This is a genomic window from Halalkalibacter sp. APA_J-10(15), from assembly GCF_023017105.1.
Lineage (GTDB): Bacteria > Bacillota > Bacilli > Bacillales > Bacillaceae_D > Halalkalibacter.
In genome coordinates this window covers 57672-115342 of record NZ_JALKEV010000005.1, presented here as the reverse complement: position 1 = coordinate 115342, position 57671 = coordinate 57672, and the positions used below count along the sequence as shown (strand labels likewise).

Sequence of the window (57671 nt, the reverse complement as noted above, 5' to 3'; positions counted from 1 at the left end):
CTTGTAAAAGCCTTCCAAATACTAACACTGAATAAGGATCATTCATTTTCCAGCTAGCGAAAGCGGAAATGCCTCCTCCTATCGCTGTTATAACTAAGCTAGGAATAATTACTCTTTTTCTCCCAATTCGATCTGAAACGTACCCCGCAATGGGAATACATAATATCGCCACAATCGAATAAACCGTAATAAGCATGCTTACTTGAAAAGATGAAATTTGTAGCTCCCTTTCAATCTGAGGAAGAACGGGAATCAGCATAGAATTTCCTAAAGTCATGACTAGTGGGATCGATGAAATTGATATGATATCCCATGTTTTCTTCTCTTCCATGAATGAGTTCCTCCATCCTACGAGCATATTAACCTTTTTAGTATGGGGAGGTTCTCACATTCTATTCACCATTACTCTAACGAATAGCGACCACCTTTACGCAATGTTTGATACAATTCATCAAGCGTTCTTTGCGAATATTCAATTAAATTTTGCCGCCTGTTTCCAAACTCCTCAAGTAGCTCTTGACCTTTAAAGCCTTCATTCACAATGTCCTCTAAAACATCAGCTAATAGATCATCCTTTTTAAAAGCTAATTCACCTTTTAGCAAAATACTCATTTGTCCTGATAAAGGAGTAACTGATTCAACATTTGTGATCATCGCTGCAGGATGATTATCCTTGCTCGTAATCACAACATCAACAAGGATATTTCCTCTTCTCTCATAGATCATTTGAAAATATTTAGCTTGATCTTTGTCCACAATTGCTTCAATATACCATGCATGTGGGTTAGCCATATTTATAATTAATCCATCTTCAATTGGGACCATTTTCTGTTCAACTTGTCCTTTTTTACCATCAAGTACACATAGTGAAATTAATTTAAACGTTTTCATATTCATCTCCTTTCTAGATTGCAAAAAGGGCTGCTACTTAATCATACAATATTGTACGTAACAACCCTTTACTTAGCACATTTATGAACTTTTCACTCCTCGATAAAAATCCTCATACTCTTTTTCTTCAGCCCACTGTAGCAATGACTTCTCCTCGTTTGTTAATTCCCGACCTAATTTTTTCTGGAAATCCATTAACATCTCTAAATACAGACTTTTCATTACCATGGAATAAAACCTCTTTTCTAAAAATAGTGGTCCTTACATAGTTCTGAATGAATGAGTATGAACAGACTCTTGTTGGTGCAAAATAGTGGCTACTTTTAATAGAACGATAAAAATATCATTATTAGGTACACTCTATTGCACGTTCATAGGCTTCGATTAAAAAGTAAACTCTAACTCTTCCATAGTTGATCATACGATTTCTTCCACTTTTCGAGTGCTTCTTGAATGGTCGCTCTTGGACAAGCAATATTCATCCTCTCAAAGTCGTTCCCTTCCTCTCCAAAGATTGATCCTGGATTTAGCGCTAACCCAACTTCATTGATTAACCAACTTTTTCTCTCTTGTGGTGTAAATGGCAATTGAGAACAATCAATCCAAATTAAATACGTTCCTTCTGATGGAAGCACACGCACTTTCGGCATATGTTCAGTAATAAATTGCTTAATGTAACCGTAATTAGCCTCAACATAATCCATTAGTCCTTCAAGCCACACCTCACCATGATTATAAGCAGCTTCCGTGGCAACTTCAGCAAAAGAATTAGTCATATTAGCAAATGATGCCGCTAAATGCTGAGTTAATATATTTCGCATTTTCTTATTTTCAGCAACAACATATGACGTTTGAATACCAGCTAAGTTAAAGGTTTTACTAGGTGCCAAGCACGAAAATGTTCTTTGTGCAGCATCCTCGTTTACTGACGCAAACGGAATGTGTCTTTGTCCTTTAAACAGTAAATCTGCATGTATTTCATCAGAAACAACAAGAAGATCATATTTTTGACAAATTGAAGCGAGCGCTTCTAATTCTGCACGCTTCCAAACCCTACCTACTGGGTTGTGTGGATGACATAAAACAATCATCTTTGTTCGATCGCTTATGACCGATTCCAAATGCTCTAAATCCATTGTATACGTATTGCCATCAAATGATAAAGGGTTCCTCACAAGCTTACGATTATTTTTGTTCACTACATCATAAAAAGGGTAATAAACTGGTGTTTGAATAATCACTTCATCTTCCGGCTCTGTAAACGCCTGGATAATATAGCTAATCGTCGGAACAATTCCAGCAGTATAAATAATTGAATCCTTTTGAATTTCCCAATCATAACGACGTTTCAACCAATTTACAACTGCATGATCTACTCTATCTGAATGAGCAGGGTAACCAAAAATACCATGCTCCACTTTTTTATGTAGGGCATCTAATATTTCTTGAGGTGCCCGAAAATCCATATCAGCTACCCATAACGGTAATAAATTATCTCCACCAAACCGTTGCTTTGTCATGTCCCATTTCATTGAGTCCGTACCACGTCGATCAATGACTTCATCAAATTGAAAACTCATCCTTACACTTCCTTCCAAAATATAAAACACTCTACTTACATTTAATGATTTTTACGTTATCAGGTCAATAGTTACTATTCAACAAACAGGCACTGATTTCCTTTTTTAGAGAATAAAATGGTCTACTATGATGAGTCTGAAACATAAGTAAAGTGTTCCTTTCTATAGAAAAACAATCAAACATGCGAGCGAACATTTCACTCTGATCGCGGCTTCGAGCATACACTTCTCTTTCCACGGATGACTTCATATTGTTCCTTTGACTAAAAACACTTTTATAAAACCTCATCGTAAATAATACATTTGCGGTATACGTAAAGGACGACAATCCTGAAGCAAAGATCCCCCAATAAATATAACAAGCTGCCAATCAATTACTTTTAGCATAAACATCCCTCCTCATATAACTTATGAAAAGGAGGGCTTGGTTGATATCTATCCTACGCTAACACCGTTCCATAACTACAATTTCACGTAATAATCACCTGCTTCAATCATTCCTCTACTGTGTTCTATCCTTTCAATACTTTCATCCGAGCAATATACTACATGTTCATCCGCTTGATTCATAATCTCCTGCACTTCATTAATCCTGCCCTTTTTTCCTTCGTATACAAACTTATGTAGCTGATCTCTACTTATAATTTTTACACCTGTCGCACTAGCTAACTTCCTACAAGGTAATGACACACGATCTGTATTTGTCATAACAAGGGCAACATCTGCTGCATAATAGGCTTTTGCAGCATAAACTTCTTGAACAGCATCGAGCCCTAATTTATCTGATAACCTCTTTGCTTGTACAACTACTTTTTCACCATCAAGGTCTGTAAAAGTAAGATCCGCACCAAAATCCCGACTACTCTTCGTAATTGATGTATGATCAAACCCGATACTTGCAAACATCACATATAAATAATGCTCGAATTCATATCCAGTCATTCGATCAATATCATTCATTGTTATTTTTCTGACATCATATCTTTTCTTTTTACTTCGAAATAAAAAAACGATTAATAATGAAATAATGACAACCGCAATTATTGACAGAATACGATAATCCCAAAACCATTCTTGATCCATCTCATTCTCCTAACTTTGCATAATTTTCACATACATGGGGACGTTAACAATAAGGAGTGACATAATGATGAAAAAAACTGACAAAAGAAAGTGGTCATATAGTCCTATTCTTCTTTTTCTTATTACATACCTAATTGTACAACTATATCATATTAACTTTTTCCTATTATGTATCCCCTTATCACTTACTATCCTACTCATTATTATATCCTTTTTCCAAAGACAGCTACGCCTTCACACAACGAAAAGGGAGCACGAGTCAAAAAATACATTGAAGAAAGAAGATTTTAAACAACTGCTCTCTTTTCTTTTTAAAAAGCAAGGTTATTCTGTTAGTAATGTAAAAGGACGACCACCAATCGCTGATTTAATTTTACGAAAAAAAGGACTAAAAGCTACCGTACATCTTATTAGTAGTAAAGAGCTCTTTTCTACTAGCCAATTAAAACAGTTACATGAGAATAGAATTGCATTGAATGCCCACCAAAGCTTCATTGTAACAAATCAACATTTCTCACAAGAAGTAAAGAAAGAGGCAATAGCACAAAAATTTATACTCATGGATTACGACACCGTCGAAGAAATGCTCTCGTCAATCGCAACAGAAAAAAGGAAGCACCGCTTTATCTTTCGCGTACGCTCCCTTTTAACAAAATACTAAGACGAATTTCAACTAATAAAAGTACACCTCTAGCCTTTTTAGAAACAGGAGAAGCACTCCTTAGAAACTTCTCCTTTTAGACTCTTACAATTTAAACTTATTAATTTGTTCTTCCAAGTCGCTCATCGTTTCGGCTAAGTCTTGAGCCAAGTGACCAAGTTGAATCGCTGCAGCAGCCTGTTCCTCTGTAGTTGCTGTCACTTCTTCCGTAGTTGAAGATGAGACTTCTGCAACCTTCACCATCTCTTCTATCGCTTGACCAACTCGGTCCTTTGTTCCGTTAATCTTATGAATAGATTGTTCAATATCTTGGATCTCTGTAATAATTGATCCTGTATCCTCAATGATTTTATTGAAGGATTCTCTTGTCTCACCAATTGCAGACGTTTGTTCATCAAATAATACAATTGATTGATTAACAAGATCCACAGATTCATCTGTTACACCTAAAATATTCGAGATCACATTTTCAATTTGTATCGTAGATTGTTTTGACTTTTCAGCAAGCTTACGTATTTCAGCAGCTACTACTGCGAAGCCTTGTCCAGCTGACCCACCTGCTCGGGCAGCTTCAATACTTGCGTTTAACGACAATAAATTCGTTTGATCACTAATATTTCGGATTAATTCAATAATTTGACGAATCTCGGCTACATCTCCACTTAATTTCACAATAGTTGATTCAACACTCTTAATATTTTCACCAACAGCCGAATTCTTGTCGGTTAGCCCTTGCATAGATTGTAGGGAGCCTCGGCTTAACTCTTGCGTCTTCACTGTAGCATTCGATACATTTTGCACATATTTCGTTACGCCTTCAATTTCATCAGACAATACATTCATTTCCTTATTTGTATTCTCTGAATAATTTACTTGCTCTACGGCACCTTTTGCTAATTCTTCAATAGCAGCAGCTACTTGCTCTGCAGTTTCAGACGATTCTGAGGAGATTTTATTTAAGTTTTCTGCACTATCAACAGCACTTTTTGATACTTTTTTATTTTCATAAATGATCGCTTTAAAATTAGCTACCATTTTGTTAAAGCTACGTCCTAATTGTCCAATTTCATTCGAATATAAGTATTTAGATTTAACCTTCAAATCACCATTCTCAGCAACCTTCATTAAGTTCATAAGTTGATTTAACGGTTTCGTAATCGTTAAAGTTAAGAAGAAACCGACGACTATCGATATGAGAGCAAATATTCCGATTACAACATAAACAAGGTAATAGACACTGTTCATTTCTCTTAGTAAAAATTCCTCAGGAGTCGTAACACTAATTGTCCAACCTGTTGATCCTTCGTTTTCTGAAACAAGCTGCCCATCCGTTTCCACGCTACTCTCAAAGTTTTCTCCAACTAATTCTCTTTCATTACTTGATACAATTTGTCCTTCACTATCTATAACATATATATTTTGCCCAGAGCTTGCATCAAATTGGTCAAAAATCCCACTAAATGCAGAGCGATTTACACTTAAAACCAAAAACCCTAAATCATTACCGAATGATCCCGTTAACCGTCTTAGCACATACATATGACCGTAGTGGTCCTGATATCCAGTTAACCAAACAGCCCGATTTGATGCTTGTTCACTCAGGCGTTCTAAATCATTCTCGATAAAGGCATTCGTATCAAATTCTGAATTTCTCGAGCCCATTACCGTTCCATCATTTGTTACAAAAAAGAAATTATTAAAGTGATTATATGAAAATATTAAAGATGAAAAATAAGTGCTTACATCTGATTGCGCTCGCATTTGTTCAAATTGGTCTTCATACTCTTCGCTTAATGTATCCATTAAATCAGAATTGGAAAATGGAAGCATTGTTACCTTTTCAGCTTCTGCTATAACTGTATCCACACTATAAGTAACTTGACCTGCTATTTCTTCACTCATCGTGGCCGTCTTATCAAAGATCGTTTCTTTTGATATGTAATAAACGAAGTTACCAACAACAACACTCGGAATAACACTAAATAAAATAAAAAATACGATTAATTTCACTTTCAATGTCATCCGTTTTTCAACTTTTCCATCCGGTTGATTCGTTCGTTCTTGTTGTTGTCTCTTTAAAAATGAAAAACGATTCTTTTTGTGCATTTGCTCACGATTTGAAAAACGTTGCTGAATTTTGTCTTTAATCCTTTGAAACCAGCTCTCCTTGTTGGAGATTTGAATGCTTTCTTTCCTGAAACGGTTAAGCAGCTTTCTCATATGTATCCCCCTCTACTCTCTCGGCTTAATCATCCGCTTTCATTTTGTATGATTTGATAATTAGGACAATAGTTTGTTCATTTTATTCTCTTGAAACAAACTTCGATCTGACAACGCTTTCACATCATACAAAAGATTCATTTCTTTATAACTAATTATTTATAATTTAACTATAACTGACGACCGATAGACCGTCAATAACAGAACTTACTTAATGAAACTTTATACCTAATTAATACTCAAAAAAAAGGTAAGAGCATTATCGCTCTTACCTTTTAACGATATCGTTTTATTATTGATTCACAACTTGCTCACGCGCTGGAGCCCATTTACTATTTAAATCATCCATAATGTCATCAAATGACTCATTACGGTTACCAATCGCAGCTTCAATAATACGTTGCTTGAAGTTTGCTTGCCAGAATCCTACTTCTGAAATGTTATCAATGTCATCTAGCCAGCCTTCTTCACCTTCTCTATGAGTTGCATCTGAAATAAACTCTACACCTAGTTCCTCAAATGCAGCAAGTGTATCTGGGAAATCTTCACCTACAATAGGTGAAATTCCACCTTGATCAAATGCATAACCTGACTCATGGGTAAACCAATCAATCCAAGCTCTAGCAGCCTCTTTATGATCAGAATTCACATTAATTGCAAGATTAAAGTCTCCACCTACTACTGAATAAACAGTTCCATCATCTTGAGTATAAGGGAATGGCATATATCCGATTACATCTGAATCATATCCTGAAGCCTCTGCCGTTTCTTGCATTTGCACGATCGCCCAAGAACCTAAAACCATCGCACCAATCTCACCATCAGCTAACATTTGTTTTGAAAGCTCCCAATCAGTCGTCAACGGATCAGATTCAATTAATCCTTGATTCGCAGCATCATACATAACTTTGTAAAGAGTATAATGTGGCTCTCCTTCAGAGAATGGAGCTTCTGTATCGATTAAGTCGTTAATAAACTGTTCATCACCAGCAATTGAAAGTCGGTTTGGCTCCCACTGATCTAGAGGCCAAGCATCGCCATAATTCGTGTATAAAGGAATGGCATCCGTGTTGTCCTTAATAGCTTGCAATGCTTCGATAAACTCATCTGGAGTTGCTGGAATATCAGTAATTCCCGCTTCTTCAAAAACTTCAGTATTATAAACAATTCCATTTGCATTTACGACAATCGGAATACCGTAAGACAAACCTTCATAAGCAAAATCATCAGCAAACAAATATTCCTCAAGTTGTTCATCTACTGTTCCAAGCGGTTCAAAGAAATGTGGTAAATCTCCAGGAACAACACTATCTGGAATCAGCAATACATCACCATAGTCTTGTGTATTCATACGAATTTGTACTTGACCTTGATAATCTGTTATTGCTTCAAAGCTTAAGTTAATATTCGGATAAACTTCGTTGAAACGTTCTCTGTAATCTTGCTCAAATACTGTATCATTGATATCAGTACGTTGATGAAGAATAGTAATATCTCCTTCAATATCTTCAGGAGCTGTCGCTTCACCTGAATCGGCCTCTTCCGTACCATTTTCATCTGTTGTACCTTCATCATCGGTGTCACCACCACCACAAGCTACTATGAACATTGCCATTGCAGCCAAAGCAAGTGCTAACCAAAATTTCTTTGTCATTCTATTTACCCCCTGTGTCACACAAATTAGTTTATCGTTGAATCAAAAATTACGTTACAAGATTCAACAATTTCATTTTATAGTGGCAACGCTTTCAAGTCAAGCGGTTTTTAAAACTTTTTTTAACCTATATAAACCCTTTTATATCAATGGTTATACTATCACTCTCTTTTATAATTAAGTAAACGGTAAATTTCAGTTAATTCAGTTTATATACTTTTTTAAGTAAAAAGACTGGAACATACCAAAGTGTTCAACTGAAACTACGAATATCGCGCGAACGTAGCGGATTATTTACATTGCTGTGCAGTTGTTCGTACTCCCATTTAATACACGTATGTCACAGCCCCTTTACCTAAATCATTTAACTTACATTACATTTACTCTCTTCTTCGACGACAACGTTCATCCATTTTCGTGACAATGTACGTTTCAATCCAAATAAGATTCTAACAACTTCTTGTATATTGGCTAGACCAAATACAACATAAATCGGAAAACCCGCATATGCGCCTATAAGAGCCAAAGGTAAACCTACTAACCATACACCTATTAAGTCTAAATACATCACAAACTTTGTATCTCCGCCCGCTCGTAATATACCTATATTATTTACTTGGTTCAGCATTTTGAAAGGTAAAATAACTGCATATACATACAAGATCGAGATCGCGTATTCGGATACAACCGAACTAACATTATAAAAGCTAACAAAAAGAGGAGCGACTAACAAAACACCAGCAGATGCCACGATCGACAGCCCAAATGTGATCAAAAGAAATTTTTTCCCATATTGGTAAGTTTCCTTAAACCGTTCACTACCGATGCCATTACCTATCATTACAGATGCAGCATCTCCTAAACCGATAAATACAGCCATAAACAAAAAGATTAATGGATCAATCAAGGTCGCTGCAGCTAATTCATTCGTACCCATACGAGCAAATACCCAAAAATAACTAGTTTCACCTAATGTCCAAAAGATATGATTTAAGATCGATGGAACTGAAATAACAAAATAACTTTTTACTAAACCACTCTCGAACACCTCTTTCATATCGATAAGTCGAAAGGCTGAAAATAAATTAAACTGTCTAATGAGCAATACCATTAATACGCAATGAATCGTACGAGCAATAACTGTTGCAATAGCAGCCCCCTCTATTCCCATTTCAGGAAATCCGCCATTACCAAAAATGAATAAATAGTTCAACAGTGTATTAAGTAAAATGGCAAAGACACTAAAATACATCGGAAGCTTCACTTCCCCCATTGACCTTAATATAACCGTTAGAATAATTGTTATTCCCGTGAAAAAGTAACTAATTGCTATAATTTTTATATACGAAGAACCTAAACCAACTACAGCTTGATCTGGAGAGAATAAATAAATTAATTGATTAGCAAATCCAACAACAAAGAAAGTAGCGACTATTGTAAATCCAGAAATAATCGTTGTCGTAATAATCAATATTTTACTTATACCAACTTTATCCTTTCTCCCCCAATATTGAGCAGCAAAGATCCCCGCTCCACTTGCAAAGCCTTGTGTAATAAGAATTAAAATGATCGTGATTTTATTTGCTACTCCAACAGACGCAATACTAACTTCTCCAAGCTGACCAACCATCAAGGAATCTACCATACTTAAAAATGACGTCAGTAAAAACTGAATCGTAATGGGAACACTTAATGCCATCATTCGTTTATAAAAAGCTTTATCTTTTTTATCTTTTTCTAAAGTTTTCAACTTACCTCTCCACCTTTTGTTATTTTTGTTATTCATTTTGTTAGTTCTAACCTAATTAATATAGCAATGTATTCAATTAATCGCAAATATGAAAACTCATCGTTAAGCTTCTTATTCGATAACAACTATAGACAGCACTAATTCCTAACTCCGCCTCTTCCTTAATTTGTTCTTCACTCCACTCTCGTTTCTAAGCTCACAAAAAGATACGAGGATGAATTGTTACTACGACTCATCCTCGTATCTGAAAAATGTTTTACTCTATAAATTTGCTTTTAAACGTGCCAATGCTCCATCTAAATAGAACTCAATTCTTTAGAGTAGCTACAGAATCTCGCATGACAATTTCAGCTTTGATCAGCAATTTCTCAGGAGGAAACTGCCTATGTTCCATTCGCCAAATTAGCTTATATACAGCTCTTTGACCAATCGATTCTTTCAATACTTGCACAGTCGATAGGCTTGGCTTAATTAATGCACTTGAATCAATATTATCAAACCCAGTTACAGAACAATCAGCAGGAACACTGTAGCCTACTTGCTTAAGACTAATGATCACTTTTTGAGCTAAATCATCATTAGCACAAAGAAAAGCTGTCGGTATTTTGTCACGCTCCATTACCCATCGTTGAAATGATAATTGAAATTCACTCGAATAAGGAATGGAAAGCGGTTGTTTTATTATTTCATCTTGAAGACCATTTTCTTCAATCGCCATTCGATAACCTAACCAACGTTCATAGAAGCTTTTTGAATAAGACGTATCCCCAACAAATGAAATTGAACGGTGGCCAATTGCAATGAGATGATTAGTCAACTTATATAACCCATCCATGTTATCAGCATAAATAGAATCAGCAGAAACTAAGCTGTTCTCATGATTAATTAGAACGATAGGTACCGCTAACTGATTTAACTCCAATAATACTTCAGACGATACGTGCCCAACTCCAATAATCCCTTTCAAGCTGGTCGTATTAACCAATTGTCTAACTTGCTGGTCCTCACTTACGATCATCATCCCTAATTTCATTTCATTAACTGCTTCATAAATACCATCAATAATCTTTCCCCAATAAAGAGAATCATGATGGCTTTGGTGTTCAATTACGACTATAATAAACGACGAATTATTAGCATCGGCTTCCTCTGACTTATTGGATCTCACTAGATCAGAATGATAACCCAGTTGCTTTGCAATAAATAATATTTTCTCTCTCGTTTGATCACTTACTCCCGGTTTTCCATTTAACGTTTTTGAAACCACATACTTAGAAACACCAGCTACATCAGCAATTTGTTGCATAGTTACTTTTTTCCTCGCCAAAGCCTTCACCTCAAGAGTGATTTAACACAAAGTGTTATTTTTGTTAGTATAGTTATTATCATAACATATTCATATTATATTGAAACATGTTTTTAACCATACTAATATATGGAAATATACACTCCTTTTTAAACACTACGAAAAGAAGAGGAAGCTGTTTTCTCAACCAACTCCCTCTCGGATTTTTATACTAGTTTCTAATCACCTGGTGTCTTTGCTATACCATTGCTTTAAAACCGTTTCCGCTTTCTTCCCATAAATATCAAAATCAACATCTTCCTTCGCTTTCTCTAAAGGGTATAGCTTTGTTTTCCAATCCCACCAGAAGAAACCGGCAAACCACGGAACATCCCAAAAAACCTTTAATACTGAACTATAAAATCTCGCCTGCTCCTCTTCATCAAAAGGCAACTCAGTATGTTCAAAATCCCAAGGCATTGTTGCACAACCTCTTGCACTCCGACACCCAATCTCCACAAAAACAATTGGCTTATTAAATTTCTCATGTAGCTTTTGAAGTTTATCCCTTACCGTCTCCCAGTTTTTCATCATATTTTCTTCCGAATCACCTGGTACATTTGCAACTGGATAATACGCACTCGTGCCAATTAGATCGACTTGATCAAACCAGTCAACCCCTTCTTCCTTACCATGGTTAGCATTATAAATTAAAGGTCCATTATACACAGCTTTAACTTCTTTAATGACCTGATACCATTCGTCTGTTCTTGATTCTGTATCAATCATCTCACAACCAATACAGAACATTTCACACTCTAGCTCCTCAGCAAGCTCCGCATAATGAAGCAGAAAGTTCGTATAAGAGACAAACCACTTCTCCCAATACGCATCTGCATCTTTCGGAAATCCAATTCGCGCACGCCATAAACCATCCCTAGAATTTACGACCGGCTTCAAACAAACCTTTAATCCAAGCTCTTTCGCTTGTCTAACTGCAAATTCAATATCACGATCTGTCATTGTAAAGCCATAATCAAATATAATATCAGTTGAAGAGAACGTTTCTTGATAAGTAAAAAACGATAGAGCGATCCACTCACTCCCAGTCTCCTTTAGCTTTTTCATTGATTCAACCGCTTCTGCTGTACGATATGCACCTCTTGTTGTATTCCAGCCGTAGGTCATACCTTTAATAAAAAGTTCCTTCATAACATTATCCCTCTATTCTTTTGTTAATACTTAGCTTGCAATGTCCACATGATACTTTGAAAATCACCATGCAGTTCCGGAATATTTACACCAGCGTACATTAATTCTTGACCCGTAAACTCCTGATCTAACTCAACAATTTTATATACATTATTTGGATCAAGTCCTCTTAGCTTCACTTTCGTAAAAGGAGCATTCGCTTCTGCCAATGTACTGAAATAAGCAAGAACCGCTTCCGTTTGATCGTCAGAAACGAACATCCATGATGTATGTGATTGTACAAATGGGCTTTTCAATCGATAAAAATCCCCAAATTGGATAATCGGTCTAACTCCCTTGTACCAATTAACTTGCTCCTTGATTTCCATCTTTTCTTCTTCACTTAATGTCGATACATCTAATTCATAACCAAAATTACCAGACATCGCGACATGACCACGAATATCTAATGAAGTCATACGATTCACTTGATGATTCGGAACAGCTGAAACATGGGATCCCATCGCGCTAATAGGATAAATCAGACTTGTTCCATATTGGATTTTCAAACGCGATATCGCGTCCGTATTATCACTTGTCCACGTTTGAGGCATATAATATAGGATTCCTGGATCAAATCGCCCACCACCACCTGAGCAACTTTCAAACAACACATCCGGAAATGCATTCGTGATCTGATCCATAACATAATACACACCAAGAATATAACGATGTGCCGTTTCTCTTTGTCGCTCTGCAGGAAGTGAAATTGAACCGACCTCCGTCATATGCCTGTTCATATCCCATTTCACATAACTAATAGGAGCACTCGCTAAAATATCTGATACTCTCTTTATTACCTCATCACACACTTCTTTCCTAGTTAGGTCGAGTATTAATTGATTACGCCCTTCCGAACGTGAACGATCAGGAACATGAATACACCAATCAGGATGTGCACGATACAGATCACTATCTACAGAAATCATCTCTGGCTCAAACCACAAACCAAATTGCATATCATTCCCTACAATCTGATTAGCTAAATGCTCAATACCATTTGGTAGTTTATCACGATCAACAAACCAATCTCCTAATGACCCTTTATCACTATTCCGTTTCCCAAACCAACCGTCGTCTAGAACAAACAATTCAATACCTAATTGTTTACTTGCATTTGCAATATCAACTATTTTCTCTTCATTGAAGTCAAAATAGGTCGCTTCCCAGTTATTAATGAGAATTGGACGTAGTTGATTACGGTACTTCCCACGACATAATCGATCTCTATACAAATGATGAAACGTCTTAGACATCCCACCTAAACCTTGATCTGAATAGACCATGACAGCTTCAGGAGTTTGAAACGTTTGTCCTGGATCTAACACCCATGAAAAATCAAATGGATTAATTCCCATCGTCACACGCGAGTATTGAAACTGATCCACTTCAACAGAAGCTTGAAAATTCCCACTATAAACCAAGTTAAAACCAAATACCTCCCCGAATTCCTCGGTTGTTTCAGGTCGGACAAGCGCTAAAAATGGATTAAATTGATGGCTACTTGCTCCACGCCGACTTTCAATCATTTGTATACCAGATCGTAATTTTTCTCTTTCCATATAACGCTCTCTAGACCACGCTCCAGGCAACGTGATTAGCTCAAAATCAGATTCACGGAAATCTACATTAACACTTGCTGCTTTTAAGAGCTTGAGCTTTTTGCTGCCATTATTCACAAACCGAACTGAACGTGTCATGACATCAAACGTTGTGAACACCGTATAACTCACAATAATTTCTGCATCTATCACTTCGTCGATTAAAGTCAGCTCTAACGTCTGGGCTTCGCTGTCTGACTCTACATAAGTTGCAGGCAAACCGTCAAGTTCATCTTTTCCCTTCACTATGCGATGTGACTTATATTGAAAATTAGTCACCGTTGTGCCGTTTTCTAATTGAATTTGATAGGCAGGTATGTGAAAATCAGTATTCCCAAATGCCGGATATTCTTGAGGCATCGTATCTAATGAAAATAATGGTTCAGTAAGGTCCGGATTAGGTGAAAACGATCGATCTTTAAAGCGTAGCTTCGTCCCATGATTGTAGGAGTCGATTTTTTTGCCCCAATACAAGTGAGCCAAATATCCGTTATACACTTGGATAATGTAGCTCGTCCTTTCCGATTGTAAGTGAAATGTCTTTGTTTGCCCATCATATGTAATTCCCATTTATAATCCCCCTTATTTCAATTTTTTCAATTAACCTAACATCTCAATCATCTTGTTCATTCGCTTCATCCTTCAAAAAAAGGAGCTTCAAAAGAAAACTGTCGTCATCCTTTGCGCCCCCTAATATAGTAAAACGAACCGTTTTATTTAACCGAACCTTCTGAAAATCCGTTATAAATATAACGCTGCAATGCAAGGAATATAATCAATGTCGGAATCACAACAATGATGACACCCGCACATATAATTTCCCACTGCGCTCCATAAGGCCCTTGGAATTTAAACAAGGCCGTAGATATAACTTGTAATTCTGCTTTCGGCATATATAAGTACGGTATATAGAAATCGTTATAGACCGCTACACCTTTTATAATGAAGATTGTTGCAATAGCTGGTTTTAGCTGTGGTACAATGATCTTCCTAAAAATGGTGAAATATGAAGCTCCATCTAGCATCGCTGACTCATCCAATGAAACAGATACACGATCAAGGAATTGCAAGAAAACAAAAACTGCAATAATGTCTGTACTCATGAATAAAATAATCGCTGACCATCTCGTATTAAATAGCCCTAATTCACTAATAATTTGAAACGTTGCTACTTGAGTCGTTACCGCCGGAATTAATGTCGCTAATAGGAATAACCCTAACATAAGCTTACTACCTCTAAATTGAAAGCGACTTAATATATATGAAATCATTAATCCGAGAAGGATGGCACTTGATACAGCAAGCACAAAAATAATGAACGTATTGAAAAAACCAAGTAACATTCTCCCTTCAGTGAAGGCTCTAGTATAATTTTCAAAGTTCAACCAGCTTTGTGGTGGGATTAGCGCACCTGTCGAAACATATTCTTCTCTACTTTTAAAGGATGCAAACAACACAACTAAAATCGGTATAATTGTAGCAGCAACCCCTAATATTAATGAAACATATTTAACAACTGAAAAAAACCTTGCACTTAAACTCATCATTAAGCCTCCTTATCCTTAAAGAGAAATTTCTGAAGTATCGTAACAAAAATTACGATAACTAGGAGAACAACCGCCATGGCAGAAGCTAGTCCAACTCGACTAAACTTAAAGGCCGTATCTACTGTTTGAATAACAAATGTGCTACTTCCGTTAGCTCCACCTGTCATGATGAACGGAATTTCAAATACACTAATCGCACCACTGACAGCTAATATAAGATTCAATTCAACAACTCGGCGAATACTAGGTAAAATAATGTATACAAATTGATGCCATCTATTCGCACCATCAATTTCAGCAGCCTCATAGATTTCACTTGAAATGGATTGAATCGCCCCTAGAAATATAATGAAATTAAAACCCATGTACCTCCAGACAGACGTTCCCGCTAAAGAAATATTAATTAAATCAGGGTTCCCTAACCACAATTGAGCATACTCACCAAGACCTAAAACAGCCAATAAGCTATCTAATGTTCCACCCTCACGATAAAAGAACAAGAAAATAAAGCCAATAGCAACACCATTTAATAAGTAAGGAAAGAAAATAGCCCCTTTGAAAAAGTTTTTCAACCTTACTTCAAAACTGAGTAGTGTAGCAAAATAAAGCGCTAAGCCCATTTGCACAAAAGTAGCCGCAAAGTAATACAAACTAACAACAAACACCGAGAAATATTCAGGTCTTGTAAAAATCGTGACATAGTTACCGAACCCAACAAAATCCATAGTTGGACTCATTCCATTCCAATTATGAAAGCTGTACACAATCATATTAAACAACGGTAAGTACGAAAACGTTATTAGCAACCCTACTGGTATAAGAGAAAAAGCAATAATAATAATAATTCGTTGTGTGCGATAATTAAAATTAGCTAGTCCTAAACCACCCTTTTTTTTATCGCTTACACTTTCAGACACATTTGCCATCAGTAAACCCCCTTAAGAACTTTCAGCTTTACGCTTTATAGTAACCTTCCCTTTTCGGTTCATACACAATAAGTTAAATAAGACCTATGACTATTCAAAATGTTACTTTCTTACATACGCTCTCTCCTCGAAATATTAGTTCATCGATCACTTAACGGCATGAAATCAAACGTATAATAACGCTTTCTTACAAATCAAATGACGACACTATCGTACGTTTCGCCCTAAAATTTTACTGTTTTCTCCATTTATAATCAGCATTAATACGGTAATGTTTTTTAATTAAGTAATCGTTAAAGTATTATCTAAACCCTATCTTATTATGAGAACGTTTACGTGTCAACCATGAATATATAAGTTAAATTATTTGTTTAAATTCGTCATTAATGCTCGAACCATGATGCCGTACAAAGCCGGTGCACTTACAGCAAACAATAAAAGATTTAGCGTTCCCATATAATACAAAAAAAACATACCTACAAGTAAGAAAACAGATCTCAGAAGATTCTTTATAGCTAAGACAAAACTAATTCCGACAGTTTGATGAAGGAAAAGTACTTTCCCTTCTGTAATAAGATAGGACGTATACGTAAAAAGCAATAAAAATAGTGCTAATAAATATAACATGACGATTAATCCTATTAATGAGTATTCCGTAGTTGATTCGTTTAATAAAAACGTAGTCATATACAGCAACGCAAACACTAATGCAAATAAAAACGAACCCCATTTATAAGTAGAATACATCCGATAATAACTCGTATACATCTGAGCAATTGACACATCCTCTTCGTCCATTCTCCCACGCTTCACATCAGCTATCACGGCAAACAACCCCGCTGTCGCCGGAATTAATCCATACACAACAAATCCTCTTAAAACAAATAGCCAAAAAAGAAGACTTGCTTGAATATAATAATATACCCTTGTTATAAAAGTCATGTCCATCATGATTAAACACCTACTTATATAGAGCTGATACAATAATCGTCAAATGTATCAGCTCTATTTATTTAATGTTGCATTTTTTTCAACTGATAAAACTCACCTTGTTTTTCCATTAATTCATCAAACGTTCCTACTTCCACACATTTCCCTTCTTTCATGACAACAATTCGGTCGGCATCCCTTATCGTAGATAGCCGATGTGCCACAATAAATGTCGTACGTCCTTTAATTAGCTCACGAATCGCCTCTTGCACGTGAAATTCAGACTTATTATCCAATGCAGAAGTCGCTTCATCTAATAGGATCACTTCAGGGTTTCGAACTAGAGCACGAGCAATGGCAATACGTTGGCGTTGCCCCCCTGAAAGCTTACCACCATGCTCGCCAATTAACGTATTCAATCCGTCTGGCATTTCCGCAATAACATCGTGAAGGTTAGCCATTTGTACAACCTGCTGAAGTTGCCCCTCAGATACATTATCTAATCCATATGTTATATTGTCTCTGATTGATCCGGAAAATAGTACCGTATTTTGAGGAACAACCGCAATTCTTTGCCTGTATGCCTGCATGTTTAGGTCATCGAAAGAGACATCATCGATTAAAATCCTCCCTTCCGTTGGGCGATAAAAACCAACTACCATGCTTAGAACTGTTGATTTGCCTGCACCTGATTCCCCGACAAAGGCTATACATTCTCCAGGCTTCACAGTTAAATTAAAACGATTAAGAACATGCTTCTTCGTATCTTTATAATGAAAGCTCACATCTTCAAATGTAAACTGCCCTTTTAAATGTCCCAGTCGCTTCTCACCTTGATATTCAACCATTTCTTTTGAAAATAACACTTCTGAGACCGAAATAATCGATTCATAGCCTTTTGCTAATTGAGGGTACACATTTATAATCTGATTCACTGACATGAGTATCGTTGTAAAATAAGCTTGATACAGAGCAATATCGCCGATTGGCATTTGTCCACTATACACGAGGTATGCTGTAAAAATTAAGCAAATCATTTGAAACACTTGAAAAACGACCCAACCTGATGCGCCAAAGAACGCTTCAGCAATATCTAATTTATACCCCTTTCCCTTTAGGTCCTTTAGCGTAGAATCCGTTTTTTTAATTTCTAAATCTTCAAGTCCATGAGCTCTTGTAACAGGGATCATATTTACTGTTTCCGCCACTTGACCTGACATCACTTCAATTTGCGTTCTAAATTCTCGGTTACGTTGTCTCAATCTTTTCTTGAAGAGGATAACTAAACCAATCGCAAGAGGAATGACCAAAATAAAAAATAAAGCCATCGTTCCATCACGAAAAGCCGTTACTGTTATCGCTACAACCACATTTGTAACCGCAGCAGAAAAAGTAAACATCACTTGTTTAGAGAGAACCTCAATATTTTCTACATCTCGAAGTACCTTTGCTTGTAATTTCCCCGAGCGCAACTCACTATGATAGGATATCGACAAATGCTGTAATTTACGAATTAACGTACTTCTTAATCCTGCTTCAACATGTCTTGAAGCTTTGCTTAAGAAACTAACATGTAGCACTTGAGAAGGAATGTTTTGCACAATAACTAAAACGACAACAGCAAAATTGATCCACAATTCTGCTACATTTCGTTCATCTGGAGCACTAGCTATATTAATCATATTAGCTGTCACAACAGGTATGACCCACACAGGTGAATGCTTCATCAAAAAGAAAATAAAAGATAAAACAATATTTCTTACTTGCCCCTTGTATAATTGCAAAAACGTATGTAAAGCCCTCCCCTGCTTCACCTCATTCCCGCTAAATAACGGTTCATAATTAAAGGATTGATTTTTCTTCTCCCCCATAAAACCCACTCCTTAAAGAAATTCCTAAAATAACTGAAGGTGTCTCAAAAGTCCTTCTTTTAAGACACCCCATTACTATCTTATATATCTAAAATATATTGAAGAATACGATCAGGATGACCTGGCAGGTGCTCATGTCCGAAATCTGGGTACAGCTCATAACGTTTAGAAGATGTTATTTTGTTATATGTTGCAAATTGTGTCGACGGTGGACACACTGTATCCATTAACCCAACGGCCATTAATACATCTGCTTTTATACGTGGTGCTAAATGCTGAATATCGATATAGCCTAGCTTCGTAAATATCTCTTCTTCACGTTTATGCTGAGGATCAAAATGTCTAAAGTACTCTTTCAGCTCATGATAAGCATCCTTCGCTAAATCCATTTCCCACACCCGCTGATAATCACTTAAAAAAGGATAAACAGGGGCGGCTTTTTTAATTCTTGGTTCTAAGGCAGCACAAGCCAATGTTAACGCACCACCTTGTGACCATCCTGTTGCAATAACCCTTTCTTCATTCACTTCTGGTAAATCCATCACAATCCTAGCAATTTGAGCTGTATCTAAAAAGATATGACGGAAAAGTAAGTGATCTGCTCCCTCATCATCGAGTCCACGAATAATATGACCATGATGAGTATTCCCCCTCACTCCTCCGGTATCCTCTGAATATCCACCTTGCCCACGTACGTCCATCGCTATGACTGAATAACCTAATGAAGCAATGCTTAATAAACCAGCCCATTCTCCTGAGTTAACCGTATAGCCATGAAATTGAATAACTGCTGGATGAGGTTGTGAGGTATATTTCGGCTTCACATACTTACAATGTATTCTGGCCCCTTTCACACCTGTAAAATATAAATGGAAACATTCAGCAAATGGAACTTGGAATTCACTCCGAACAAAATCCACTTTAGCATCAACTGCCTCCATTTCTGCTAATGCTCTTTCCCAATACTGATCAAAATCTTTCGGCTTCGGATTTCTTCCTTTATATTCAACTAACTCTTCAAGAGACATATCAATTAATGGCATAATATTACCCCCACTTCTTTTCTTTAACTGTGGAATATGAATAGATCATTTCGGCATTTCCTATTAATTCATAACGTTCAACAGTTGCAGGAATAATAAAATGGTCACCCTTTGAAAAAGGATGAGATGTTCCATTAACAACAACCTCACCTTCACCAGCTAGAATACTAACTAATAAATAATTTTCTGTATGCTCTGTTTCATACGCGCCTGCTAACGTTCCATGAAAGACAGTAAAGTACTCCTGTGACACTAGTTTTTTCTTTACTAGACCTTGATCGCTCAACTCCGTTTGTTCTGGATATGTATCCTGATGTGGGATTGTCGTTACATCAATTGATTGACGAATATGTAGCTCACGCGCATTTCCTTTATCATCAATACGATCATAGTCATACACTCGATAAGTCGTATCTGAGCTTTGCTGCGTTTCAAGAATAAGAGTCCCTTTTCCAATGGCATGAACAGTACCACTCGGGACATAATAGAAGTCCCCTGGAGAAATGGGCACTTTCTTTAACAATTTATCCCACGCTCCTTTTTCTATCAATGTTACGAATTCCTCTTTCGTTTGAGCGTGATGACCTAAGATCAATTCTGCCCCCTCTTCACAATCAATCACATACCAGCATTCTGTTTTACCGAGCTCACCATTTTCATTTACACGTGCATAGTCATCATCGGGATGAACTTGGACAGATAAGTCTTTATTCGCATCCAAAATCTTCACTAAAAGAGGAAATTGCTCACCCTTTTCATTTCCGAATAGCTCTCGATGGTCATTCCAAGCATCAATTAGCGTCCGACCAGCTAAAGGACCATTTTGAATGGTCGAGGGACCATTCTCGTGCGCTGATATCCCCCAGCACTCACCTGTCGTCTCAGTCGGAATCGTATAGCCAAAAAGCTCCCTAAGCTTCTTTCCACCCCAAATGCGATCTTTAAATTTCGGTTCTAGAAAAATCGGTTCATTATACATTTTCATCCTCCTGTTCAATATTTGGAATCCAGACATTTCTATGACTGTGTTTCGTTATATTTCACTAATGCAGCCGCCCCAATTAAACCAACATCGTCGCCTAACTGTGCCATTTTGAATTGCAAATGATCAGCCAGAGGTTTCATCGCTTTCTCTTTGGCAAACTCAATGGCAGGATTGAATAAGTAGTCCCCTACCTTACTCACTCCTCCTCCGAAAATGATCAATTCTGGGTTATATAAGTGGATAACATTAACAAGTCCTACACCTAAAAATGTTCTCGTTTCTTCAACAATCTCTAATGCTAACTCATCGTTTCTTTTGGCTGCATCAAAAACGTCTTTAGACGTAATTGGATTCTTATCTCTTAAAACACTATTAACTGAACTCTCTCGTAATCGCTCTTTTGTTCTATTCATAATCCCTGTACCTGAGGTATATGCTTCTAGACAGCCTCGATTCCCACAGCCACATACAGGACCATCAGGGTTTAGGCTCATATGTCCAACCTCTGCTGAACTTCCATTGACTCCTAACAGCAAGTGACCATTATCTAGTATTCCTGTCCCTACTCCCGTACTTATCGTCATATACACCATATTTCTTTTCCCTTTTCCTGCCCCAAAGTAATATTCCCCCAAGGCAGCAGCATTAGCATCATTGTTAAGATAAACAGGTACATGAAAGTGTTCTTCAAGAATATTTCTTAAAGGAATATTTACCCAACCAGGTAAATTCGGAGGCGATAGAATCGTCCCTTGAAACACATCTAATGGTCCTGGAGATCCTATCCCAATTCCTAGTATCGCTTGTTTCCCTTCTATTTTAATCGTTTCATCGCTCACTCGCTCAATCAATGAGATTAATCGTTTCATAACAGCATCCGGTCCTTCTTTGGCCTGAGTTAGCGTACTTTCTCTTTTAATCAGCTCACCAAATTCAGTAAAAAGACCTGCTCGTATTTGTGTACCTCCTAAATCAACTCCAATTAAATACAATACTTCCCCCTACTTTCTACTTAATTATTTCCTTAACGCTCACTTTACTATAAGAAATGTACAACGACATTTCAAGAACCTTCGCACATCCAGAAAGTACTTACTGACTTTTAGAAATAAGGGCAGAATGAAAGAGGTCAGACCAGAAGGCCTTCTTTCTGATCTGACTTTTTTTGGTACATCTATTTAGATGAATAATAATTTCGAACGGTTTTCTCTGCTTTTTTGCCGTACATGCAATAATCATCATTCGAAGAAGCTTGATCGCGTTCATATAAATGAGCCGGCCAATCCCAAAGCATGTAACCACCGAACCATTCTTCATTATCTAACTTAGAAAACATTTCCTTATAATAGTCATCTTGGGCTTCTTCACTCACTTGCCCTTTGTTTAAATTCCAATCATTCGGAACCATCGGCGATCCGAATCGACTAGGACAGCCTGCCTCCATAAAGAAAAACGGCTTTCCCCATCGTTTAACGACTTTTTTAATACGTTGAATGTGTTCATCCCAGGAATCAACAGGATAATAGCCGCTAGATGAGATAACATCGACCGCATCCCACCATTTCACTTGGCCTTCTTGGTATTTATCACAATTATAAGTAACAACACCTGAATACACTTCACGTACTTTACGAATTAGTTCTCGCCATTCCTGCTCACGGCGATCGGTTTGTACCATTTCACAGCCAACACAGAACATTTCACAATCTGTCTCTTCAGCTATTTTGGCATAATGTAAGATGAAATTCGTATAACTTTCAAACCATTCTGACCATTTCGGTTCACAAGGGACATCAAGATCAAAGAAATTAATGTGTGCTCTCCATGTTCCGTCAGAGCAATTAACAACAGGTTTTAAGCAAACAGACAAACCTAAATCTTTTGCTTCATTAATAGCCCAATACACTTCATCATCTGTTACGACCGTACCATCTTTGTAATTAATCTCTGTCGAATGTGCTGTTTCTTGTAGCCCTTGAAACGCAATTGCAGTCCAATTCACAGCTAAACGCTCTTTCATTTTTTTCATAGAGTGCTTCGCTTCCTCCGTCGCCCATTGCCCACGGATACCAACCCAACCCCAAGTCATTCCTTTAATAAAATTCATTACGCAAACTCCCCTTTGTTATCATTAGCCTTGTTCTTTATTAATTCGTTCAATCATTTCAAAGCAGAATCTTGAATTGTGATATGGACATTTCCATGGCTCCACCTTCGGAAAATCATGATACACATGATTATTTTCATCTAACTTCCAGTACCATTCACCACTTTTATGGTCAATGACATATTTGGTTATATATTGCCATAAGCGTTCGACCGCATTATAATATGCTGGATCCTTCGTAAGATGAAATGCGTTATAAAAACCAACCATCGATTCAGCCTGCACCCACCATACACGGTCCTTATCTAAATGTCCGTTTCCCTCTAGCTCATTCATGACACTTCCATCTGAATCTATTCCGTCTTCTAACACTTTTTTCGCCATTTTTAACGATACATTTTCTACTCTTTCTAATAAGCGTTCATTTTGAAGAACCTCTGCCGCTTCATATAATAGCCAGCTTCCTTCAATATCATGACCATAAGAAATCGTATTGGACGCAGGTTGCCACTGTTCATTAAAGAACAATATAAATTGGTACGTGTCTGGATGAACAATATGGTCTAACGTCACTTCAATTAACTCGGTTAACTGCCTCTTCAAACCTTCATCCTTCCATACTCGGTATAGGTTCGTGTAAGCTTCGAGAATGTGCAAATGAGTATTCATTGATTTTGCAGAATTTAAATCCTTACCACTTAATCGTAAATCTTCATCTACACCCCACGTACGAGTAAAAGCTTCTAAATACCCTTTATTATCCTGATCATACGCATACTTCTCGATTAATTCATACAGCTCTTTTGCTATTTCCAAGCTTTCTTCATTTCCAGTTGCCATGTAATATTCAGACAATCCATAAATGGCAAAAGATTGATTATATATGTGCTTACGGTCTTCTACTGGATGTCCTTTATAATCAACCATCCAGTAAACTCCGCCCTGCTCAGGGTCTATAAATGATTCAATTAAAAATGAATATGCGTGATTAGCAACTTTTAAGTAACGTTCGTCCTTAAACATTTGGTAAGCTTTTGAATAGCTCCAAAGGATACGGGAGTTTAATATACACCCTTTTTCTGCTTCTTTATTAACCTGTTGGTCATTCGTTATATAACCATAAAACCCACCATATTCTTCATCTATCGTATGATCAATCCAGTAAGGTAAAATGTCATTCGTAAGATGCTTTTCAATTTGTTGACGTAGTTCTAATTGTGGAATCATCTCAACCTACTCCTTTTTCTTTTCATTTAGATAAACAAGCCCGCTAAGAGAACAACCATCCATAGCGGGCTGAAACACATGAAACAAATTCCTTACTTACACATTCTCTTCTAAAGGATCATTAATGTCTCCAAACAGGCCAATGGTCTCCGCTTGACTTTCCTCCTGCCAAGGCATATAAGATAACGACTCACCAATGCTCTTCACTTGACCCATTACACTAACACCTCTTCCCAAGAATAAAGTAACGACCGAATTTCACACATGTCCTAACACTCATACAAACCGATCACTTAATGACGTGAATCTTATTCATATAAAAATTAGAATTACTTACCAAATACCAATTAATGACTTTATCGTTTAAGTTGCATAACGTATGATACCTTGACACCGCTTACTTGTCAATACAATTCTCCTTTTTTATAATGGTCATTTTTCCGTTCATAATACTTAATAATTTGACCCAAACGATAAAAAAGATGTTGAAGTTTATAACCCTCAACATCTTTTTCTCTTATTTACTTTAAATTCTTTTGACGGAGTCACGGTGAATAATCGTTCCTTTTATAAGAACACGACCGGAATTTTTGTGCTCATTCTTAATCTTATCTATAATAAATTCGACAGCTACTTTTGACATTTCCTCAATATTTACTTCAACCGTTGTCAACTGAGGCTCTGTTAAAGTGGAATAAATATCATTATCAAACCCAACAACTGAGCAATCTTCTGGAACTGAATACCCCATTGTTCGTAATTTATTCATTAAATTATAACCGACTTGATCGCAGTTACATACAAAAGCTGACGGTAGTGGATTAGGTATTTCTAAATCAACATAAGCCCCTTTTTCGTCACGGTCGTTAATAATATAATCCTCACTTAAGCTTAGGTTATGTTCTAATAATGATTTATAATACCCAAGAAATCGATCCTGAATGCTGCTCGTTGAATGGATATTACCAACAAAAGCTATATCTTTATGACCTTCCTTCACTAGATAATTCGTTAATTCATATACTCCATAAAAATTATCTGTAATAATAGAATCGATATCAGAATGATCCGTATAGAAGTCTAAAAATACTTTTGGAATATTATTATCAGTTAACAAATCAATGTACTTACTACTAATTTGACCTAATATGATAAATCCATCAACCTTACTTTCATAGTACGTTCTCGGTAACTGTAAGTTCCGTTCATCCTCTGCCGAAAGAACTTGCAAGATCCCATAATAATTATATTGTTCAAGCATTGTCGTAATGTGCTGATAGAATTTCAAATAAAAATTACCACCAGAAAATCTTTCAGGAATGATAATTCCTATATTATAAGAAAGGCCTTCCTTCATCGATTTCGCTACTGCATTAAATCGATAACCCATTTCTATCGCAAGCGCTTTAATTTTTGCTTTCAGCTCGTCACTTACTCCCTCTTTATCATTTAATGCTTTTGATACCGTAACACTACTTACTCCAATACGTTCAGCTATATCTCTCATCGTTATATTACTTTTCATTACGCGCACCTCCTTACCTACTTTTACAGAAAAGGTATCGCAAAAAGTCAATTTTTGACTCTCTGTGATACCTCTTCAATACTAAATTTGCACTATCACATACTAAGAATACTAAGCGAACCAAAAGGTTGCAACTATTTTTTCCTATGACTTACTTAATACTTTTAAGTAAGTGCAGGTTTTTCTCTACTAACTCTTTACGTTGCTTAGCATTTTCGATCGAATGTAACGGATCCTCAGGTGTTTGGAACGTATAGTCTACTAGCTTTTCAATCGTTGTTGTCGCTACGTGAATCCTTGTGTCACTTGAAGCATAATAGATAAATACTTCATTTTGCTCATTTACAACTGCACCATTGCAAAAAATTACATTTGAAACATCTCCGACACGTTCTTCATCATATGGGGCAATAAAATGTCCACCAGGCTTAGCAATAATCTTCTCAGGAGCTTCTAAGCTAGTCGCAAAGGTATATAGGACATATCGTAAACCAGCAGCTGTATTTCGAACTCCATGCGCAATGTGAATCCAACCCTTATCCGTTTTGATCGGCGCAGGCCCTTGGCCATTTTTCACCTCATACACAGTGTGATACACCTTTTCATCCATGATCGTTTCTTCTGAAATAACCGGTTTTTCAATGTCGTCACATACACCAAAAGCAATTCCTCCACCTTTCCCAGTGGAGATGAAGCCATCTTGTGGTCTTGTATAAAAGGCATACTTCCCATCCACAAATTCAGGGTGTAGCACTACATTTCGTTGTTGAGGAGATGGTGTCTCAATATTTGGAAGGCGTTCCCAAGATTTCAGATCTTTCGTTCGAACAAGAGCGGCTTGAGCAACTGCACTTGACGTATCAAATTGAGATGCTTCAGGATCCTTGCTTTCGGAACAATAGATCCCATAAATCCAGCCATCTTCATGCTGTACTAATCTCATATCATATATATTCGTTTCATCTTTATAAGGGTTTTCCCAAGTAATCGGTGTATGAATAAACTGAAATTGATCAATACCGTTTTCACTCTCTGCTATAGCAAATATAGACTTACGATCAACCCCTTCTAATCGTACGACCATATAATACTTCCCGTTCAAATAAATAGCCCCAGGGTTAAAGGTAGCATTTACGCCTAAACGCTCCATAAAAAATGGATTAGATTGTTTATTAAGATCAAACCTCCAGTGTAGAGGAACATGATGTCTTGTTAAAACTGGATCTTCATAACGATCGTAAATACCGTTATAAAACTCTTTCTTCTTTTTATTTTTTTTTGCAAGGTATTCATTTTGTTTTTCTAACAACTCAAAATACTTTTCATGAATCATAGTCATTCAACCTTCCTTAAACAGTTTGTTTTATTAGTTTATCGTTAACTCTATTTCACTCATCAATAATAACTTAATTTCATTTCGTGTGTCAACTTCGCAATGAAGCGCTTTCTATAGAAAGCTCACTTTGTTTTATTGTTAACAAAAAAACTACTGCTATGTACGAACAGTAGTATAAAGAAATTTATAGAATAAACTGACTAATAATTTTTTGTACATCCTTCACAGCATGAGTATATGCATCAAATAACGTAGCTGGTGACACATTTAAAGTGAAAGCAACTTCATCTATTGTTGGCCAATCTCCCTTTTCTAATGCAATGGCCGCGTCAAGTACAGGCTTATATGTATTTTCTTCCCCTAGTAACGCCGCTTTAATGCTAGGTTCTAATGGAAGATCTTTAATGACATCTGGTAACGGCTTCATTAAAATCATATCCATTAAAGAAAACATACCAACCAAAAAATAGCTAGATTTCATCTTTTTCATTTGTGAATATGAACCAATGTACTCGCACGTTTTTGCCCTAATTAAACACATTTTAATCGCTTCATCAATAACTTGCTGGGAGCTTCGTTGTCCATTTTGAAAAGCTAATAAATATATCCATTTCTTTATCTCATCTAAACCTAAAAGCATTATAGCATGCTTAATCGATTGAATAGATGTTATTAAATGAAAAGTCGATGAGTTAATCAATTTAATTAACTTATACGAAAGTGCTACATCTCTTTCAATCATTTCCGATATACGATCGACATTAGGATCTTTTTGTGATAGCTCATACAATATCTCCACATAAATACTTGAAAACGCATCAACGTCTCTTGATCTAATAACAGCTGGTTTGCAAAAGAAGTAACCTTGAAAGAATACAAACCCATCAAATAAGCACATTTCATACTCTTCGCGAGTTTCAACTTTTTCAGCTAAAAAATCAATTTGATATGGGCGTAATTGTTGTAGCATCTTTTTCCGTTTAGCTCGATTCGTTTGTCTAATATCAATCTTAATAATATCAACTAGTTGATACATATTTTCAGATACTAGGCTTAGTTGATCGTACACAAAATCATCTAACGCTATTTTGTAGCCTTTATATCTGAGCTGTTTACAAATTTCTACTATTTCAGATGTAATTTCTACAGTCTCTAGTATTTCAATGACGATCATCTCAGGAGGAAAATAAGTTGCTACCCCTTTTTTTAATAAATTCTCAGTGAAATTAATAAAGCATGGTTTACCTTCTGAAAGCTGATCAATACCAATCGTAAAAAAGCTATTAATCAAAACATCCGTTGTCGCAACATCCCCATCAATGTTACTAAACTGGTTTTTTTCATTATTACGATAAAGAAGCTCATAAGCATAGACCTCTTCATTTTTTGTAAGTATTGGCTGACGTGCAACAAAAACTTCCATTTCATACCCCTCTTAACCTGTTAACATTGTACTATTATAATACCATTTTTTACGTAATTACTATACATATTAACTGAAAGGAATGTGAAAATTTCTTTCTTATTTATTTACTATTTTTGCTATCACACAAAAAAACAACTCAATCGTACATGAAGAATGACAAAGACTGTTAAATTGTATAGGTCGTAGTTTGTTTGTTTTCCAAAAAACGCACAGATTGATATGTTCATGTGTGGATTCTGAAAAAGCACCTCTAGAAAGAATCTAGACGTGCTTTAAAATCAAATTAAATCGTTTTTAGAACTTTAATTTCATAAGGTGGTAAAGTCACAACATTAAGGCGATGACGTTCCTTAGAAAGAAGATTTTCAAATTGACCATCACAAACGTCAACTTGCTGTTCCTCATCTGTGAAATTCATTAAGAAAAGATAATCATTCGTTCCATCCGTTCTGCGGCTGATCGATACTCCTTTAGGAAGCTGAGAGCTGATTTCGGTTCTCACACCAGCTTGTTGAATGAGCTTACTAAAGAATTCAGTGTTAAAAGGCTCTTGATTTCGAGATGCAATATAATAAGCCTTCCCTTCACCGTAAGAATTTACTGTCACAGCTGGGCGATTCTCATAAAAATCATTCGTATAATAGGCTAACGCTTCTGCACCTTCTGTATGGATCAAGTCACAGAGCTCGTGTGCTGTATACTCGCCTTTTAGTCCGAGGGTGTTCTCTTCGATAAAACGGACTCCATTCGTTTGTTCATCATGCAAGCCATCGATTTCCTCAGACCAAATACCGAGCGTTTGACGAAGCGGTCCTGGAAAACCCGTTAAGAATGTTAAATCATTTTCATTGACGATTCCAGACCAGTATGTCGTCACAAACGTACCACCTGCCTTAACAAATTGTTCGATTCTCTCCCCAACTCCATCTTTCACCATATAGAGCATTGGGGCAACAACTACTTTATATTTTGATAAGTCAGCTGTCATATCAATCACATCAATACCGACACCTTGTTCCCAGAAAGCTTTGTAATGTTTCAGAATCGTTTGTTCATAGTGAATACCTTTGTTACGTGGTCCTTGAGCATCCTTAACAGCCCAACGATTTTCTGTATCAAAAATAATCGCTACTTCTGCATCAATCGTCGTACCTGACACTTCTTCTAAGTTCTCTAATGCTTGACCAACATCAGCTACCTCTTTGAAAACACGTGTATGCTCATGACCAACATGATCAACGACAGCACCATGGAACTTTTCACTAGAGCCACGACTTTTTCTCCATTGGAAATATTGTACAGAGTCCGAACCATGGGCAACTGCCTGTAATGATGAAAGCAGATGCATTCCCGGACGCTTTAATTTACTAATCGGCTGCCAGTTCGTTAAGCTTGGCGTACTTTCCATTAAATAAAAAGGCTGGCCTCCTTTTAAGGATCGGAACATATCATGATTCATCGCTGTCCAAGCAGCAATATCTGTCTCGTCCTCACTTGCATGCCATGTCGGATATGAATCCCATGAGACAAAGTCTACTACTTTAGCAAAGTCTGAATAAATCAAGCCTTCGAACGTGTCCATAAAATTCGTTGTCGCTGATAACTCAGGTCTAACCTTCTTCAATGGCTGCAATTCATGCTTATAAAAATTAATCGTCTGGTCACTAACAAAGCGTTTCCAATCAAGGTTTTGTCCATGAACCATCGTCTCACCATGAGGTGCTGGTGATTCCACTTGAGACCAGCTTGTATACGTATGACTCCAGAATGTTGTCCACCAAGCATCATTTAACTGTTCCAAAGATCCATATTTGTTTTTTAACCAATTACGAAATGCATTCTGACAGTAGTCACAATGGCATTCCCCACCAAACTCATTTGAAATATGCCAGCCAATGACAGCAGGATGATACGCATAGCGATCAGCCAATTTCGAATTCATGATCGTTACTTTTTCACGATACACTGGAGAGGTGAAGCAATGATTATGTCGCATTCCATGTAAGTTTCGGACACGATTTGGCCCAACACGTAGCACCTCTGGATATGACTCTGACATCCAAGTTGGTCTTGCTCCACTTGGTGTAGCCAAAAAGGCTGAAATGCCATTGGCAGCAAACGTATCTAATACATGGTCTAACCATTCAAACTGAAACACACCTTCCTCTGGCTCTATCATCGCCCAAGAAAAAATTCCCACAGACATTACATTACATTTCGCTATCTTCATTAAGCGAATATCTTCCTCGAATACGCCAGGGTATTTTAACCATTGCTCTGGATTGTAATCAGCCCCATGAAGCATTCCTGTTACGTTTTCATGTATTGGTTTAAAGCGTTTGGTCACGTTAATCACCTATCTTTACTATTTTTAACTTTCATTTCTCTCACAATCCTATTATTTGTCTTACCCCTTTGTTCCTCCAGCAGTTAACCCTGAAATTAAGAAGCGTTGTAAGAACAAGTAGACGATAGCTACTGGAATGGCTATCAAGATCGATCCTGCTGCAAAACGGGTGAAGTTATTTGAAAACTCATCATTAATAAAATTGAATAGCCCTAGAGCAATCGTATAGTTTTCCGGACTACGTAATATAATTGACGGTAAAATAAAATCAAATAATGGTGTCATAAAATTGAAGAGAGCGACAACCGCTAGAATCGGTTTTGCTAACGGTAAAACAATTTTTAAAAATACCGTCATATGTCCAGCTCCATCAATATGAGCTGCCTCATCCAATTCCTTTGGTATCGTATCTAAATATCCTTTGACGAGCCATGCATTAAATGGAATTTGTCCACCTACATAAACTAAAATCAACCCAGTCAATGTATTCAACAAACCGATTAAATCTAACATAATATAAATGGCTACCATTGCCATTAACACCGGGAACATTTGTAGGATTAAGAACGTATATAACCCCGTTTTTCTTCCAACAAATTGATACCTTGAGAAGCTATACGCTACAAGACATGTAATAATAACTGAGAACAACGCCGACATTCCAGAAACGATCATACTATTTCGGTACCATAGCAAATAGTTACTTCTAGGATCTGTAAATAACCATTTGTAATGTTCCAATGACCAATTTTCCGGAATAATTGTAGCTGAATACAAGCTTCTTCCCGAATTCAAAGACATTCCAAATGCCCATACGAGAGGGTAAATAATAATGACAGCCATAATACCAAAGATAAAGTAAATACCGGCAACTTCTAAACGTGATTTCGTTTTTCGATTCATTATCGTTTCCCCTCCTCTTTAAATGAGCTTGTCTTTCTAAACTGGAAGATGGCAAATATCGAGACCATTAACCCTATAATTAAGGAAATTGCCGCAGCCATACTATAATTACTCGTTTCAAAGGTTAAGCTATACACCCAGGAAATGAGAATGTCCGTACCACCCGCACTTTGACCGCGGACAGCCGGTCCACCTTGATTAAATAAGTAAATAATATTGAAGTTATTAAAGTTAGTCGTATATTGGATGATTAAAAGTGGTGCTGTTGCAAATAGCACATGCGGTAACGTAATGTTACGGAACTTTTGCCACCTGCTTGCCCCATCAACTTCCGCAGCTTCATACCAATCCTTCGAAATACTTTGAAGAACCCCTGAAAATAAAGCAAATATAAACGGATACCCTAACCAAGTTTGGATCATAATTAAAACAATTCTCGTATAAAAAGGATCCGTCAGCCACGGTAAGCTCACTCCGAAAAGCGGTTCCATAATATCACGGTTAATTGCTCCAAATTGATCGTTAAACATTGCAGCAAAAATCAAAATCGAAACGAAGCCTGGAACAGCCCAAGGTAAAATTAAAATCGTCCGAATCGTCTTTTTAAATTTAATGCGAGCATCGTTAACGAGAACAGCTAAGAAAAGACCTAAAGCAATTTGCAGACTCGTAGCCACTAATGTCCATATAATCGTCCATGAAAAGACACTAATAAATGTAGAACGCCATAGAGGAACTGTCGCTAAGTTAACAAAGTTCTGAAATCCTACCCATTCAACTAAATTTCGTGGTGGTGAATTGTAAAGGTCATAATTTGTAAATGCTAACGAAATCGCAAACATTAACGGAAACACAACTGTAAAAATGACTAACACTAAACCAGGAGCCGTCAACAAGTAAGGAAACGATTTATCATAGCCTTCCTTCACTGACTCCTTAAAAGTCGGCGCTTCCCATCCTTTCTTAATAAGCTGAGCCTGTTTATAGGCGTCACGTACATTAAATACGTAAAAGGTAATGACAAATGCTAATAAAATAATGGAAACAAGTCCATATACAAGTAGAAAAATGGAATGATCTGTCCCAGGTATTGTACCAAGTGTTGAAATCCCCCATAGTCCTAAATGGATAAAGTCTTTAAATGTCACAATAAATGCCAGTTCAAGTATGATGAACGCAATCCCTTTTACGTATCGCTTATTATATAATTGACCTAATCCGGCGAATAACAATGATAAAACAAGTGCTTTTTTAGGATTATGGTTTTTTCTTTGATTCGGGCTTTGACTCTCGTCATGGCGGCCGTTTGACATTCTTCCCACCTCTTCACTTAAAATCTAAGAGAGGATGATTCAATACTTGAATCACCCTCCTTATGTGTTACTCAATCTACTCAAAGATTCTTTCTGCTAAGACACATAAGTGACTATAGGGCTCTAAAAAAGTTTGGTATTCAACCTTTTGGTACCCTTTGAGCAATAAGCAAAACTGTTACCTATTTTGGAAGGCTTGATAGGAGTCGTTTTTCCCTATATTAAGCAAGCAACAAGTGAAGCCATTGCTAATTAAATGAAACGGATTGAAAAAACGATTTTTATTTTTTCAGTGACCTCAACTATTGCCCTGAAACCTCAATCTTCGCTTTAATATCTTCAACAATTTCATCTAATACTTCAGCGACATCTTCACCATTATTAATCATTTCAATCGCATCATCCATATCCCAAACAGCTGACATTGCCGGAATATTTGGCATAGGTGTACCAAACTCGATCTGCTCGGCATAGCCTGCATACAACGGATCCGTAATATCATCTAAAATTTCTGGACGTGGTGGAATTTCACCCGTAACCTCATAGTAATATTGAGAGTTTTCATCATTCGTTAAGAATTTAGCTAAATCTTCAGCCCATTCAGGGTGTTCTGAGTAGTAAGAAACTAACCATGACTTAACACCTACAAATGAAGGAGCAACTTCACCATTCATTTGTGGAAGTGGAGCTGTTGCTAAATCTTCACCAAGGGCAGCTTCATAAATTGGTAAATTCCAAGGGCCACTAATAACCATACCAACTTTTCCTTCAGAGAATAATCCATCCATGACATCAACTGTTAACGTACGTGGCAGAATACCTTCGTCAATAAATTCTTTGTATTGTGTTAATCCAGCTACTGCACCTTCATTATTCAAACCAATATCTGTTGGGTCATATACTCCATCTTCTTCTCCAAACACATAGCCACCATGACTGTTAATAAAGGAATAGAGATAGTAAAATTCTGGAGCGACTAAGAAACCATATTGATCTTGACTTGTATCTGTATACTCTTTTGAAAATTCAAATACATCTTCAATTGTTGCTGGCGGCTCTTCCATAATACTCTTGTTGTAATAAGCAAAATACGTTTCAACCGCAACTGGTGCACCATAAATTTCGTCATCATACGTAAAGGCATCAATTGCCACATCACTAAACTGATTCATTTCATCAGCAGAATAGTCCATTGGTAGCGCTAAGCCTTGAGCAACGATATCACCCAATGAATCATGTGGTTGAAAAAATACATCAGGACCATTCCCACTCGGACCAGCTAAACCTAAATCTTGTACTTGATCCGGTAGAGCTACACGATTAAAGACAATGTCAATTCCTGTCTCTTCTGTGTACTTATCAAACATTTCCTTTGCAACATCTTCTGCAATATCTTCATCATTAATCCAAACAACTAACTCATTTGGTTTTTCTTCGCCTTGTCCTTCTTCTAGGTCTGATTCATTAGCACCATCGCGATCAGGTTCACCACAAGCTGCTAATACTAGTACCAATGAACTAATTACAATTAAAAATGACCATTTAACTTTCAATTTCTCCATCATCAATTTCCCCCTAATTTTTAATAACCATCTTGTCTATATCAATAGTGTAAAGCGTTTACAGATATATAGATATATCAAATAATTCTAAGTTAGTTTCAAAAATTGAAATTAGTGTTCATTATGTTTCATTTTCCTTCTTTTGTCTCAGTAAAATATATCGCATCGATATCGTTATTTTCTACGATTCCTACTAGGTTATACATGTTTTCAATGTATGAATTACTTATTCAAAACAAAAAAAACTTACACCGTTTATTCATTTAACGATGTAAGCTCCGATACGAGCTAGGTGTAATGCCTTCTCTCTTTTTAAATGTTGATACAAAATGACTCACACCATTAAAGCCTACAATTCCAGCGACATCCTTCAAAGGTAGTGCCTTCTCAGATAATAAAATGCGTTTTGCTTCGCGTATGCGTAACTGCACTAAGAAGGAATATGGGCTTATTCCAAAAGTCTCATGAAATAATTTATTAAGGTGCTGAGAACTAACCTCCGCCTTCTCTGCCATCTCCACTAAACCAATATCTTCATGATAGACCGTCTCTAACCATTCTACAATTGGGCGAATCTTTTCATACGATTGTAGGACCGACCGTTTATTATTCAGCTTCCCATGTTTTTTCAGCATCATTAAAAATTGATACAATTGAACAGACGATTCATAGGCAAGATACTGTGGTTCTTTTTCAATTCTTATAAGCATATCCTCAATAAGCTGAGAAAAAGACATACTTGTGGTTTCTTCATAAACAGCCGAGTAGTTCATGTCGAGAGACGTTAAAATTTGATCGACTGCCGCCCCACTAAATGTTACATAGTAAGTAGACCATAATGTTTCTGCTTCAGGATCGGAATAATAAGAATGTGGCATGTATGGAGTGACAAACACGCCATAACCTGGCTTGAGTACAAACTCTTCACCAGCAAGATTAAAAAAGCCTTCCCCTTCAACCGTTTGCAACCAGTGATAATACGGATATCCTTCAGGACGATCAAAGTCTAATTCATTTGGATTGAACCCAATACTGTCAATATATAATGGTAACGGATGATCAGATACTGAAAATGAATGGCGTTTCTTTTCAGCCATACAAGCCTCCTTATCTATGTAAGGTTACTGAAATTGTTTACTTTGTAACTTTTCAGTATTCTCCTAAATGTACGTGTACACAATGTTTAACCTTTAGTATACACTATGAGAACGTTCCCTGATTACATATCTTTCAATCATCTAAAAAAGCACACTAAGCTACCGAAGCTTAATGTGCTTTATCTATTAAACTGATTTAACTGTTCTTCCCCTGTGATAACATATTGCTCCTATTATTAGCAAGATTAAACCCGCTAACATTAGATTGAATACAGAGCTTGCCGTATTAGGGAGTTCATCTCCTTTTGATGTTGAATCAACACCTGTACTATTGTCATTCTTATCTATTCCATTCGTTGCTCCGGTTCCTTCATTTCCTTCATTTCCTTCATTTCCTTCGTTTCCTTCGTTTCCTTCGTTTCCTTCGTTTCCTTCGTTTCCTTCATTTCCTTCGTTTCCTTCGTTTCCTTCGTTTCCTTCGTTTCCTTCATTTCCTTCGTTTCCTTCGTTTCCTTCATTTCCTTCGTTTCCTTCGTTTTCGTCATCAGAAGATTTTTCTAACCCATACGCTTTAAATTCCATAAACCCAACCCAGTTACTAGTTGAATTCGTAATAACGACACGTAAATACCTGGCTTGTTCACCTTCAAACGATAAATCAACTTGAGAAGAATCGACATCAATGACTCCTAGTGAACGATATTCCTCTCCATCGTCTGATGCTTCTAATTCAAATTGAGCAACTCCATCCCAAAAGTGAATCATTACACGTTCAATTGATACACTTTCTTCAAGATCAACATACCACCAAGCACCGGTGCCTTCATCTGTTCCCCATGAAGTATATTCATCACCATCTACTGCATTTTCAGGTGCATTATCTTTCCCACCACCAAAGCCTTCACTACTCGATGCATTTGTTGGCTTTTGATACGAAAATAACTCTAGCCCTTCTAACGTTGGATCTGTACCATCATCTTCTTCCCTCGGTTCAGGAATAGGAGGAATAGCCCCTGAGAAAACGCTCAATGATTCTTGAATCGCTTCACCGTCAAAATCAAACATCGCTTGATTCTCCCAGCCATTTCCTTCTCCAGCTCTCCAGCCAGCCCCTTCAACACCTAACCACGCAGGCTCCCAATAAAAGACACCAATACCTCGATCATTCGGAACATTTTTCACAACTTGCATAACATCGTATAAAAATCTTGCTTGACCTTCTATCGTTGCCGGATAGCCTGAAATACTTTCCTCAGCACTTCCAAATACATTCGGATGACCATCTTGATCTTTTAATGTAAACGCATACGACGTTTCGACAACAATCACATCACGATCATAACGATCACTCACATCATTTAAATTTTCTTGTAAATCATTTAATGTACCATGCCAATATGGATAATAAGATGCCCCAATTACTTGGAAATCGGTCACACCAGCATCAATAATACCGTCAAACCACCAACGATACGCACTATTATCACCGCCTTGATCAAGGTGGAGCATAATATCCACATCGTCTCCAGCATGGTCACGTACAGCTTGAATTCCTGAATTAACTAAAGTAGCTAAATTAGAAAAGCCGTTTTCAGCAATATTCCCGTCTGGAAACAGCATTCCTGGACGAATTTCATTCCCAATTTGAATCATATCAGGTGTAATACCTTCTGCTTGTAACGCATTTATCGTCTCAGCCGTGTGGTCGTATACAGCATCAACTAATTCGTCAAAAGAGTATTCTTCCCAAGCTCTCGGCTTATCTTGACGACCAGGATCAGCCCAAAAATCAGAGTAATGGAAGTTTAATAAAAACTTCATACCATGCTCTTGAATTCGCTTGGCTTTCATAATCGTATCGTCTAACCCATTATAACCGTCACCATCAAGAGGATCTTCCCAAATTTTCAAGCGAGCATAATTTGCTCCATAGCTTGCTAGAATTTCAACTGGATCAGCTTGGACACCTTGATCATAGAAGGTACCTCCATTGTCTTCAACCTTTGTTAATGTTGAAATGTCAACACCATTGATGAAATCATCACGCACATTCTCACCTTCTAGCTTCTCTAATGATACAAGATCAACCCCTAGCCATGCACCGGCATGTGCATTTGAATAAAATCCAACCGTTACTTCCCCAGCTTCTACCTCTACTTCTAAAGACATTTCTTGCCATTCACCTGTAGTCGGTATTTCGATCTCTAGCTCTTCGCCACTAACAGCATACATTACACTGCTTTCAACGGTTCCACTATTAGCAAACCAAGCCTTTAATTCGTACTGTCCATCCTCAAGCCCAGTAATCACTTGGTATGTATCTGCTTCGTAAGATTCTTCACTCCAATAGTTTAATAATTTATCTCCTCCATTGTCAGGCAACCAATCGTTTTCCGGAGTCGTAATAGCTTCACTTCCGTTCGTCACCCAGCCTTCTAAATCTTGTTCAAAGCTACCATTTTGAACAAATGACTGTGCACTCGTCGTTAATGCAAAGACAATTCCTACTGTACACACAGTTATAATAGCTACTAACATGCGGTACATTCCTGCGTTTTTCTTATTCACTTTACCTTCCCCCTTCATAAAATATTTTAACTAAGTTCACAAGGTTAATAATAAAGCGTTTTCAATGTAATTTAAATATCAAATACTTCTATGGAAATTTCATATTTTGATAAGAACAGCTGTATAGCTCTCGCATGTTTGAAAGCCGTTCCATAGCTGATACATTTAAATAACGAGCCTTCTGGATCCACATTCCGCTATTTGACCATTTGTAATTCAATTTCTTCTACCTTTTGTGTATTAGCAGAATGAATCCCATTGGGCATAGAAAAAACATCATAGTAAGATTCAGCAAAACCTTACTATGACTGTCTAAGCACTCGATCTATTAACCTATAAAACCCTAAAACATATGTCCCCACGTTCGTGGACCAACCATACCATCTATGGTTAACTGATTTTGCTCTTGGTACCTTCTAACTGCATTGGTCGTCATAGGTCCATAAATTGAATCAGCCTTTGTCCCAACCACTCGTTGAACAGCTCGGATATCTTGTCCTCTCAAATAGGGTCTTTGTAATTGAATTAATCTTCTGTAAATAGGCAGTACTTGTGCTAACTCAGCTCGAGTTTTTGGACCAACAATACCATCTACTTTAACCCCTCTTTTCAACTGAAATGATCGCACTGCCCGTTCCGTTTCTACTCCAAAGGTTCCATCAGCTCCAAACCTCGGCAATGATTCTCCTACCGCAAGTAATTGATTCTGGATTTTTCGAACGGCTGGTCCTGTCCGCTGGTGTTTTCGTGAAAGTAATCTACTCGTATTCTGTGTCGTTTGATAATAGCGCTGTAAATATTCTGTAGGATCTAAGCAATTGTTCACACGATTCGCTCTCCAGCCGTAAGGAGGGGAAGATTCCGCTCTTTTTCTTACTTCATAATGAAGATGAGACCCGGTAACAGTTCCAGTTGCGCCCTGCCTACCGATCACTTGATCTCTGTGAACCGTTTGTCCAACTCTTACTAAAACACGATCTAAATGTGCATAAACTTGGCCACGATTATTTTTATCCCTTACTAAAACAACATTTCCATAACCGCCAAACCCTGAACCACTTTGACCCATCCCTGCAAATAGAACCTGACCTTCAGTAAATGCTTCAATAGGAGCTTGATGTGCCTTCACAAGATCAATTCCCGTATGCCATTCTCTTCCACCACGAATCGGATGAATTCTCCAGCCAAACCCACTCGTAATACGATACCCATCAAATACACCCATCATATCTCCCCCTTATCATCAAAATATAATGCTTACGAGGGGACCTTTTTTTCATATACAACCCTCATAGCATCCTATGCATGCAAGAGACATTTTGAGTAATGGAAGCGCTGATATGAACAAATCAAAAAAACACAAGGAGCATCAGCCTCTTGTGTTTCTTCGTAAACTATATATTAAATCGACGCCAATCCATTTTTCAAATCATTAATAATATCATCTATTGATTCTGTACCAATAGACAGGCGAATCATTCCAGGTGTTACTCCTGCTGCACGTTGATCTTCCTCACTTAATTGCTGATGGGTTGTGCTCGCCGGATGAATAATGAGTGATTTCGAATCTCCAACGTTAGCCAAATGAGAGAATAATTGCATAGATTCTATAAATTTCTTACCTTCTTCGACACCACCATTAATTTCAAATGTCAAAATCGCTCCAAGACCTTTTGGTAAATACTTCTTACCTAATTCATAGGACGGATGGCTTTCTAACCCAGCATAATTAACTGATTCAACTTTTTCATGATTTTCTAAAAAAGCAGCTACAGCTAGAGCGTTTTCACTGTGGCGCTCCATCCGTAAATGAAGTGTTTCTAGTCCTTGAAGCAATAGGAATGAGTTAAATGGAGAAATAGCTGCACCCATATCACGCAATAATTGAACCCGCGCTTTAATGATATAAGCAATCGGACCTACCGCTTCTGAATAAACCACTCCATGATAGCTTGGGTCAGGTGTCGTCAATCCTTTGAATTTATCATTTGCAGTCCAATCAAATTTTCCACTATCAACAATAACCCCACCAATTGAAGTTCCGTGACCGCCGATAAATTTCGTTGCGGAATGCACAACAATATCAGCTCCGTGCTTAATCGGTTGTAATAAATAAGGACTCGGGAAAGTATTGTCGACAATTAACGGAATCCCATGAGCATGCGCAATTTGCGCAACAGCCTCAATATCTAGAATATCTCCTTTAGGATTTCCAATCGTTTCAGCAAAGATCGCTTTCGTCTTATCTGTTAAAGCTTCTTTAAAGTTATTCGGGTCGCTTGGATCAACAAATGTTACATTCACTCCTAGCTTTGGCAATGTATGCGCAAATAAATTATACGTTCCACCATATAAGCTAGACGCCGAAACAATTTCATCTCCTGCCTCAGCAATATTCAATACGGAGCATGTAATCGCAGCTTGTCCAGATGCAGTAGCTAAAGCAGCTGCACCACCCTCAAGTTCAGCTACACGCTTTTCAAACACATCGGTCGTTGGATTCATTAACCTTGTGTAAATATTACCAAATTCCTTTAAGGAAAATAAATTTGCTGCATGTTCTGAATCTTTAAAACCATAGGATGTTGTTTGATATAAAGGTACGGCTCTAGAAAGAGTTGTAGGGTCAATCTCCTGTCCTGCATGAATTGCTAGCGTTTCCAAATTAAAGCGTTGCTCTTCTGACATGAATAATTCAGCCCCTTTTTGTAGAATAAATGTCCATTTCTAATCTATTCTACCATTAAATAAATCAAACGTTTACTGTATTTTCAAAAAACTCCTTTAAAAATTGTAAAAATAACCGTTCAGTAGGCAGCAATTCCCTCCCCTTTGGTGTAATAACACCTACTGTTCGAATAACTTTCGGATCTCTAATCCTTATCTTAACAGTATTATGTGGAACATTATCCATTACTGTTACCTCTGGTAGCAATGTAATCCCTAACCCTGCAGATGCTAAACCTTTAAGTGCATCAACGTCATCACCTTCAAACGAAATATTCGGATAATAACCCTGATCTAAGCAAGCTTGAATGACAAGCTCACGAAAATACATTCCTTCAGGTAAGACAACAAATGGTTCACCCTCTAATTGCTTTAACGATAATTCGTTATTTTTTGACAGTCGGTGCGTTTTCGGTACAATAGCCACAACTTCTTCTCTAAATAATGTGTATCCCTCAACACGTGGATCATCTTCCGGCACAGGGGCTAAGAGTGCCATATTGTATTCACCATTTACCACATCTTCAATTAAGTTATAATAGATCCCCTGCTTTAATTGAAACTTAGCTTTAGGATAGTCTTGACGAAATCGTGATATCGCAGTAGGTAACGTAAATGCGGCCATACTAATTGGAAATGTAATTCTAACCGTACCTTTTTCAGGTTCTAAATGTTCCTCTACTTCTCTCTTTGCACTTTCAATTAATTTCATCGCTTCCGTCGTACGTTCAAGAAAAATACGACCGAGCGGTGTCAATTTCACACGTCTTCCTTGACGAACAAACAAGTCCACACCAAGTTCATCCTCCAAATTACCTATTTGCCTACTTACTGCTGATTGAGCAACATGAAGTGCTTCAGCTGCCTCCGTCATATGCTCTCTTTTTGCCACTTCCATGAAATACTTAAGCTGTCTTAATTCCATCTTTATCCCTCTTTCATATCACAAAGGCATTGATCTTATCTTTTATTTATATTGATTAGATTGTTTACTCAGTTATAGAATATGCATATCAAGTCAAATACAGTTACTTTTTTCGTAGAGTGAAAAACAAAGTCATTTTTGAAATAAATCTGCAACTATATAAATTAGAATATTCCCAATATACTGAGTATTCAAATATTTTTCTCTTCTATCATGACATTCAATATTGTAAAAATCAACAATTAATTCAAGTATATAACTTTAACAAATCACTGACTTACGAAAGGATGATTCAAGATGTCTAATAAAGAATGGAGCAATTGGCAAAAAGAAATTATCCAGGAGGAATATGTGAAACCGATTCTTTTAGAAGAAAAACTCCAACAAAAAATTGAAGAAGTGAATAAAAAGTATAGTGCCCGATATAAAATTGTTTATGGCGGAAAATATTAAATTATACGCGAATATCTCAAAAGATTATTTCCTCTTTTGAGATATTCATGAAACACTACTCATCGTATTAGCTTCTATAAAAAAACCACTAAAACCCTTATAAACAGGCTTTCATTACTGATTCAACCCCAAAACATGAAGTAACTAACCTCTCATAATCAATCTCAAATCGAGATTAAGTTTATCGATTTCGTGTATCCTATATCATTTCAGCATAAGTATCATCTATTTTTTATATTGTTCGATTCCCTTTCCTAATAATAAAATACTCACTATCAGAAAATTTAAAACGGAGGGATCGTAGAATGGCTATATTAGAAAAATCACCACAAACGACCGCGGCTGCCAATTATGTCAGTGATTTATATGAAACAATTATCAAACGAAACCCAAATGAGCCTGAATTTCATCAAGCTGTTAAAGAGGTATTAGATTCATTAATACCCATATTAGAAAAAGAACCTAAATATATGGAAACAGGTGTACTTGATCGTATCGTAGAGCCTGAACGCTTCATCACATTTAGAGTTCCTTGGGTAGATGACCAAGGCAACGTTCAAGTGAACCGAGGATTCCGTGTACAATTCAATAGTGCGATCGGACCTTATAAAGGTGGATTACGCTTCCATCCTTCTGTAAATGCTAGCATTATAAAATTTCTAGGCTTTGAGCAAATCTTTAAGAATTCTTTAACGAACCAACCGATTGGTGGAGGTAAAGGCGGATCTGATTTTGATCCAAAGGGAAAATCAGATCTAGAAATCATGCGCTTTGCCCAAAGCTTCATGTCTGAGCTTAGTAAACACATAGGCCCTGATACTGATGTGCCAGCAGGAGATATCGGTGTTGGCGCACGAGAAATAGGGTATCTATTTGGTCAATACAAAAGAATGCGAGGCGGCTATGAGTCAGGCGTACTTACAGGTAAAGGCTTAAATTATGGTGGTAGCTTAGGAAGAACAGAGGCGACTGGCTATGGAACTGTCTATTTCGTCAATGAAATGTTAAGAGACAATGATCAATCCTTTGCAGGAAGTACAGTAGTCGTTTCCGGTTCAGGGAATGTTTCCATTTATGCGATTGAAAAAGCAACTCAACTAGGAGCCAAAGTCGTTGCATGTAGTGACTCAAGTGGATATATTCATGATCCGAACGGAATTGATCTCGCGACTGTAAAGCAATTGAAGGAAATTGAAAGAAAACGAATTAGCGAATATGTGACGGTTCATCCACATGCTGAATTTATTTCTGGTTCAACAGGCATCTGGAATGTGCCATGCGATATAGCGCTCCCTTGTGCGACACAAAATGAAATTAATGAGTCTGCTGCTCGTACACTAATCGCTAATGGTGTTAAGGCTGTAGGGGAAGGGGCAAATATGCCTTCTACATTAGAGGCAATTGAACTTTTCCATGAAAATCGTGTATTATTCGGACCAGCTAAGGCTGTTAACGCAGGTGGAGTAGCTGTATCCGCACTTGAAATGGCACAAAATAGTGCAAGGTTATCATGGACTGCTGAAGAAGTTGATGCTAAGTTACAAGTGATTATGAAAGATATTTATTTAAGTAGTATCCAAGCTGCCAACACGTATGGTGTACCTGGAAATTTAGTTGTTGGAGCGAATATTGCAGGGTTCAAAAAAGTAGCCGATGCGATGATTGCACAAGGAGTTATTTAATTTCACTTCTTAATAGAAGAATTTACATGCAAAATAGAGAAAGGTGAATTTGAGTTCGCTCAAATTCACCTTTCTTACTATTCGCTAGTTATGTCCCAGCTTCTTTTCTAATCTATCTAATGTCTACTGATTATCCTTAAACACTGCACCAAAAACGAATGTCATTATAGCATAAACAACAAAGCTCACCATCAAAACGGTTCCACCTATAATATAGAAGATAAGCGTAAGTACTTCATCAGGATTAAAGTTATACACCCACATCCCAGCTGTCAATCCAAAGCTTCCTATCAAGGCTGTCCACACATGTACAGCAGCTAGCTTAGATGACTTTGGTATCTTAAATAGAGCATAAAACGCTGCAAACGCAAACAGCGAAAGCCATCCAACCACAAGAATATGAGCATGAATTGCTCTAAACATATACGAGCCTGCCCCTGCCATATGTCCCCCTATAAAAACCCCTATAACCGCATAAACGGCCGAAAATCGTAATAATAATTTCGTTCGATTCAAAACGTAACACCTCTGTGATTATCATATTCTAACTATTATCATATCATATGTGGAAGGCACAAATGATCGTGCTACTCACCTTTCATGATTTATTCACAGCTTCTCACTATTTAAATGGACATGTTTAATTATTCTTTAAGGGCTTACAAGATTCCCTCTCGATTAAAGATACTGGTATTTTAACAGACATTGCTCTCTTTTTCTTATCATTAATTTGCTCAATCAATAAACTAGCAGCTGTTCGCCCAATTAACTTTGTATCTTACCTAATCGTTGTTAAAGCAGGCGACATATATTTACTCATCTGTATATCATCAAACCCGATAACAGATATGTCTTTAGGAACATTTAAGTTTGCTTTTTGAATCTCCTTTATCGCTCCAAGTGCCATTAAATCCCCTGCTACATAAACAGCAGTTGGTTTGTCTTCACACTTTAGCAGAGCACGCATAGCTTCTTGTCCGCCTTCAAATGAAAAGTAGCCCCCATCGGCAATATACTCGTCTTTTAATGATAATTGGTACTTATCCATAGCTTTAATATACCCTTCTAGACGTTGCACACCGGCAAACTCACTCTTATCACCATGAATATGAGCTATCTTTTGATGGCCTAATGAATAAAGGTAATCGACAGCTAGTTCACTCCCATAATGATTATCACTATATACAACACTCGATTCGTGACTGTCTAAATCAATGACAACGGTAGGGATATTCGATTGTACTAGCTTGTTCACATCAGGATCATTTAAGATTGAACATACAACAACAACTCCGTCTACGCCACGATATAAAAAGTGATCCAAATACGATTTTTCCTCGTGACCTATTCGATTAGAAGCAAATAAAAGATCATATCCAGACTTTTCTACATTTTTTTTAAAACTTTCAATAACCGCACTAAAAAATGGATGCTCGATCCCTTTTCCTGAATCCTCAACAAAAACGACACCAAGTGTCCACGATTTTTTCGTTGTAAGTGTTCGAGCATTAGAATTTGGATAATAACCTACTTCATTTACAGCTTCTATTATTTTCTTTCTCGTTTTATCACTAACATCTGAATAATTATTTAATACTTTTGATACAGTTGTGATAGAAAATCCCGTTTTCTTTGCTATATCATATATGGTTGCCATGTCGCTTCTCTCCTACAATTCACTTACTATACTTATTATACATTAATCAAGAAATACAGCTAGAAACATTCACCTAAGAATAGAATCCTTTTAATAGTTGGATGCTTCTTTCTAGTTAACCTCATTTCCTTCCTAACTAATGATTAAAGGAAGAAAATAAGGCTACCGTCATAGGATGAACCTTAAAATCCCAAATCCACATAAATGTTAAGAATCAAATGATATTTAAACAATTAAATATCAAAATTAGATTTGCGATTTTAAGAACCACCAGCAATTATAAAGAATTAAGAAAGAATAAATAGAGTCTTTTATCATTTAGACTCTATTCACTCTTCATATACGCTTCGTTTAGCTCTTAACTGCGCCTTCAGATAGGCTTTGAATAAACATCCGATTAAAAAGTAAGAAGATAATGATTAATGGCACTGTTGCCCAAAACGTTCCTGACATAATCATACCATAATCGACTTGTCTTGCGTCATTCAAAGCACGTAAAGCAACTTGTAGTGTATGCACCGAAGGGTCTCTTAATACAACTAATGGCCACAAGAAATCATTCCAAACATGCATAAATACAATAATCCCCAATGTGGCAAATGCAGGTAAAATCATTGGTACTACTACATTCCAGTACGTACGAAAATGAGAACAACCATCCATTCTTGCTGCTTCAATAATTTCAAATGGCACCCCATCTTTAATATATTGTCTCATCCAAAAAATACCGAACGCATTAATTAAACCAGGCACAATAATGGCTCTTAAATCATTTAACCATCCTAAAGATGTAATAATATAATATTGTGGAATCAGCCCTAACTGTGGAGGAACCATCATCGTAACTAAGATCATGACAAACAGAACATTTTTCCCTTTAAAATCAAGCTTGGCAAATGTGTAACCTGCTAACGAACAAAGAAATAATGTCCCCATTGTAATCAGTACAGCTACAATGACTGAATTTAACATCGAACCAAAAAAATCAATATTGCTAAGTACTTTTTGAAAATTTTCAATCACATTGCTACCAGGTGTAAATGGTGGTGGAACTTGGTTAATTTCACGATTTGTACTAGTGGCCATTACAAACATATAATAAAATGGAAATAAAGAAAGTAATGACCCCGTTACAAGAAACAAATAAACAAATAGCTTTTTTAATGAGAATTGCTTAGAACCTACTTCTGAATACTTTTTAGCCATTTCAACCCCTCCTTAACCGACCTTCTTTGAACGACCAATACGATTTGTAAGTAGTAAATTAATTGAAGTTAATACAATAATAATAAGGAATAGAACTATCGCTGCCGCAGATGCCGTTCCAAACGAATTATAAACGAAGGCATCTCTCCATAAGTAAGCAACCATCGTAATTCCCTCCTCACGTAACCCTCTTCCTAAGAAAACCAAAGGCTCCGTGAATAACTGAAAGCTTCCAATTGTTGCAGTGAATACAACAAACATCGTAATTGGTTTTAGCATTGGTAACGTTATTAATCGAATTTGCTGCCCTATAGTTGCACCATCAATCTTAGCTGCTTCATACAATTCTCGCGGAATACTTTGCATACCTGCCAAGAAAATAATCGTATTATAACCAACCCATCTCCAAAACACCATCGATGCAATAGCAAACTTAACCGGCCAATACTCTTGATTCCAACGAATTGGATCAATATCAAAGAAGCTAAGAATATAGTTTGCGAACCCAAATGGTTGATTGTTAAAAACGACGCCAAAAATGATCGCAACTGCCACAATCGATGTAATATATGGTAGAAATACTAATGTTCGAAATGTATTACGGAATCGAATTAATGTAGAATTTAAAGCAAATGCAAGTAAGATAGCAACAACGATCTGTGGTAGTGTTCCCATAATCCCAATAATGAACGTATTATAAATAGACGAATAGAAAACAGGATCTGTAAAAATAAACTCAAAATTCCTCAAGCCACTAAAGGTCATCGGACTTAAACCGTCCCATCGAAAGAACGACAAATAAAAACTAAAAATCATAGGGAATAGCCCAAAGATCGCAAACAATATAAAGAATGGTGATATAAAGATATAAGCAGACAGTGCCGTTTTTCGTTTCTCCGACATTTTTGCCACTTTCGTTTTTGGTTTTTTTGTATTAGGAACCGTCTCCATCGTTTCCCCTCCTTAAATCAATGAACTTATACAAATAAGAATAAATAAGATACTGTATAGGTATGAAGCTCTTAAATTGTTTTAGGGCTGTCCACGGCTAGTAACTAATGGACAACCCTTTACATAAAGACTATTGTCTGTCTAGCACTCTGTGAATTCGTTCAAGAGCTGCATCCCACTCTGTTTGAGAGTCTGAGCCTGCTGATACATTATCAATCCCTTCTTTCACTTCACCATCAACATCATAATAGCTTCTACCTTTGTAAATCGGCTCAACAGCTTGTGCTGCTTCTGAGAATATTTGCGCTGTTGCGATGCCTCCAAAGTAGTCATCTTCATAGTCTAAGAAATCAGGCATATCATATACAGCTGGTGCTGATGGAAAGAGACCATACCCTAAAAATGCCTTTAATTGCTGTTCTGGAGCCGTTAACCATTCAATAAACTGATACGCCTCTTCAGCATGATTCGTTTCTGAAGGAATAGCTAAATAAGAACCGCCCCAATTCCCTGCACCTTCAGGCATCGTTGTAATAGACCAAATCCCTTCTTCAGGTTCATGGTCTTTAATAGTGCCTTGCATCCATGCAGGAGCTAGCATAGTAGCATACGATCCATTTCCCATGCCTGCATACCATTCAGGCTCCCAAAGCGGGATTTCCCCTATTACTCCTTGTTCAAGCAGTCTAGCTGTGTAATCAAACGCTTCTCTCACTTGGGGATGCTCATCCATAATTAGTTCATCATCTGTATTAAAATATTGCTGTGTTGCTTGATCACGCCGTGCATTGTAAACAAGCTCTGCACTATCTGTCATTAATTTACCTGTGTTTTCATAAATTTCATTTGCAACGCGTTCATAATCTTCCCATGTACTAACTAACTCCGAAACCGCTTCAGGTGAAGAGTTAAAGCCAGCCTCCTCAAATACATCGGTACGATAGAACATGACTGTTGGACCAATATCTGTCGGTAGTCCAAATAAGAAGTCACCATCACCATTTTCTCCATTTCGCCATACCCAATCCAAAAACTCTTCCTCTACATCACTAGCACCGTGATCATACAGGTTCACAAAACTACTTTCAGCGCTACGAAAACGTTCAATCTGACCTTCCTCTATCATCGTGATATCAGGTGCACCACTTTCGGCAGAAATAGATGTAAATAAATTATCATGTAGATCATTCATATCACTGTTCTGAAGGTCTATCGTCACATGCGGATTGTCAGCTACATACTCTTCAATTAAAACATCATATCCCGTATTCCCGAACTCCCAAAAGACTAATTCCACTTCTTCTCCTCCTGATGTACCACCACCATTGTCACCATCATTTGAAGAAGTATCCTCATTACCTCCACATGCTACTAATATAGCTGTTGCGAATAAAGATATTGCCGCTACCTTTAACCATTTCATTTTCTTTTCCCCCTTAAAAAAATTGTTTTGTCCCTTCTAAATAGATCCATTTCTAAACGTTATCCATTCTGTTGTGGCATCACCTCCTTAAGAGAATTAAAGCGCTTTCTTTTTTAGTGGGAATTATCATCTATTTTCTATAGCTAAGAGATTCACTGACAAAGTCAGTGAATTCTCTCCTTGTAGCCAAGCCCTTGCTTTATACTTCAAAAAATCCGTTTTTTAACATATGTTGATACCAATAGTAGCTTTCTTTTTTCGTTCTTTCTAAAGTACGATAATTGACATGAACAATACCAAATCGCATCTTGTACCCTTCAGCCCATTCGAAATTATCCAATAGTGACCAAGTTAAATATCCTTTAATGTTTACACCTGATAGCATAGCACGATGTAACGATGTTAAATGTTGCTTCAAATAATCAATGCGACCTTGATCATTCACTTTGCCATGTTCCACGTCCTCGTTATAGCACGAACCATTTTCCGTAATGTAGATTGGAAATGCTCCATAACGCTCTGTCAAATATCGTAATACGTTATAAAAACCTTCTGGATAAACGTTCCACCCAATGTCCGTTTTCTGATAGCCCGTGTCAACACGCTCATGATCAAACAATCCTTCATCTTTCTTATAACGCCCGACACTACCTGTATAGTAGTTAATTCCAACAAAATCGATTGGTTGATGGATGATGGCCATATCTCCTTCTTGAATTGGTACAGTTACACCTTTTCCTTTAAACCAATCAACAAGGAATGTCGGATAGCTACCTTTAAAAACAGGATCAAAAAACCATTCAATAAAGAAAGCATTCGCCCGCGCACATGCGTCCTTATCCTCTTGTTTAGCACTATACGGTTCATTCCATTCAACATTAGGAGCATAGCCAATCTCCCCTTGTGTGCCTAACTCCCTAAATGCAATAACCGTTTTACCGTGAGCAACATGCAAATGATGGGCAACATTCGTCGCTAATTGTAGATCGGTGTATCCTGGAGCATGCGCTCCTAAAAAGTTCGATAAATATGAAACACACCACGGCTCATTAAACGTAATCCATTTCGTAATCTTACCATCGAATTCGTTAAACATCGTTTTCGCATAATGAACAAATGCCTCGATTGTTTCACGGTTATCCCATCCACCTTGTTCTTGTAACACTTGTGGCAAATCCCAATGATATAGTGTACATAACGGCTCAATTCCAGCCTCAAGCAAGCGATCTACTAGACGATGATAATAATCAAGCCCCTCTTGATTCACCTCTCCTATTCCATTCGGGAAAATACGAGGACACGCAACTGAAAATCGATACATGTTAATACCGAGATCCTGCATAATTTCAACGTCCTCTTCATAACGATGGTAGCTATCGCACGCAACATCGCCATTGTCTCCGTTATATACTTTACCAGGGGTTTTCGAGAACGTATCCCATATAGATAAGCCACGTCCGCCTTCATTAACAGCCCCTTCTATTTGATAGGATGCTGTTGCTGCTCCCCATTTCATCTCTTTCGGAAATTGAATAAACGACATTACTAAACCCCTTTCGAAAAACCGTAAAAAAACTAAAATAAAAAGCGCTTTCGAAAATGTAAAAAATAGGTGATGATTCTAAATATCCTGCAAATCATCTCATTTTCTATTATGATTTTATAGAATTATTTCAGAAACCGCTTTCGATAAATTCATTATAAAATGATTACAATCTAATTGCAATACTTTTTCATATTTATTTCTCCTTTGCCAAATGTGATTACTTTAGACCATTCACTGCAACGAATGTGCATTAAAAAAGAAGGAAATATTGTAAGTGTAAATAGATGTGCGCCTAAATATGAACGAATTAGCTTTTTATGCCCATTTTCATGCAGTAAATTGGCAGCCCTTTACTTTGTATCACTTTAGCCATTTTAAACCCTACTTTCTCATAAATAGCAACATTGCGAGTATTCTCCGTATCCAATGCAATTCCAATCGATTTATCATCTGCCTTTACTTCATCAACTAAATGATTCAACATCATTCGACCTATCCCTCTCCTGTGCATGCCAACAGAAACACCAATGACAATTAAGTAATGATATCTCAGCATTGAATCCTTTCTTGTTGATACAAAATAATCATTCAACCGTAAAAAGGAACGAAACCCTATCTTAAGCAAAAGGGTGAATGCAAACAAAATTAGCTGACACGTGTCACGTCCGATATGGTTGCTTTTCTTAGAAGGTGATTCGACAATGTATGCTCCTACTAACCGCTCATCCTCAAAAACCCCCCAACCTTCTTCTGAAAAAAGGAAGGATTGATCAAATATGAAACGAAAAAAAGCAACCATTCTCTTTTTTTGTTTGTCATTATGATTCAATTGAGAAAATACATGTTGCAATAAAGGATCATTCTCAAAAGCATTTACCATTACATGAATAAATGCTGAGCGATCTGTACTTTCCAACTTACGTATAGAAAAAGGGCTCATTCTTCTCTCTCCTTTTCCTTATAATGATTCACTCCAAAGCTGAATATAACTTTAAAGAGAAACACAATGGCTACAATAAGCATGAGAGGTTCCGTAATCCATAACATTGATACACCTAATAAGCCTACAAGAAACAGCACCCCCGCAGTAAATAATTGTGGCTCATCTTTCAGCAAATTCACTATATAGGCAGAACAAATCGTATACAGCCAGACTAGACAAGCAATGAAGAAGTTCGCACCTAATAAGTAAGCGATCAACAAAATATGAACATGAATGGCTATAAAAACCATTCGTCTAAGGTGACTTTGCATATAATAATCATTTGTACCAGACGTTAAATTAGCAAGGGAACCTGCAAAAATATCAAAAATAAGAATAAATGCTAAGCCCATTTTCCAAAAAGGGATTAATTCATAGCTATCATAGCTGTATAAAAATAAGGAAATGGTCAAAACAAAACCAACAACTAATACACTAATTAAATGAAGCAAAAGCTGCCTTTTACCAAAAACCTCATGAAAAAAAGTTGGAATTTGCACACTTTTCATTCGAAACACCTCTTTATAGTTTTGTAGTTAAAATATAAATAACTATAAAACTATATTACTACACACCGCTCGACGCAACAATAGTTTTGTAGTAAAATATCATAAAACTATAAAACGAGGTCTATATAAACATGAATGGATTTGAAAAAAGAAAACAAAAAAAAATAAAGCAAATTTATAATGCGTGCTTTCACTTAATGACGAAGCACGGTTTTTCAAAAGTAAATGTAAATGAAATAGCTGAACTTGCGAATGTATCACCCGCTACAATTTTTAATTATTTTGAAACAAAAGAAAATCTTTATGAAAATATGATGAATCATTGGATTGACCAAATTCTAGCGGATTATGAACACATTTTGTATTCTCAGCTCCCTTTTAATCAGAAGCTTAAAGAACTATTCACACACGAATCTGTAAACTTAAAGAAGGCCGCTTCCATTAAGGGACATGATTCATCGGTGAGTCCGCTTACATTCATTTACTCGAACAATGAAGAAAAATTCATAAGCTTTTATTTAAAGCTTGTTGCATTAGGAAAAGAGGAAGGTTACATTTCATCACACTATTCAAATAAAGTGTTACTTCGGTATTTAAATATGTACTTACACGAATTCATCCAGCTCTCTGTTCAAAACGAAAACGAAGATAGTGATATCGACCAGCTGCTTGAGTTATTTTTTTATGGTCTAACGGGTAACAAGGTTATTTCCTTTGAAGAAAACGATTCATAAGCACAGGTAAAGAAATTATAATAGGTGGCTCATCAATTAACGGTGGGTGTAGAGTCATTCTTTGAGGTTGAACCATATGATCATTTGAAATCACAATCGGTTGTTTCACTCTTGCACGAAGCGTCGAATGTGGAAGTAAAATGTCTTGTGCTGCCATTCCCCATTGGATAGAAGTAGCCAATAAATAATAAATACCCGGCCTTACATTTGTAAACGAAAATGGCCCAAGACGAGATAGCAACGTTCCATATAGAGGCAAACCTTCAGGGATAGGCTTAGCAAATAAACCAACTAATACAAACCCTTTGAATTCATGAGTTGAATCAATCACTCCTTCTACTTTCAAAGATGGATTAGACCATTGACTAGTGTCTTCCCAATTCTCTAATTGTTTCAGAGATTCTAGTTGTTCATCTACCTGCTTCATAGAGTGACGGAATTGAACAGGGGTGACACCGACTCTTTCAGTAAACCGAGTCGTAAAGGTTCCTAAGCTTTGTTGTCCAATCTCCATGCCAATATCGCGAACACTTAGGTTTGTTTGCAGTAATAGATCCTTTGCCTTTTGTAAACGAAGCGAAGCGACATAATAAAGCGGTGACAAACCCGTCTCCTTTTTAAACATTCGAGCAAAATGATAGCGACTATATGAGATATGATTTGCCAATTGAGCAAGTGTTACAGGTTCGTAGAGATGATCTTCGATATATGAAAGTATAGCGTTCATTTCTTCGTTTCTTGCATTCAATACAACCAGCACCTTTTTTTCTATTCTTACATCTATCCTACTACATTTTCAGTATCTTTCAAAATCTTTCATTATTTTCTTCCAATGATTTGAGCCATTTTGTGTAAAAAAAAAACAAACTCATAGCTATTCTCAAATAATTTCGTTAACTCTTAATCTTTACAATTCATTTACTATTCCGAATTTAGATAGAAGCATTGTGAATTACGTCGATTTCTGTAGAATGAGAATATACATTTGTTTTCTGCAAATGCACATTTTTGGGTTAGGAGCTAATCATATGAAACTTATCTTTAAGTTACTATTAGGAATTATTTTAGGAGTTGCAATTGGTTTAGTCGGTCCTGATTTCTTAGTTCGTATCCTCATTACGATTAAGTCCGTCTTTGGCAGCTTTATCAACTTTATGATTCCATTTATTATTCTCTTTTTCATTGCTAGCGGAGTCGCTGGTCTTGGGAAAGGTTCAGGAAAACTAGTTGGAAAAACAGTTGGAACAGCGTATGTTTCAACGATTCTAGCTGGTTTATTAGCCTTTTTAGTAGCAATGACCGTTATTCCATTTATATCAACAGAAAGTCAAGCTGTAAGCGAAGGAAGCGCTTTAGAACCGTTTTTAGAAATGGATATCGCACCCCTTATGGGAGTTGTAACTGCACTTGTCACAGCCTTTGTTTTTGGTATTGGAATCACAAAGATAAAAGGCGAATGGTTGAAAAATATGTTTGATGAAGGGAAAAACATCATTGAACTCGTAATCGCAAAAGTGATTATCCCACTATTGCCATTTTATATTGCAGGTGTGTTCGCCGAACTCGGCTCAGAAGGAACGGTTTTTGCAACATTGAAGGTTTTTGGAATTGTTCTGATTTTAGCGATTGTTATTCATTGGGTATGGCTAATCATCCAGTATACCGTTGCAGGAATCGTTACGAAACAAAATCCTTTTGCCTTATTGAAAAATATGTTACCTGCTTATTTTACAGCCATTGGTACAATGAGCAGTGCTGCTACTATTCCTGTTACGTTAAAATCAGTCAAACAAAACAAAGTAAAAGAAAGTGTAGCGAATTTCGGTGTACCTCTTTGTGCTTCAATTCACCTGTCAGGTAGTGTCATCACCATTATCATGTGTGCTGTTGCTGTTATGGCGATGAGCCCTGAGCTTACTCAGCCAACGTTCTTAGAAATGTTGTATGTTATTTTCATGCTTGGTATTATTATGGTCGCAGCCCCAGGAGTTCCAGGTGGAGCGATTATGGCTGCACTAGGTGTATTAACATCCGTTCTAGGCTTTCATGAAGCAGCAATTGGTCTTATGATTGCCCTGTATATGGCGCAAGATAGCTTTGGTACGGCTACAAATGTAACTGGTGATGGAGCAATTAATGTGTTCATCGATCGTTGGTCAAAAGAACCATAAGAAAAACGCGTAAGGAGGGCACTAAAAAAGTTTTTTGTTTAACTTTTTAGCGCCCTTTATAATGATGTACAAAGAAATGTCCTAAAAGGTCACATTCAGACCCTTTAGGACATCTTATTCATTATCATTTGACTTTCATTAAATATAATCCAAAATCTACTTACATCTTTCACTCACTTTTTGTCCTTTTTGTCCTTTTTGTCCTTTTTGTCCTTTTTGTCCTTTTTGTCCTTTTTGTCCTTTTTGTCTTTCTTCTCTTTTTTCCCTTTCTTGTCTTCCATTTCTAATCCACTTATTGCAGCCTCTAATTCAGCTATCGCAGATTGTAATTCCTCTTCAGTTCTAATCCTTGTCACTGCTACTTTTGCCTGCTCAATTGCTGACTGTAACGTGGCAAAAGACTCCTCTGTATATATGTTATCTTCATTTGTAAATTGCTCAGCATCTTTAATGAACTGTTCAAACTCAGAAATATCAAGCCCTACATACTGATCTCCTGTTACAATCGCTGGAGTAGGAGGCTCACCCATACCATGCCCTAAGAAAAACCCTGGGTGAGGCGGTTGATTGTACGCAACATTTTGCCATGTAATTGCCACACGGTATGTCGGATCATGCATCAGTGTATAAATCCTGTGGTCCGTTTCATGAGTCGTTGTATAAATTCTTAATTCAGTGCTATCAGCGGAAGGCCAAATCACTTCTTCTCGCCAATCACCAAATAGATCAGCTTGCAAAGAAGGGTTTCCTTTCGTCCAATTGTTTGAACGTGTCCCTTCTGGAACAAAAATCGTTTCAAGCTCCTCTGTTTCCCAATTCCATTTTTCAATTTTACCAACACCATGCGGATCACTATTTGGATTGAAATCATGATCTAACAATTCACGTAATAAATCACCTGTCCACCAAACCGCATGATTAATCGACATCGGCGTTTTTTCTGTAATTAACTCCCCCTCAACAGAATACAGGCCACTACCACCTGAGCTTCCATCCCATGAATCAGATGCCCACAGCTCTGCACCGTCATAGCGAGGATCAATATCTGCTGCAAGTCCTCGACCTACATCTGATCCAGTACGTACACCCCATAGTAGTTCACCAGTCTCAGCATCACGAATCCCATATCCAACTGGCGATCCACTGCTTTCATGAGGCTGAAATGCTTCAATACCAGGACGATTCGGATTCAAATCTGTTACATGATTCGCATCCCCATGTCCCCATCCAGTCGTATGGAGGCCCGTACCATCATGATCCACAACCATTCCACCGTAATAAATTTCATCAAAGCCATCCCCATCCACATCAATAGCCGAAATACTATGATTTCCTTGTCCTGCATAAGCGCCATGACCAGGATCATTACTATCAAAAATCCATCGTTCCGTTAATTGTCCATCTCGCCAATCATACGCAGCAAGAACGGACCTTGTATAATAACCACGTGCCATCACAATACTTGGGCGTTCCCCATCTAAATATGCAACCGTCGCTAAGAATCGATCAACACGATTCCCGTAACAATCCCCCCATGAGCATACATTACCTCGTGGCGGATAATAATCAATCGTTTCCAACGCTTCACCAGTCTCACCGTTAAACACGGTTAAATATTCCGGACCTGATAAAATATAGCCATTTGAGTTTCGCCAATCCGCTTCAGAATCACCAACAACATTACCTACACCATCGACAGTTCCATCCGCCGTTTTAAATACGAGCTCTGACTTGCCATTTCCATCAAAGTCATAGACTAAAAATTGTGTGTAATGCGCTCCAGCGCGAATGTTATGTCCGGCATCAATTCGCCATAGTTTCTCACCTTCGAGCGTGTACGCATCTAAATAAACATTTCCCGTATAACCAGACCGGGAATTATCTTGAGCGTTTGTTGGTTCCCACTTTAAAATAATTTCATAGTTACCATCACCATTCAAATCACCGACACTCGCATCGTTTGCCGTATACGTATATTCTTCACCTGAAGGGGTCACCCCGTCTTCTGGCTTATCA

Annotated in this window: 46 protein-coding genes and 1 pseudogene (2 of these 47 cut by a window edge); 5 read left to right on the top strand and 42 right to left on the bottom strand. The window is 37.1% G+C overall.

Annotation, left to right across the window (positions count from 1 at the left end):
• The 5 genes from bcbE to MW695_RS07640 form a co-directional block, all read right to left on the bottom strand.
• Positions 1 to 331, bottom strand: partial view of a bacillibactin exporter BcbE gene (gene bcbE, locus MW695_RS07660; protein ID WP_247104624.1) — the 5' end (the start) only. The gene continues 881 nt to the left of window position 1, outside the view; 331 of the gene's 1212 nt are visible here — the first part of the coding sequence; it begins with the start codon at positions 329 to 331; the stop codon falls past the left edge of the window.
• 71 nt (positions 332 to 402) lie between these two features.
• Positions 403 to 891 (bottom strand): YwpF family protein, encoded by a 489-nt coding sequence (locus MW695_RS07655; protein ID WP_247104623.1) that lies wholly within the window; start codon positions 889 to 891, stop codon positions 403 to 405.
• A gap of 81 nt (positions 892 to 972) precedes the next feature.
• On the bottom strand, positions 973 to 1119 hold the full coding sequence (locus MW695_RS07650; protein WP_247104622.1) for a hypothetical protein: 147 nt from the start codon (positions 1117 to 1119) through the stop codon (positions 973 to 975).
• A 170-nt stretch (positions 1120 to 1289) separates the two neighbouring features.
• Complete coding sequence (locus MW695_RS07645; protein ID WP_247104620.1) at positions 1290 to 2471, bottom strand: MalY/PatB family protein; 1182 nt, start codon at positions 2469 to 2471, stop codon at positions 1290 to 1292.
• A gap of 462 nt (positions 2472 to 2933) precedes the next feature.
• Positions 2934 to 3554 carry a restriction endonuclease gene (locus MW695_RS07640; RefSeq protein ID WP_247104618.1) on the bottom strand — a complete coding sequence of 207 codons (621 nt, stop codon included), beginning with the start codon at positions 3552 to 3554 and terminating at the stop codon, positions 2934 to 2936.
• 67 nt (positions 3555 to 3621) lie between these two features.
• Here MW695_RS07640 and MW695_RS07635 point away from each other — a divergent pair, with 67 nt between their 5' ends.
• Entirely contained in the window at positions 3622 to 4215 is a 594-nt protein-coding gene (locus tag MW695_RS07635) for a restriction endonuclease (RefSeq protein WP_247104616.1), read from the top strand.
• Positions 4216 to 4299: 84 nt separating this feature from the next.
• On the opposite strand, the gene MW695_RS07630 is transcribed toward MW695_RS07635, so the two are convergent.
• The 27 genes from MW695_RS07630 to gltC all read right to left on the bottom strand — a co-directional run bounded on the left by MW695_RS07630 (position 4300) and on the right by gltC (position 42341).
• Positions 4300 to 6435, bottom strand: coding sequence for a methyl-accepting chemotaxis protein (locus tag MW695_RS07630; RefSeq protein ID WP_247104614.1), 2136 nt, complete (start codon positions 6433 to 6435; stop codon positions 4300 to 4302).
• A 292-nt stretch (positions 6436 to 6727) separates the two neighbouring features.
• Entirely contained in the window at positions 6728 to 8089 is a 1362-nt protein-coding gene (locus MW695_RS07625; RefSeq protein WP_247104612.1) for an ABC transporter substrate-binding protein, read from the bottom strand.
• Positions 8090 to 8453: 364 nt separating this feature from the next.
• The gene (locus MW695_RS07620; protein ID WP_247104611.1) at positions 8454 to 9839 is read right to left on the bottom strand and encodes an MATE family efflux transporter; all 1386 of its coding nucleotides are present in this window, start codon (positions 9837 to 9839) and stop codon (positions 8454 to 8456) included.
• A gap of 307 nt (positions 9840 to 10146) precedes the next feature.
• Positions 10147 to 11166: a LacI family DNA-binding transcriptional regulator gene (locus MW695_RS07615; protein ID WP_247104609.1), complete on the bottom strand. Its 1020-nt coding sequence runs from the start codon at positions 11164 to 11166 to the stop codon at positions 10147 to 10149.
• Positions 11167 to 11367: 201 nt separating this feature from the next.
• The gene (locus tag MW695_RS07610) at positions 11368 to 12336 is read right to left on the bottom strand and encodes a glycoside hydrolase family 113 (RefSeq protein ID WP_247104607.1); all 969 of its coding nucleotides are present in this window, start codon (positions 12334 to 12336) and stop codon (positions 11368 to 11370) included.
• A gap of 23 nt (positions 12337 to 12359) precedes the next feature.
• A complete protein-coding gene (locus MW695_RS07605) occupies positions 12360 to 14546 on the bottom strand; it encodes an alpha-galactosidase (RefSeq protein WP_247104605.1) in 2187 nt (728 codons plus the stop codon).
• 143 nt (positions 14547 to 14689) lie between these two features.
• Positions 14690 to 15523, bottom strand: coding sequence for a carbohydrate ABC transporter permease (locus MW695_RS07600; protein ID WP_373648095.1), 834 nt, complete (start codon positions 15521 to 15523; stop codon positions 14690 to 14692).
• The gene (locus MW695_RS07595) at positions 15523 to 16449 is read right to left on the bottom strand and encodes a carbohydrate ABC transporter permease (RefSeq protein ID WP_247104603.1); all 927 of its coding nucleotides are present in this window, start codon (positions 16447 to 16449) and stop codon (positions 15523 to 15525) included. Before MW695_RS07595 ends, MW695_RS07600 begins: the two co-directional genes overlap by 1 nt.
• Before the next feature lie 363 nt (positions 16450 to 16812).
• Positions 16813 to 17400, bottom strand: coding sequence for a DUF624 domain-containing protein (locus MW695_RS07590; RefSeq protein ID WP_247104602.1), 588 nt, complete (start codon positions 17398 to 17400; stop codon positions 16813 to 16815).
• A 62-nt stretch (positions 17401 to 17462) separates the two neighbouring features.
• The gene (locus tag MW695_RS07585) at positions 17463 to 19250 is read right to left on the bottom strand and encodes an ABC transporter ATP-binding protein (protein WP_247104601.1); all 1788 of its coding nucleotides are present in this window, start codon (positions 19248 to 19250) and stop codon (positions 17463 to 17465) included.
• Positions 19251 to 19330: 80 nt separating this feature from the next.
• Positions 19331 to 20293: an alpha/beta fold hydrolase gene (locus MW695_RS07580; RefSeq protein WP_247104600.1), complete on the bottom strand. Its 963-nt coding sequence runs from the start codon at positions 20291 to 20293 to the stop codon at positions 19331 to 19333.
• A gap of 4 nt (positions 20294 to 20297) precedes the next feature.
• Positions 20298 to 21272, bottom strand: coding sequence for a mannose-6-phosphate isomerase, class I (gene manA, locus MW695_RS07575; protein ID WP_247104599.1), 975 nt, complete (start codon positions 21270 to 21272; stop codon positions 20298 to 20300).
• A gap of 38 nt (positions 21273 to 21310) precedes the next feature.
• Positions 21311 to 22270 (bottom strand): ROK family protein, encoded by a 960-nt coding sequence (locus MW695_RS07570; RefSeq protein WP_247104598.1) that lies wholly within the window; start codon positions 22268 to 22270, stop codon positions 21311 to 21313.
• 182 nt (positions 22271 to 22452) lie between these two features.
• Positions 22453 to 23385 carry a glycoside hydrolase family 113 gene (locus MW695_RS07565; protein WP_247104596.1) on the bottom strand — a complete coding sequence of 311 codons (933 nt, stop codon included), beginning with the start codon at positions 23383 to 23385 and terminating at the stop codon, positions 22453 to 22455.
• A 24-nt stretch (positions 23386 to 23409) separates the two neighbouring features.
• Positions 23410 to 24612, bottom strand: a complete 1203-nt coding sequence (locus MW695_RS07560; protein ID WP_247104593.1) for an AGE family epimerase/isomerase — start codon at positions 24610 to 24612, stop codon at positions 23410 to 23412.
• A 526-nt stretch (positions 24613 to 25138) separates the two neighbouring features.
• Positions 25139 to 26137, bottom strand: a complete 999-nt coding sequence (locus MW695_RS07555; protein WP_247104591.1) for a substrate-binding domain-containing protein — start codon at positions 26135 to 26137, stop codon at positions 25139 to 25141.
• 151 nt (positions 26138 to 26288) lie between these two features.
• Positions 26289 to 27470: a glycoside hydrolase family 130 protein gene (locus MW695_RS07550; protein ID WP_247104788.1), complete on the bottom strand. Its 1182-nt coding sequence runs from the start codon at positions 27468 to 27470 to the stop codon at positions 26289 to 26291.
• A gap of 187 nt (positions 27471 to 27657) precedes the next feature.
• Positions 27658 to 28896, bottom strand: coding sequence for an EAL and HDOD domain-containing protein (locus MW695_RS07545; protein WP_247104589.1), 1239 nt, complete (start codon positions 28894 to 28896; stop codon positions 27658 to 27660).
• A 286-nt stretch (positions 28897 to 29182) separates the two neighbouring features.
• Entirely contained in the window at positions 29183 to 31204 is a 2022-nt protein-coding gene (locus MW695_RS07540) for a beta-galactosidase (protein WP_247104786.1), read from the bottom strand.
• Between the two features lie 102 nt (positions 31205 to 31306).
• Positions 31307 to 32149, bottom strand: a complete 843-nt coding sequence (locus MW695_RS07535; RefSeq protein WP_247104588.1) for a sugar ABC transporter permease — start codon at positions 32147 to 32149, stop codon at positions 31307 to 31309.
• Positions 32149 to 33462 carry a carbohydrate ABC transporter permease gene (locus MW695_RS07530; RefSeq protein ID WP_247104587.1) on the bottom strand — a complete coding sequence of 438 codons (1314 nt, stop codon included), beginning with the start codon at positions 33460 to 33462 and terminating at the stop codon, positions 32149 to 32151. Before MW695_RS07530 ends, MW695_RS07535 begins: the two co-directional genes overlap by 1 nt.
• A 302-nt stretch (positions 33463 to 33764) precedes the next feature.
• Complete coding sequence (locus MW695_RS07525; RefSeq protein ID WP_247104586.1) at positions 33765 to 35024, bottom strand: sugar ABC transporter substrate-binding protein; 1260 nt, start codon at positions 35022 to 35024, stop codon at positions 33765 to 33767.
• A 263-nt stretch (positions 35025 to 35287) separates the two neighbouring features.
• Positions 35288 to 36121, bottom strand: coding sequence for an AraC family transcriptional regulator (locus MW695_RS07520; protein WP_247104585.1), 834 nt, complete (start codon positions 36119 to 36121; stop codon positions 35288 to 35290).
• A gap of 186 nt (positions 36122 to 36307) precedes the next feature.
• Positions 36308 to 38689 (bottom strand): glycosyl hydrolase 53 family protein, encoded by a 2382-nt coding sequence (locus MW695_RS07515; RefSeq protein WP_247104584.1) that lies wholly within the window; start codon positions 38687 to 38689, stop codon positions 36308 to 36310.
• Between the two features lie 343 nt (positions 38690 to 39032).
• Positions 39033 to 39914 (bottom strand): peptidoglycan-binding protein, encoded by an 882-nt coding sequence (locus MW695_RS07510; protein ID WP_247104583.1) that lies wholly within the window; start codon positions 39912 to 39914, stop codon positions 39033 to 39035.
• Between the two features lie 176 nt (positions 39915 to 40090).
• Positions 40091 to 41377 carry a homocysteine synthase gene (locus tag MW695_RS07505; protein WP_247104581.1) on the bottom strand — a complete coding sequence of 429 codons (1287 nt, stop codon included), beginning with the start codon at positions 41375 to 41377 and terminating at the stop codon, positions 40091 to 40093.
• Between the two features lie 64 nt (positions 41378 to 41441).
• Positions 41442 to 42341, bottom strand: a complete 900-nt coding sequence (gltC, locus tag MW695_RS07500; RefSeq protein WP_247104579.1) for a glutamate biosynthesis transcriptional regulator GltC — start codon at positions 42339 to 42341, stop codon at positions 41442 to 41444.
• Between the two features lie 297 nt (positions 42342 to 42638).
• Here gltC and MW695_RS07495 point away from each other — a divergent pair, with 297 nt between their 5' ends.
• Both MW695_RS07495 and gdhA read left to right on the top strand, forming a co-directional pair.
• Positions 42639 to 42794 carry a hypothetical protein gene (locus tag MW695_RS07495; RefSeq protein ID WP_247104578.1) on the top strand — a complete coding sequence of 52 codons (156 nt, stop codon included), beginning with the start codon at positions 42639 to 42641 and terminating at the stop codon, positions 42792 to 42794.
• A gap of 305 nt (positions 42795 to 43099) precedes the next feature.
• Positions 43100 to 44476 (top strand): NADP-specific glutamate dehydrogenase, encoded by a 1377-nt coding sequence (gdhA, locus tag MW695_RS07490; RefSeq protein ID WP_247104577.1) that lies wholly within the window; start codon positions 43100 to 43102, stop codon positions 44474 to 44476.
• A 123-nt stretch (positions 44477 to 44599) separates the two neighbouring features.
• Here gdhA and MW695_RS07485 read toward each other — a convergent pair whose 3' ends face one another.
• The 8 genes and pseudogenes from MW695_RS07485 to MW695_RS07450 form a co-directional block, all read right to left on the bottom strand.
• The gene (locus MW695_RS07485) at positions 44600 to 44992 is read right to left on the bottom strand and encodes a hypothetical protein (RefSeq protein ID WP_247104576.1); all 393 of its coding nucleotides are present in this window, start codon (positions 44990 to 44992) and stop codon (positions 44600 to 44602) included.
• A 124-nt stretch (positions 44993 to 45116) separates the two neighbouring features.
• Positions 45117 to 46133 (bottom strand): annotated as a pseudogene (locus MW695_RS07480) (LacI family DNA-binding transcriptional regulator).
• A gap of 351 nt (positions 46134 to 46484) precedes the next feature.
• The gene (locus MW695_RS07475; RefSeq protein ID WP_247104575.1) at positions 46485 to 47339 is read right to left on the bottom strand and encodes a carbohydrate ABC transporter permease; all 855 of its coding nucleotides are present in this window, start codon (positions 47337 to 47339) and stop codon (positions 46485 to 46487) included.
• 12 nt (positions 47340 to 47351) lie between these two features.
• A complete protein-coding gene (locus MW695_RS07470; protein ID WP_247104574.1) occupies positions 47352 to 48290 on the bottom strand; it encodes a carbohydrate ABC transporter permease in 939 nt (312 codons plus the stop codon).
• Positions 48291 to 48420: 130 nt separating this feature from the next.
• Positions 48421 to 49713 carry an ABC transporter substrate-binding protein gene (locus tag MW695_RS07465; protein WP_247104573.1) on the bottom strand — a complete coding sequence of 431 codons (1293 nt, stop codon included), beginning with the start codon at positions 49711 to 49713 and terminating at the stop codon, positions 48421 to 48423.
• A gap of 199 nt (positions 49714 to 49912) precedes the next feature.
• A complete protein-coding gene (locus tag MW695_RS07460) occupies positions 49913 to 51256 on the bottom strand; it encodes a GH1 family beta-glucosidase (protein WP_247104572.1) in 1344 nt (447 codons plus the stop codon).
• Positions 51257 to 51566: 310 nt separating this feature from the next.
• Positions 51567 to 52199, bottom strand: coding sequence for a GNAT family N-acetyltransferase (locus MW695_RS07455; protein WP_247104571.1), 633 nt, complete (start codon positions 52197 to 52199; stop codon positions 51567 to 51569).
• The gene (locus tag MW695_RS07450) at positions 52196 to 52750 is read right to left on the bottom strand and encodes a hypothetical protein (RefSeq protein ID WP_247104570.1); all 555 of its coding nucleotides are present in this window, start codon (positions 52748 to 52750) and stop codon (positions 52196 to 52198) included. The genes MW695_RS07455 and MW695_RS07450 overlap by 4 nt, the downstream gene beginning before the upstream one ends.
• A gap of 131 nt (positions 52751 to 52881) precedes the next feature.
• On the opposite strand from MW695_RS07450, the gene MW695_RS07445 reads away from it, so the two are divergent.
• Positions 52882 to 53484: a TetR/AcrR family transcriptional regulator gene (locus tag MW695_RS07445; RefSeq protein ID WP_247104569.1), complete on the top strand. Its 603-nt coding sequence runs from the start codon at positions 52882 to 52884 to the stop codon at positions 53482 to 53484.
• Here MW695_RS07445 and MW695_RS07440 read toward each other — a convergent pair.
• Positions 53456 to 54232 carry a helix-turn-helix domain-containing protein gene (locus MW695_RS07440; RefSeq protein WP_306421106.1) on the bottom strand — a complete coding sequence of 259 codons (777 nt, stop codon included), beginning with the start codon at positions 54230 to 54232 and terminating at the stop codon, positions 53456 to 53458. The genes MW695_RS07445 and MW695_RS07440 overlap by 29 nt on opposite strands.
• Positions 54233 to 54512: 280 nt before the next feature.
• Between MW695_RS07440 and MW695_RS07435 the strand changes: the two genes are divergently transcribed.
• Entirely contained in the window at positions 54513 to 55655 is a 1143-nt protein-coding gene (locus tag MW695_RS07435) for a dicarboxylate/amino acid:cation symporter (RefSeq protein WP_247104568.1), read from the top strand.
• 173 nt (positions 55656 to 55828) lie between these two features.
• On the opposite strand, the gene MW695_RS22820 is transcribed toward MW695_RS07435, so the two are convergent.
• Positions 55829 to 57671, bottom strand: the end of a protein-coding gene (locus MW695_RS22820) for a rhamnogalacturonan lyase family protein (RefSeq protein ID WP_274169697.1). The gene runs 1850 nt beyond the window's last position; 1843 of the gene's 3693 nt are visible here — the last part of the coding sequence; the start codon falls outside the window, past its right edge — the gene reads right to left on this strand; the stop codon is at positions 55829 to 55831.

Bases quoted from the DNA above. Each gene is read 5' to 3' on its own strand.
- MW695_RS07465 (WP_247104573.1), bottom strand. From the start codon at position 49,713: ATGAAATGGTTAAAGGTAGCGGCAATATCTTTATTCGCAACAGCTATA.
- MW695_RS07540 (WP_247104786.1), bottom strand. From the start codon at position 31,204: ATGCTTCATGGGGCTGATTACAATCCAGAGCAATGGTTAAAATACCCT.
- MW695_RS07550 (WP_247104788.1), bottom strand. From the start codon at position 27,470: ATGATTCATGAAAAGTATTTTGAGTTGTTAGAAAAACAAAATGAATAC.
- MW695_RS07530 (WP_247104587.1), bottom strand. From the start codon at position 33,462: ATGTCAAACGGCCGCCATGACGAGAGTCAAAGCCCGAATCAAAGAAAA.
- MW695_RS07580 (WP_247104600.1), bottom strand. From the start codon at position 20,293: ATGCCATTAATTGATATGTCTCTTGAAGAGTTAGTTGAATATAAAGGA.
- MW695_RS07450 (WP_247104570.1), bottom strand. From the start codon at position 52,750: ATGAAAAGTGTGCAAATTCCAACTTTTTTTCATGAGGTTTTTGGTAAA.
- MW695_RS07650 (WP_247104622.1), bottom strand. From the start codon at position 1,119: ATGGTAATGAAAAGTCTGTATTTAGAGATGTTAATGGATTTCCAGAAA.
- MW695_RS07610 (WP_247104607.1), bottom strand. From the start codon at position 12,336: ATGAAGGAACTTTTTATTAAAGGTATGACCTACGGCTGGAATACAACA.
- MW695_RS07605 (WP_247104605.1), bottom strand. From the start codon at position 14,546: ATGGGAATTACATATGATGGGCAAACAAAGACATTTCACTTACAATCG.
- MW695_RS07585 (WP_247104601.1), bottom strand. From the start codon at position 19,250: ATGGGGGAGAAGAAAAATCAATCCTTTAATTATGAACCGTTATTTAGC.
- MW695_RS07545 (WP_247104589.1), bottom strand. From the start codon at position 28,896: ATGGAAGTTTTTGTTGCACGTCAGCCAATACTTACAAAAAATGAAGAG.
- MW695_RS07435 (WP_247104568.1), top strand. From the start codon at position 54,513: ATGAAACTTATCTTTAAGTTACTATTAGGAATTATTTTAGGAGTTGCA.
- gdhA (WP_247104577.1), top strand. From the start codon at position 43,100: ATGGCTATATTAGAAAAATCACCACAAACGACCGCGGCTGCCAATTAT.
- MW695_RS07565 (WP_247104596.1), bottom strand. From the start codon at position 23,385: ATGAATTTTATTAAAGGAATGACTTGGGGTTGGGTTGGTATCCGTGGG.
- MW695_RS07510 (WP_247104583.1), bottom strand. From the start codon at position 39,914: ATGGGTGTATTTGATGGGTATCGTATTACGAGTGGGTTTGGCTGGAGA.
- MW695_RS07630 (WP_247104614.1), bottom strand. From the start codon at position 6,435: ATGAGAAAGCTGCTTAACCGTTTCAGGAAAGAAAGCATTCAAATCTCC.
- MW695_RS07535 (WP_247104588.1), bottom strand. From the start codon at position 32,149: ATGAATCGAAAAACGAAATCACGTTTAGAAGTTGCCGGTATTTACTTT.
- MW695_RS07640 (WP_247104618.1), bottom strand. From the start codon at position 3,554: ATGGATCAAGAATGGTTTTGGGATTATCGTATTCTGTCAATAATTGCG.
- MW695_RS07600 (WP_373648095.1), bottom strand. From the start codon at position 15,523: ATGATGAGTTTAAGTGCAAGGTTTTTTTCAGTTGTTAAATATGTTTCA.
- manA (WP_247104599.1), bottom strand. From the start codon at position 21,272: ATGTATAATGAACCGATTTTTCTAGAACCGAAATTTAAAGATCGCATT.
- MW695_RS07520 (WP_247104585.1), bottom strand. From the start codon at position 36,121: ATGGCTGAAAAGAAACGCCATTCATTTTCAGTATCTGATCATCCGTTA.
- MW695_RS07555 (WP_247104591.1), bottom strand. From the start codon at position 26,137: ATGAAAAGTAATATAACGATGAGAGATATAGCTGAACGTATTGGAGTA.
- MW695_RS07445 (WP_247104569.1), top strand. From the start codon at position 52,882: ATGAATGGATTTGAAAAAAGAAAACAAAAAAAAATAAAGCAAATTTAT.
- MW695_RS07595 (WP_247104603.1), bottom strand. From the start codon at position 16,449: ATGGCAAATGTGTCTGAAAGTGTAAGCGATAAAAAAAAGGGTGGTTTA.
- MW695_RS07475 (WP_247104575.1), bottom strand. From the start codon at position 47,339: ATGGCTAAAAAGTATTCAGAAGTAGGTTCTAAGCAATTCTCATTAAAA.
- MW695_RS07460 (WP_247104572.1), bottom strand. From the start codon at position 51,256: ATGTCGTTTATTCAATTTCCGAAAGAGATGAAATGGGGAGCAGCAACA.
- MW695_RS07590 (WP_247104602.1), bottom strand. From the start codon at position 17,400: ATGATGGACATGACTTTTATAACAAGGGTATATTATTATATTCAAGCA.
- MW695_RS07525 (WP_247104586.1), bottom strand. From the start codon at position 35,024: ATGGAGAAATTGAAAGTTAAATGGTCATTTTTAATTGTAATTAGTTCA.
- MW695_RS07625 (WP_247104612.1), bottom strand. From the start codon at position 8,089: ATGACAAAGAAATTTTGGTTAGCACTTGCTTTGGCTGCAATGGCAATG.
- MW695_RS07495 (WP_247104578.1), top strand. From the start codon at position 42,639: ATGTCTAATAAAGAATGGAGCAATTGGCAAAAAGAAATTATCCAGGAG.
- MW695_RS07560 (WP_247104593.1), bottom strand. From the start codon at position 24,612: ATGATTCCACAATTAGAACTACGTCAACAAATTGAAAAGCATCTTACG.
- MW695_RS07655 (WP_247104623.1), bottom strand. From the start codon at position 891: ATGAAAACGTTTAAATTAATTTCACTATGTGTACTTGATGGTAAAAAA.
- MW695_RS07455 (WP_247104571.1), bottom strand. From the start codon at position 52,199: ATGAGCCCTTTTTCTATACGTAAGTTGGAAAGTACAGATCGCTCAGCA.
- gltC (WP_247104579.1), bottom strand. From the start codon at position 42,341: ATGGAATTAAGACAGCTTAAGTATTTCATGGAAGTGGCAAAAAGAGAG.
- MW695_RS07645 (WP_247104620.1), bottom strand. From the start codon at position 2,471: ATGAGTTTTCAATTTGATGAAGTCATTGATCGACGTGGTACGGACTCA.
- MW695_RS07635 (WP_247104616.1), top strand. From the start codon at position 3,622: ATGAAAAAAACTGACAAAAGAAAGTGGTCATATAGTCCTATTCTTCTT.
- MW695_RS07505 (WP_247104581.1), bottom strand. From the start codon at position 41,377: ATGTCAGAAGAGCAACGCTTTAATTTGGAAACGCTAGCAATTCATGCA.
- MW695_RS07470 (WP_247104574.1), bottom strand. From the start codon at position 48,290: ATGGAGACGGTTCCTAATACAAAAAAACCAAAAACGAAAGTGGCAAAA.